A 57,082-nucleotide genomic window follows, 5' to 3' on the forward strand; every position below is an offset into this window, starting at 1 on the left:
AGCCACTGACGGCATCGCTTGAATGCGCGGCCGGAAGCCGACGGGACGTTTGCGAACCTGCCAACCCATGAGCTGGAAGATGCGCTGCACGGTGTTCTTATTGAACCCCAGCAGATACGCGACGGTAGCTTCCGCAGCGCCCTTGGCTAATGCTTCTCAGAACCGAGAGGATGTTGTAGGTTTGCGCGCGTCAACCTGAGCACTAGCGGGCGCGGTGTATCGCTCGATTAATGCGATTCGCTCAAGGAACGCAAGCAAACGTTCTTCGTCCGCCCGCACGGGCATGGCCGAAGGCTTTGAGAAGTGCATGCCCTTGAGCCGTGACTCGGGCATAGACGTGGTCCAACCCTTGACGCTCGAGCGTCACGAGCTTGTGTTCAATCAGCGCCTCTACATCCGCACGGTCCAACTCGCGCGATTCGGCACTGTCGTTGACGAGAAGCAGCACAGCGAATTCATGAGGACTTAGCACAGTCGTCTCCGGCGCGTTAGCTTTCAATATCACGCACGGATTGCACGTGATGGCATGCCTTGCGTACAGACCACACGACCACAGCGAGAGAGCTTGGTTCGGGCTTTCAGACCACGAAAGCGTAGGCACGTGCAGCGCACCATTCAAGACCGTTCCGCATCACCTTTGACCTAGTCCTGTGACACACGTTTGCGATGTGCTGCTGCCTGTCAGCGGCGCTGATTGTGGCGTTCCCAAGAGTCACTGGCGTTGTCCGTGATACCTGTCACGTTGTCCGTGATACCTATGGAAGGCCAAGAAACGCACCCCTCGGCGCGATGCGCAACTACAATTGTGCGAGCGCAATAGAAGGTCGAACTGCGCTAGCAGATTGGATGGGAGACGAGATGGTGACCGCAACAGCACGCGCCGGCACGCGAGAAGAGGCACTGCGACTGCTGAAGACGCGCGGTGTCGTGGTCGTCGAACTGGATTACGAGGCCGGTTGGCAAGATGCGGTTGAACTTGACCGGCTTGGTCAAAAAGTCGGCATTCGCGTGGAGTTTCGCGGGCATGAGAGCATCGCAGTGCAATCACTCTCCGCACTTGTCGCCGGGCTCGCGCGACCGAAAGCCTCGTTCCGACAGCGAAACCTCTATTGCGGATTTGACCTGAATCGATTGCCCGCAGGAAAACTGGAGCAGCTCGAAGCGAACGCCACAAGCCTCGGCGACTACATTCTCGCAGGGCACTTACTGCGAGGAGTCAACGCAGTCTGGTCTGAGTAGACTGCACAGAGTACCCGCCTCAATCGGTATTTGTCACGGAAGGTGTGGTCGGCACCAGCCGCGCCCCTGAGCTTCGACATTGTTTTCTTGACCGCAAGCAGGACCACCAACGCTTCTACCGTTGCGCCACTCACTAACGGTTGGTAGCCGCAAAACATCCGCTGAATGCAGCAAGGCTCCATCAGTTCAACGGCTTCCGCAACCTTCACCGCGACCGTTACAACAGGGTTGCGCCTTCTGCATGGGAGGGCACTTCACCGAGCCGTAGCTGCAAAACACGCAGCAATCGCCAGGCAACGGACGAACCCGTGCATGACAGCTCTCGCACGCGTAAAAGAAAAGACACGCGTCCGTGGGCATATCAAGCTCAACCGCGTGGCCACACGCCGGACAGGTCAGTGTCGAGCGCAATTGAATCTCAACTGGGTCGGTCCTGAAATGGCTCATGATGTCCTCACGTCCGGTACGCCGGGTTGTCACGCTCCTGTTGGCGGTGAATGTGGCGCGACGTCGTGGTCCAGCATGTATTCGCGCACCAACTCCCGCGCGCGGTGCAACCGGCTCTTGACGGCGCCGTGCGGCTCGTTTAGGCGCTGCGCAATCTCGGCAATCGTCAACTCCTCGAAATCGCGCAGCAACACGACTTCCAGATAGTGCGCGGGGAGCGATTCCAGGGCATTGGCGAGGTCCACGCGCAAAGCATTGTCGCTTCGGTGGGCGAGCAATTCCTCGGCGGCCTCTTCCGGCAGAGGGTCATGCTTGAACATCATGCGCTCAAGCCTGCGGCACTCGCGCTTGATGACCGTGAACAGCCAGCCCGAAAAGGCCGCTGCCGCTTTGAGCCCCTTGACCTTGCGCGAGATGATGAGCAGCGACTCCTGCACCGCGTCGTCGACATCGCTGGCATGGCAGTGCTTGTATGCGTAACGCCGAGCATCAGCTTGACACACCGCTAGCAAACGGGTGATGGCGGCCGGGTCTCCCGTCTGTGCGGCGAGTATCAGATTGTCACGCTCGATTCCGCGCGCGGTCATGGCTTATTGCCCCTTGTCGAGCTTGCGGCCCACCATCGCGCACATGGGGCAGAATCCGACCAAGCCGGTCATGGCCAACATCGCACCCATGACGCCCAGACCGACAGCTAGGCCCGAGCTCCCCCAATTCATGACAGCATAGCCAAGGCTCATCAGGCCCATGACGACGCGCAGCACGCGCTCCCAATTCGGGACATTCTTCACATAGAACATGGCGATTTCCTTTGTCAGTGGTTGAGGACAACCCTCACAAACTAAGAGGCGCCTGCCGGGCAATACGGTTCGCTGACAATGAAGAAAACGCGTTCATGCCGCGACTTACTGTGACACCGCAACCATCTGGCCGTCCAGAATGAAGATGCGGTCTGTCGGATTGGCGGACTTGATGTGCAAGGTTCCGGCGCCTTTCAGGCCCTTGAAGCTGCCGGTGCCGGAGACGACCTCCCAGAAGCCGTTGTCGTTCAATTCAGGCTTGCCGTCCTTACCTGGCAGGAAGACCGCACGGACGGTCCACTTGATATAGGCCACGTTGCCCTCGCCCTTGGTGGCGACCAGATAGCCGCTCGGGTCACCGGACACGCCCGGCACGATGTCATGGCGCCCATACTCGACGATGTGCGCGCCATCGAGCAAGCCTGAACCGGAAGCGATACCCTCCCGCCGGACCATCAGCACGAAATGTCCCGAGCCGTCCTTGAAATCAAGCTTGATTTGCTCCTTCGGAACCATGGTCGCCTGCACGTTCAGCGGGTCTGCCATCGCCGAGCCGGCCACGAGGGCCGTGGCGCAGAGCGCATGTGCGGCATGCTTGCGGAACTGGATTGGATTCTTCAGCATGAAAAGCCTCTTTGAGGATGTGCAGCGAACGGGGTCAGTAACGTGTGGTCAATGCAGTGAGCCACGTAGGCGAGTGGCTCACCAGCCAAGCCTCGATGCTTTTGTCGGCGCCGCTCAGGATAAGTCCGGCAATGACCACCAGGATGACGCCCATCAACATCTTGCCGGTCTTGCCCGCCAGCATAAGTTGGCCGCGCGCCTTGGCTATCGTGCCCCGTGAGACGTAAGCCAGCGCAACCACGGGCAAGGCGGCACCGATGCCGAAGACACCCATGAGCGAAGCCGCCTGCGCTAAGTGTGAACCCTGACCGGCCAGAACTACGGCGGCTCCCAGGGTGGGGCCGACACACGGGCTCCACACAACGCCCAAGACGAGGCCGATGACAAACTGACCCCACAGCCCATCGGGTTGCACACGGGACATCAGGCTATTGCCTGCGTCACCCAGCCCCGACGTCGCCGCCGCGAAGCGCTGCTGCAAACTGGTTGACATCAGGACCATGCCTAGCACGCCGAGCACGGCCGCACCCGCATAACGAAACACCCCAGCATCGATGTTCAGTGCCGACCCTGCCCAGGCGAGCGCGGTACCGATGGTCGCATAGGAAATCGCCAGCCCGCCGGCGAGCGCGAGCGGCGCGCGCGGGTGCACGCTCGTGGCCGACCCGAGCAGGATGGGAACGAGCGGCAGGACACAAGGCGACAACGTCGAAAGGAGCCCTGCCAGAAAGCCAAAGCCGTAGGCGCCGAGACCGAATTCCATCAGTTGGAGCCATCCTCGCGGTGCCCCTTCTGCTAGCCTTGGTGAACGAACTCGCGCAATCCCTTTTGTGAGAAGGAACCCGCCATGCAAGTCAATGTTGGAACGGTCGACCGCGTCCTCCGAATTGTTGTTGGGCTGGTCTTGATTGGCCTGGCCGCGACAGGACGCATTGGCGCCTGGGGCTGGATTGGCATCGTGCCACTCCTGACAGGCATCGTGCGCGTTTGCCCTGCCTACAGCATCCTGGGCGTGAAAACGTGCGCCGCGCCAAAGTCCGGCGCAAAGTAACTTCACTTCGGCTGGCCCAGCAGTTGACCGGCTGCTCGGGTCCGTTTGAATGATATTTCTCAAAGGAAGGAGATAGCCTCCATGAGTGGTATCCCAGAGTTCAAGACCGTAGTCAAAGACGTATCTACGCAGATGCGTCACATGCGCGAGACTCAACCAGATTTGATGACGGCCTTCAGTCAGTTGGCTTCCGCTGGCACGAAAGAAGGGGCGCTGAGCAAGAAGACGCGGGAGTTTGTGGCGCTAGGTATTGCGATTGCCAGCCGCTGTGATGACTGCATTGGCTTTCATGTCCAGGCGCTTGTCAAACTGGGCACCACGCGAGCCGAGCTGGAGGAAGTGCTTGGAACAGCTGTGTACATGGGGGGTGGCCCATCGATGATGTACGCGACACATGCGCTGGCAGCATTTGAACAGTTCTCATCCTGATGCAGACAGCCAGTCGGTCAGGGTGCGGTTGTCTATCGTTCCGCCGGCTGCCCGTGTTCGCCATGTGTCGCAAAAGACCCGCGCCCCCTTCATGAGGCAGCAGACCGGGCTAGGCGGCTCAGGGAAATTACCTCGGCGCGTATCGAATCAAGTCCGCTCCGTGTTGCATGAAGATGTGCACACCCGCACTGAGTAGGAAGGTGAGGATGGCTACCACGCCCAGTGAGGACGATGGACTCGATTTTCCATCTCCAACATGGTGCAGTAGCGCAGCCATGGCTATCCATGCGACACCGAAACTGACGCCTGCGAGGACGTCCGAAAACCAATGTACGCCCAGATAGAGGCGCGAGAACGCGATGAGCGCAATCAGCAAGCTTGTCGCAACGGCAATCCACTGACGTTTGGCACCGTGAAAAGCGCGCGCCACGAAGAACGCAAGAAATCCGTAGGTGACGACGCTCAACGTCGCGTGGTTGCTCGGAAACGAGAAGCCTTGAATGCCCTCGTATATCAACGTTGGCCTTGGTCGATGGACAACGAACTTCAGCATTTCGACGAAAACTTCGGCCAAGGCAACTGCTGCAATCCAGTAGATTGCGCTGCGCAGCTCGCCGCGCCACATGAACCAGCCAAGCGTCACGAAAATCAACGGTACGGTCACAGCAGCATCACCGAGTTCCGACGCTATGACCATCATGGAGTCAAGTTGCGGAAAGCGAAGCTGCTGCAGCGTGGCGTGAATCGTTATGTCGGCTGCGACAAGCGGGTCGCCACTGACAACGTCTTCCAGTACTCCAAGGAAGAGCCACACGCCACCAATAATCAGCACACTCGCGACGAGCAGGTTCACAATGCCAATTCTCTGAATCACGAGCTGCCAGGTCAGGCTGCGGTCACCGAGCAAACCGTGCCAAGGTCGTTCCGCCGAAGTGTTGTTGGCCAACTTGTCGACGAGCCGCGTCTGGGCAAGGGCCGCTGCCAGTGTCATCGCCATCGCTATGACGAGCGTGACGGTAGGCGGCAGGGAGAGCGCAAAGAATGCTCTCAGCGATGGTACGGCCAAGACGGTACAGAAACCGCCAACCATCACCGCAATCGAGACCGTCCTGAACCAATCCAGAGGTCGAGATAGGAGGCATAGAGCCCAAGTCGCGATACAGAACAAGGCGATGGCGGCCATCGACCTCGCGTTCTCGAGGTTCCCGTACTGATATTGAAGCACGGTGAAATAGGTCGCAAAGGTAAGCAGGGCCGCAATGCCCCCCGCTGGGCCGGCAAACCGCAAGACCCTGGCGACAAAGCCGCCCGTGACCCTTTCGCCCCCTGGCTCCATCGACAGCAGGAACGCTGGTATGCCTATCGTCAGCGCGCCGACGAGCGTGAGGTGTCGCGGTAAGAATGGAAATGGCAGGTCTGCAATGCCTACGGCGATTGCCAGCAGCATGGCGTAGACGGTCACCGTAATAGCCGAGCAGCGATCAACTCGCAAAGCCCACGCCGATCTGTAAGTCCAGCTTAGTTCCCCGCTGCCAAGAAAGGGTAGTCATCGTAGCCCTCGGCGCCGCCGGCGTAGAAGGATTCCTCGCGCGCCGGATTGAATCCCGTATTGAGACGCAGGCGCTCCGGGAGGTCGGGATTGGCGATGAAAAGCTTGCCGAAAGCAATAAAATCAGCTTGTTCACTCTCAACCGCGTCAATCGCGCTGTCGCGCTCGTAGCCGCCGTTGGCCATGTAGGCGCCGTTAAAAATGCGCCGGAGCTTTTGATAGTCGAAGCCGTCCGTGCGGTCTTCCACCACGTGTAGGTAGCCGAGGCCATATTGGTTTAGTTGCGCGACCACCGTTTCAAAGGTGGCTTGCGGATTGGAGTCGGCAATATCGTTGAACGGATTTGTCGGCGAGAGGCGAACGCCAACTTGCCCGGGCTCCCAGACGGATAGGACTGCTTCCGCTACTTCGCGCAAAAGGCGCGCGCGATTTTCTACCGGTCCACCGTAGGCATCATCACGTTTGTTCGTGCCATCGCGAAGGAACTGATCAATCAGGTAGCCGTTGGCGCCGTGAATTTCGACGCCGTCAAAACCGGCTTCTTTTGCATTGGCGGCAGCGCGGCGAAAGTCTTCGATCAGAGAAGGGATTTCGCTCGTGGCGAGCGCGCGTGGTGTCACGAATGGCTGCATCCCTTCGTCAGTGTAAATTTTGCCAGCAGGCTTGATCGCTGAAGGCGCCACCGGGAGGTCGCCACTTCCCAATGTCAGGGGATGCGAGATGCGTCCGACATGCCACAGTTGAAGAAAAATCTTTCCGCCGTGCTCATGGACTGCATCGGTGACCAAGCGCCACCCGGCAATTTGCTGAGTGCTGTGGATGCCAGGCGTCTTTGGATAACCCTGGCCTTGCGGAGTGATCTGAGTCGCTTCCGAGATAATCAAGCCGGCAGAGGCGCGTTGCGCATAATAACGGGCGTTTAGTTCCTGCGGCACGTTGCCGTCTGCGGCGCGACTACGCGTCAACGGCGCCATCACGATACGGTTTTGAAGTGGCACAGAACCAAGAACAGCTGGCGCAAAGAGTTTTGATGAGTATTGCGTTGACTTCATATTGATCAAAGTAGTAACGGGAGTCATGGGAATGGGTTGCTCGGGCCCGGATAAGAGTCTATAGATGCGGAAAACGCGATGCGTTGGTCTTTAGAGGTCGACGCCGGATTTGCTTCATCGGTCTATGCTGGTGATTCGGCGTGCGATTGCCAGCAAGTCCTTTTCGACGACGTCAGGCTGGCCGCCGACGGGCAAGGGCGCGTTTCCTGGTCGAGTTAGCAGTGCCGCCTTCCAACCCGCCGCCATTGCGCCCAACGTGTCCCAGGTATGGGCCGCAACCAGTCGCAGCGAGCCCACGTCGGCGCCCAGCGCCGAGGCTACGCTGTTGTAGGTTTCCGGAGCAGGTTTAAAGCGCTTGACTGCATCGACCGAAAATTGCTTTTCAAAATAGTGGGACAGCCCTGCCTTCTGAAGAACTGTCTGGCCAGCTTCAGGCGCTGAATTCGTCAAGGTCACTAGACGGAATCCTGAGCTCTTAAGGATTTCCAAAGCGGGCGCCGCATCCTTGTGGGCAGGTAGCCGCGCCATATGGTCCTTGAAGTCATTGAGATCGTTTTCCGTTAGGGAAACGTTTTTTATCTGGGCAACCATCTTGAGCACGGCCACCACGAGCTGACCAAAAGGCGCATAATTACCGCTCAAAGTCAGGGCCTGAGAGTAAAGAATCAGTTCTGAGAACCACTGTCGCATGACACGCGCATCGCCAAAGGTGCGCTCGAAAAACGGGTTCAGTATTTCGATGTCAAGCAGCGTTTCGTTAACATCAAAGACGATCACACGCTCTCGGTTTTTTGAATGATTAATTGTTGGCTCCAATGGCAATGGTCGAGAACTGGCCGCTCGCGCGGCTGTGTCAATTTACTCAGAACAAATAGGACGACAACCGGTGTCGCGGAGTAGCAAGGAAGATAGATGATCCGCAGTAAAAATCAGCTCTTGAATGAATGAGACACGCCCGATGTTGTGGGCATTCCGGTCCAAAATAGAGAAAAATTTATTCCAGCAATCCAGCCAACAGATTTTCAATCACGGGATTGAGTTCATGAGCGGAGCATCCGCCTTTCGCGAGAACGCGCAGCCCCGAGATACCGGCGATGAGAATGACCGCATACTGGCGCGGATTCACGCCCGATTTAAACTGCCCTGTCTCTTGCCCAGTGCGGATTAGATTGGCGAATGCGTCAATCATCCCGTCGAATCCAGCTTTAACGTGTTGACACACTTCGCCATCGTGCGCGCCGAATTCTGCGGCCGCATTCACCAGTAAGCAGCCTCGTCCGGCGTTATTGTCGGAAACCACCTCCAGCAACATCTGGCGCAGCAGCACCTCGGGGTTCTCGTTACCAATGCGCGCGTCAAGTTTGGAACGCTGTGTGTTGGCGTAATGATCAACCGACTCGAGAAAAAGGTCTCGCTTCGAGCCGAACGAGTTGTACAGCGAAGACTTTGCAACGCCCATTGCCTCGGCGACTTCAAGGGCAGACAAGGACTCGTAGCCGAACCGCCAAAACGCGTCGACGGCCCGAGCAACAACTACGGAGCGATCAAATTCCAGATGTCGAGCCATGCGCAGCGTACCTTCCAATAAATTCTGGACCGATCGTACCAGAATTTTGCTATCATCTCCACCTCGTCGAAGCGCGTGCACCGCCGACGTCGCCTTTCTGGACGGTCCGGGGTGCGTCGCAGGGCAGGCGAAAAGCGCGAAATTCGTCTGCGATTACCCCGAAACCACTTCCTGCGTCAGCGACGGCGCGGTGTTATCACGGCCCATCATGAGCGATTCAAGCGAATACATTCCACCCAAGGTCTGGGTTTGGGATCAGGAAAGCGGCGGCAAGTTTGCCAACGTTAACCGGCCCGTTGCCGGTGCCACGCACGACAAGGAATTGCCAGTGGGGCGCCACCCGTTACAGCTGTATTCGCTGGCCACGCCTAACGGGGTCAAGGTGACGGTAATGCTGGAAGAGCTGCTGTCCCTGGGGCACGTTGGCGCTGAATACGACGCCTGGATCATCCGGATCCATGATGGCGACCAGTTCGGCAGTGGATTCGTAGACGTCAACCCGAATTCCAAGATCCCGGCCCTGGTGGATCGCAGCGGTGAAACACCGGTACGGGTATTTGAGTCCGGCGCTATCCTGCAGTACCTGGCCGAGAAGTTTGGTGCTTTCCTGCCCGCAAGCGGCGCGGCGCGAGCTGAATGCTTGTCGTGGCTTTTTTGGCAGATGGGCAGCGCACCTTTTCTGGGTGGTGGCTTTGGCCATTTTTATGCTTACGCGCCCGCAAAGTTCGAGTATCCGATCAACCGCTACGCGATGGAAGTCAAGCGCCAGCTTGATGTGTTGGATCGCCAACTGGCCAAACACCGCTTCCTGACCGGCGACACCTACACCATCGCCGACATAGCCGTGTGGCCCTGGTACGGCGCGCTGGTCAAGGGCCAACTTTACGACGCTGGCGAGTTCCTCAGCGTGCACGAGTACAAGCATGTTCTGCGCTGGGCGAATGAAATCGCACTGCGTCCAGCCGTCCAGCGTGGGCGCATGGTCAACCGCGCCTGGGGTGAACCGTCCAGCCAGCTGCTCGAACGCCACGACGCCAGCGATTTCGATACTGCGACCCAAGACAAGGTGAGCACAGCCGCCGAAGGGACGTCGTAATTGCCCGTGGCGGCTGCGGCCCCGCGCACCGTCCGCACTGGCCACTGAAAAAGTCCATTGCACATGGTCGACTCCGTCATCGCAGTTTTCGCTCAGTTCGCTCCTCACGATTTTTGACCCCGTTTTTTGGAGGCTCATCATGATTAAGTTCTATTACCACCCGTCCCCTAACCCGGCCAAGGTTGCTCTCTTCTTGGAAGAGGCTGGCCTGCCTTTTGAATTGGTGCCTGTAGACACCCGCAAAGGCGAGCAGCACGCGCCGGCCTACACGGCGATCAACCCGAATGCCAAGGCACCGGCTTTGGTGGACGGCGACGCTGTGGTATTCGACAGCAATGCCATCCTGCTGTACTTGGCCGAGAAAACCGGCAAATTCCTGCCCGAGAACAGACCCGAGCAGCGTGCGCAGATGCTGTCGTGGCTGATGTTCGTGGCCACGGGAATCGGGCCGTATTCAGGCCAAGCAGTGCACTTCAAGCATTTCGCGCCCGAACCGAAGGCCTATGCAGTGAACCGTTACGACTTCGAGGCGCAGCGTCATTGGGGCCTGATCGACGTACAACTGGCCCAGCATCCTTACATGGTGGGTGACCGCTACAGTCTCGTCGACATGGCGGTGTGGGGCTGGGCGCGCGTCGTGCCTTTTATCCTTGGTGCCGAGGCTTGGGACAACCTTCCGAATGTGAAGCGTCTGCTTGATGAAATCAATGCGCGGCCGGCCGCCCAGCGTGCCGAGGCCCTGAAGGCAAAGCATGCTTTCAAAACCGAGATGGATGACGAGGCCCGCAGCATACTTTTTCCGCAAAACGCGCGACTGGGTGCTGCGTCCTAATCGGTTGCGCAAAAGCCTACCAACCCGGGATGGTTGGCAGCCGTTGATGACAGTGATGTTTTTCGCACACGTTCGAATGCTGAAAACCCACCGTCGGGTGCTTCAAAGCGTAAGACGCTGACCGGAGTGACGCTAGCACCTGCGTCATGCGGAATCTCGTGTCTGCTCTTCAAATGGCCGACCAGACCGTTTGTGGGCGCCTGCGTTTCGCGGTGGTGTTGAGCTCGCTGCGTTTGGTCTGCTCTAGTATTCATATTGGCACCACGGAAGACTCCGTTGACGAAGGGGCGAACGCAAAAGCGCGTGGCTGATGACTTGGGGTTGCCAGTTGTCTCGGTCAAGCAAAAGCGACTTTCCGCAGCGCCTACGACTTCGACACCCAGAACGCGGCGGATCGAAGCGCGCTGCAAGGGTGTCAAGAATCTGCCCGGAAGAGTGGCATTCCGAACCTTGCGAAGAAATGTGTAGTGGTTACAAGGGGCAAAGGGCCCGGATAACAGCGCGTAATGCTCGCGCCGAATATTGGTTCATCAAAGCCAACGTTGACCTCGGGCGTTGAGAAGATAGAGCTTGTCCTTCAGATCCTCTCGGGTCTCCTTATCTGCTATGCCGAGGTGGGGATGAGGCCAAACCAACTGCGTCATGAATGCCTCCGGCCAACCGCCATCGTCGCGATTCAATGCAAGCCAGACTCGGACGTGTCTGCAGATTACGTAGCGCATGATCCTGTCGAACTTTGACATCAAGACCGGCTTGAGGGACTCGCCCCTAAACTCGTCCGTGGTGCCAACGACCCGCTTGCGCAAGTCCTCCGGCAAATACCGGCTCGAAGTCTCGGCACCATAGATCTGCACCCAGTCCGTGCTAAGCACAATATCCACATTCGGATAAGGGGCAAGAAGAGCCACAAGGTTTGGCGCGTGCTCAAAGAGTTTCGAACTCTTGTCAGGCAAGAACGGTTTGTTATCGGAGTGCTCGACAGAAATTGGGTGCAGACAGCCGTCATAGCCGAGGAAAAGTACAGCATTCATTGATGGTGCGCCGAGATTCGGGAAAGACTGCATGGCTGCACCTTGTATTTGATCCGGCCGCGCGATACACGGACGACCGTCGTACTAATGTCAGCAATAATCATAAATCTAGGAATGGAGCCCAGTTCGAGTTGACTAATCTGGCAGGCCAGCGCATTTTCAAACGCGCGCCACTGCAGAGTCGTTGGGCCTGTATCTGCACTCGCTTCCTCGAACGCTGTTGTCGAGACTTGCAAAGGCCGATTGAAAAATCCCTCCTCAGCCCACTGTGTGCGGACCTCAAGGTGCGCAGTGCTCCCGCGAGATTTTTCAAACGACGAGCGTGGAAGGCCCCGTATCGGGGATGGGCACATCTACCTACTCACCTTGGCAAAGGACTCGTTCAGGTAGGAGTCTAAGACCAAAATTCAGAGATGTATACTCTGTCGATTCAAAAACTGTCGAATCATCTTCTGTAGATTCATCGTGTTCAATGGGTGATGCTCTTGCGCCATATGGCTGAGAACATCACCCCATCACAGCGAGCTGCACGTCGGCGGCTGTCAGCAAATTTGAAAATTTTCAGAAGCAAGCGCGATATCTCCCAGGAGGCCCTGGCGGACCGTGCTGGGCTTCATCGCACCTACATCAGCCAAGTCGAGCGCGAATTGACAAACGTATCGCTCGACAACATTGTCTTGCTGGCGGAGGCCCTAGGCGTTCAGGTAACCGACCTTCTGGGCGAGCCGCGTGAGCTAGCTGTTCCGCTCAAGCCAGGCCGGAAGCGGAAGGAAGAATGAGCTGACAGGCGGCATAACGTAGATGTGGCCAGGTCGATTCGCTGCAAATTTGCACTCGTTTCGCCTGTCACGTGTGGGGAATCGGAAGTTATCCACTTATTGCACCGCAACAACCGCTTGCCGGCGTTATTGCATTGCAGCATAAGCGAATCAAAAGGCTCTTGAACTGACTGCTGTGTTCGCCCCTTCGGGGCTCAAGATAGAAAATGGAAACAATCGGTCACTTGGACACAAACGGGTAGGAAAGAGCTTGACTACATAAGTCTTCGACTGGGCCTGGGCCAATGCGTACGCGCAGCACGGGCTCGAGTACTACCCGAAATGGCTGTCGGCCATCCCTTTTACGCCGGTGCAGGGCGCGCGGCTGCTGGCGCGGGATGCGGCTGCGCGCGCAGCGCTGGTCGAAACGTTGCTGGCAGTTGCGCGCCAGAGCGCGTTGTCATCGCTGCATGTGCTGTTTCCCACTGCCGACGAAGCCGAGCAACTGCACGCCGCAGGCATGCTGCTGCGGCAAGGGGTGCAGTTCCACTGGTGCAATCCGGGCTTTGCAAGCTTCGACGATTTTCTGGGCGCGCTGGAACAGAAGAAGCGCAAAAATATCCGCGCCGAGCGCCGCCGCGTGCACGACGCCGGTATCACGTTCCGCCACGTGCCCGGCGCAGCCGCGACGGACGCGGACTGGCGCTTCTTCCACCGCTGCTATCGCACCACCTACCGCGAGCATCACTCGTCACCGTATCTGAACCTGGAGTTCTTCCGCCAGATCGCTCGGACGATGCCGGAAAACCTGCTGCTCGTGATCGCCTCGCGCGACGGCAATGACATCGCCAGCGCGCTGCTGGTGATCGACATGCGCCCCGAGGCGTCCGTCATGTACGGCCGCTACTGGGGCGCGATCGAGCATCACCCCTGCCTGCACTTTGAGACGGCGTATTACCAGCCGTTGACGTACTGCATCGCGCACGGCATCCGCACGTTCGAAGGCGGAGCGCAAGGCGAACACAAGATGGCGCGCGGCTTCGAGCCCGTGGCGACGCTGTCGGCACACTGGCTGGCGCACCCCGCATTTGCCGATGCCGTGGGCAGGTTCCTCGACCGCGAAACGGCCGGCATGGAAGCGTATCTGGACGAACTGACGGACCGCTCGCCGTTCAGGCAGCGGCCGGGACCGGACTAGCAGGGGGAAAACAGCGGAGGCGGGAAAGACAGCGTCCGCACGAACGGCGGACGCGAAGGTGCAGCTTAGTGCTCGGCAGGTTTCTGCTGGGCGATCACGCAGTGTGCGGCGTTCGAATCAACCGCCATGGAGGGAACAGCCATGGAGGGCGATGCGACGGCACGCTCGCCAGCGTGGGCTGCGTCCGGTGGCCCAACCAGCAGCGCCCACGCGGTGAATGCGGCCATGGCCACGGCGGAGAGCACGGGAACGACAACGGTCTTGTTCAACATCGCAGTACCGGGGGTTGGAGTCAAACTTGCCCGGGAGTCTAGAGGGGTCGTTTCCGGTGGGCAAATGAGCGTTTCTTAAATCTCTGTGTAGCAGAACTACCGGGCGGTAAGTATGCGCTATGCGTGAAAAATATCATGGAACGCATACAACGGGCCCACCCGGCCGCAGATGGCGCCCCGATGCGAGTCGACGAATCTCCGTGCGTTACACCGATGACGGCTTTGCAAAGAAAAAATCCCGGCACTCCATCCGGAGGCCGGGATTTGTCAGACATGCCGTACGGCAAAATCCTGAAACAGCTTACTTCTTATAGTTGGCAACGCCGTCGGCGATTTCCTTGTGGGCTTCCTCAATACCGCCCCAGCCTTCGACCTTGACCCACTTGCCGGCCTCCAGCGCCTTGTAGTGCTCGAAAAAGTGCTTGATCTGATCCAGCAGGTTCTGGCCGACGTCCGACAGGTCGGTCATGTGGGCCGTTGCGGGGCTCAGCTTGTTGACCGGCACGGCAACCAGCTTGGCATCCACACCGGATTCATCCGTCATCTTCAGCATGCCCAGGGCACGGCAGCGCACCACGCAACCGTGGATGAGCGGGAACGGCGTGACGACCAGCACGTCGACCGGGTCACCGTCGCCCGAGAGCGTCTGCGGGATGAAGCCGTAGTTGGCCGGGTAGCGCATGCCGGTGCCAACGAAGCGGTCTACGAACAGCAGGCCGGTTTCCTTGTCGGCTTCGTACTTGACCGGGTCGCTCTGCGCCGGGATCTCGATGATGACGTTGAAATCGTTGGGGATGTCCTTGCCCGGCGAGACGTTGTTGAAGCTCATGGAAATGCTCCGGAATGCGCGAAGTGCGTAAAAACGCGACGCAAATGGTTGGAAAGAAGCGTGAAAAACTGTCGGCGGGCATTATAGCCCCTCACACTCGGACGCTTGCCCTACCCCGGCCGCACCCGTGCGAAAATCGGGCGTTGCCGATCTTTTGCAGGAACCCCCCATGCATGCCCAGCACTTCATCGCCAACCGTCTGATGTCGCCCGATTCGGGGCTGCGCATCAAGGTGTTCGATCCGTCCGACGGCCAATCCTTTGCCGAGATTGCGCGCGGCAACGCCACCGACATCAACGTGGCAGTGCATGCCGCGCGGCGGGCGTTCGAAGGCGTGTGGGGTCAACTGGCGCCGGCCGAGCGCGGCCGTGTGCTGATGCGCGTAGCCCTGCGCCTGGCCGATCACGAAGAAGAACTCGCCCGCCTGGAAGCCCGCGACACCGGCAAGCCCATGCGCCAGGCGCGCGCCGATGCCCGCGCCGTCGCCCGCTACTTCGAGTTCTACGCCGGCGCCGCCGACAAGCTCCACGGGCAGACCATCCCCTACCCGGCCGATACCACCGTGCTGACCGTGCGCGAGCCGCATGGCGTGACGGCGCACATCATCCCGTGGAACTACCCGATGCAGATCTTCGGGCGCAGCGTGGGCGCCGCATTGGCAGCCGGCAACGCGTGCGTGGTCAAGCCGGCGGAAGACGCGTGCCTGTCGGTCCTGCGCGTGGCGGAGCTGGCCGCCGAGGCCGGCCTGCCCGATGGCGCACTCAACATCGTGACGGGCTATGGCCACGAAGCCGGCGCGGCTCTGGCGGCGCACCCCGGGATCAACCATGTGTCGTTCACGGGGTCGCCGGAAACGGGCAAGGCCATTGTGCGAGCGGCCGCCGAAAACCACGTGCCCGTCACGCTGGAACTGGGCGGCAAATCTCCGCAGATCGTGTTTGCCGATGCCGATCTGGAAGCGGCTATTCCGGCCGTGGTGAACGGCATCATCCAGAACGCCGGCCAGACCTGCTCTGCAGGCAGCCGCGTACTGATCGAGCGCAGCATCTACGAGGCAATGCTGGACCGGCTCGCCATGGTGTTCGAATCGATCAGGGTCGGCCCGTCGTCGCTGGATCTGGATTGCGGCCCGCTCATCAACCCCAAGCAGCAGCAGCGCGTGTGGGATTTCGTCTCGGATGCGCAGCACGCCAACATTCCGGTGATGGCGCAGGGCCAGGTGGTGCCTGAGGCGCCCGAGACCGGCTATTACCAGGCGCCAATGCTGCTGCGGGATGTACCCCACACGCACCGCCTCGCCCAGCAGGAAGTGTTCGGTCCGCTGCTGGCCGCCATGCCGTTCGACACCGAAGCCGAAGCGCTGGCCCTGGCCAACGGCACACCGTACGGCCTGGTGGCCGGCGTGTGGACAAACGGCGGTGGCCGCCAGATGCGCCTTGCGCGCAAGCTCAGGGCCGGCCAGGTCTTCATCAACAATTACGGCGCGGGCGGCGGCGTTGAACTGCCCTTCGGCGGAACGGGCCACTCGGGGCACGGGCGCGAAAAGGGCTTCGAAGCGCTCTACGGCTTTACCACGCTCAAGACCATCGCCATCCGCCACGGCTAAGGCACAACGCAACATTCCACCCACAACACGAGGAGACACCATGCGGCTTGCCGGCAAGATTGCCATCGTCACGGGCGCGGGTTCAGGCTTTGGCGAGGGTATCGCCAACACCTTTGCCCGCGAAGGCGCACGCGTCGTCGTCAACGACTTGAATGCGGAGGCCGGTGAGCGTGTAGCCAGCGCCATTCGCGTGGCCGGCGGCGATGCGCATTTCGTGCAGGCTGACGTCTCCAATGGCGATTCCGTCGCCAAGCTGCTGGGCGCCACGCTGGCGCGCTATGGCGATCTGCACATCGTCGTGAACAATGCCGGCACGACGCATAAGAACAAGCCGTTGCTGCAGATCACCGAAGACGAGTTCGACCGCGTGATGGCCGTCAACGTGAAGAGCATTTACTGGACGGCACATCACATCGTCCCGCACTTCCGGGAGCGCGGCGGCGGCGTGTTCGTCAATGTGGCGTCCACCGCTGGCATCCGGCCGCGGCCCGGGCTCGTCTGGTACAACGCCAGCAAGGGCGCCGTCATCACAGCCAGCAAGGCGATGGCGGCCGAGCTGGGCCCCGACAAGATCCGCGTGAACTGCGTGAACCCGGTAATGGGTGCCACGGGCCTCATTGAGCAGTTCATGGGCGTACCCGACACCCCCGAGAACCGCGCGCGCTTCCTGGCGACGATCCCGATGGGGCGGCTCTCCACGCCGCAGGATGTGGCCAACGCATGCCTGTACTTGGCGTCGGACGAAGCCGAGTTCATTACCGGCGCGTGCCTGGAGGTGGACGGCGGGCGCTGCGTATAAACCCTGCCGGCGGGCGTCTTGGCGCGCCCGTCCGAGAAGCGCAGAATGCTGTGGCGGTTTTCCAGGCCGAGGTAGGTAACGAGGAGCACTCGGCCTGAACTCACAATAACTCTGGAGACCCGATGGCCACCACCACCCCACCCACCTCACCGGTCGGCGGCGCAGGCACGCTGCCGCCCCGGTCCGCTAGTGCATTTGAAGAAGCCACCTACCGCAAAGTGACGTGGCGCCTGGTTCCGTTCCTGCTGCTGTGCTACGTGGTCGCGTATCTCGATCGCGTCAACGTGGGCTTTGCCAAGCTGCAGATGCTCAACGACCTCAAGTTCAGCGAGACCATCTATGGGCTCGGCGCCGGCATCTTCTTCATCGGTTACTTCCTCTTTGAAGTGCCGAGCAACGTGATCCTGCACCGCGTGGGCGCACGCATCTGGATCGCGCGGATCATGATCTCGTGGGGCATCATCTCGGCGGCCATGATGTTCGTGACCACGCCGGCCATGTTCTACGTGATGCGCTTCCTGCTGGGGCTGGCAGAAGCCGGCTTCTTCCCGGGGATCATCCTGTACCTCACGTATTGGTATCCGGCGCAGCGGCGCGGGCGCACCACCACCTTCTTCATGACGGCAATTGCGCTGTCGGGCGTGATCGGCGGCCCCATCTCGGGCTGGGCGATGAAGGCGTTTGCCGGCCTCTACGGCCTGGCCGGCTGGCAGTGGATGTTCCTGATCGAAGGCATTCCGTCAATCATCGTCGGCATCGTCGTGCTGGCGTATCTGGACGACCGCATCAGCCACGCGAAGTGGCTGACTGACGAAGAGAAGGCGCTGCTCGCGCGCAACATCGCCGCGGAAGACGCCGAGAAGGAAGACCCGCCCATCCGCACCGTCATGGCCAGCCCGCGCGTATGGCTGATGAGCCTGATCTACTTCACCTTCGTGATGGGCCTGTATGGCGTGAGCTTCTGGCTGCCGACGCTGATCAAGCAGACCGGCGTGGCCGATCCGTTCTCGGTCGGCCTGCTGACGGCGATTCCGTACGGCGCAGCAGTCGTCGCGATGGTCCTGGTGGCACGCAGCGCGGATCGCCTGCGCGAGCGCCGCTGGCACATCGCGATTCCCGCAGTGGTGGGCGCGGTCGGGCTCGTACTGTCAGCCGTCTGGCACACCGACACCATGCTGGCCATGGCCGCACTCACGCTCGGCACCATGGGCATCCTGACCACGTTACCGCTGTTCTGGAGCCTGCCGACTGCGTTCCTGGCCGGCACCGGTGCCGCCGCCGGCATTGCGCTCATCAATTCGCTGGGCAACCTCGCGGGCTTCCTGAGCCCCTACGCCGTCGGCTGGCTGAAAGACGCCACGCAGAGCACCGATTCGGGCATGTACATGCTGGCCACGTCGATGGTGCTGGGTGCGATCCTCACGCTTTCCGTACCAGCACGGATGGTGAACAAATAGGCGCCGTCACCAGCAAGAAAAAAGGCCGGGATGATCCCGGTCTTTTCTCATTTCACGGCAAGCAATGCGCTTTGCCGATAGTGGCGCTGGGCGTCTTCCATGCGCTCCGTCTGCTCGAACATCTGTGCAAGCGCCAGATGCGCATGGGCGCGCAGGTTGCCGGAGTGATCGGCATCGGCATATTTCAGTGCCGACTCCAGGTTCGACTGCGCCTTGCCCCAGAGCTGCTCCTTGAAGCACAGCATGCCAAGCGTGTAGAACAGTTCGGCATCCACCGGATGCTGGGCGAGCCATTTCTCTGCTTGCTGGATCAGCGGCAGCGCCTTGCCCGGCACTGCGCAATCGGCATAGCGGCGGATCAGGCGGCCATCCCAATGGGTCTTCAGGCCCTCTTCGACGATGCGCTTGGCATCATCGGTGCGACCGAGTTGCGCGAAGTACAGCGCCGCCTGCGAAGCGATGCGCGGCGAACGGCGTTCTTCCGTGGTCAACTCGCGCCAGAAGCCGTTCAGGGCATCGGCATCGTGGCGGCGCTCGGCCAGCAGCGTTTCACAGGCCATCTGCTTGAGTCGTGCGGCCAGCACGGAATGGATGGCGTTGCGCTTTTCCAGTGCACGCGTCAGGCGCAGCACCTCGCTCCAGTTCTTCAGATGCTGGTGAGCACGCAAGGCAATGCGTTGCGCCTGAATCTGCCGCGCCCCCTGCGATTGCAGTTGCGCGATCTTCTCGAGCGCGCCTTCCGCATCGCGAGCGTCAACCAGCAGTTCGGCCATCGACACAAGCTTCGCCTGCTCACGATCGGGCGAGGACACTTCGGCCATCCACGCGTCGCGGCGCTCGGTCTCCTGCATGCGGTGCGCGGCACGGGCACCGATCAGCGCGGCCGTCTCGCGCTGAGGCTCCCAGGCCTGGGCTTCTCGCGCCTGGCGCTCCGCATGACCAAAGCGGCCGGCAAACAGGCTTTCCATTGCTTCACGCAGCGCCGCCGATGCCTTCAGGATGCGGTTGCGCTCGCGATACGCCGCTGCACGCGCCGGCATACCCGCAACATGGTGGAAAAGGCGCATCACGAGATGCAGCACCACGAACGTCGCCAGCAGCGCAGCCAGCACGAAGTTGAGCGACATCTCCACCCGGTACGGCGGGTAGAACAGCACGACGTTGCTCAGATTGAGTTCGGTAAACAGCGCCAGCCCCACGGCGGCGGCAAACAGGAGCGCGACCCAGAATACCCAGCGCATGCTCACTCCTTGCCCGAACCGCGCACGGCGGCAAGGCTGTCAGCCAGCGTTGGCACCTGCAGCGTGCCAACCGTCGCGCGCGCCTGCGACAGTTGATTCTGCACTGTGGTCACGCGCGAAGACTGCGTATCAAAGTAGCGCGCGAGCAGCGTATCAGCGCGCCCCAGATCGGCGCGGAACACGGCTTCATTGCGCGAGAGCAACGCCAGGCGCGCATTCATCAGGCGCAGCTTGAGGTTTTCGCGCAGGAACCACGCTTGGTCGGAAGACAGCAGCAGTGCCTCGGTCTGATCGACGCGGCGCACCTGTACGATCTGGCCGAGTTCGCCGCGCACGTCGTTCCACAGGCGGCCCCACCAAGCGCGCACGCCTGCCGACCATCCGGCGTTTGGCGGCGTCGAGGCAACGGGCGCCGACGCAGCGTGTGCCTTGGCATTCTTCGAGGGTTTCGCCACAGTATGCGGCGCCTGCGCAGCCTGTTCCGCCTCCAGCGGCTGGGCCGACGAGACGAGCGGCAGCGTATCGACCGCGTTGATGGCGTCATCCAACCGCAGCGCAGCACCGGCCAGATCAAACGACGGCATCGCCTTGAGCTTGGCCATGTCGCGCGATACCGCCCGACGCACGGCGTTGAACTGCGGCTTGTCGAGCGTGGCCAGGCGCGCGTCGATCGTTTGCAGCGCAGCCAATGCACCCGCGACGTTGCCGGTCAGTTGCAGTTGTTCAGCGGTCACTTCCAGCGAACGCTGGATCTCGGCGCGCTGCCAGTCATCGCGGTTGCGCAGGAGGTCTTGATTGGCCTGCTCCAGCGCGGCCTGGCGATCGCGCGTTTCAGCGGTGCGGGCATCCAGCGCGCCAAACTTCTGCTGCAGCTGGGAAACCGAATCCTGATCGGCCCGCGAGAGCACGCGCATCTCCTGCGCCAGCGCCTCATTCGTTTGGGCGCGCTGACGGATCTCGCGTGCAAGGCGTTCGTTGCGCACCTGTAGCGCGGCCACTGCCGCCACGACCGCGACCAGCGCCACCCAGATGATCCAACCGCCACGGCGCGGCGCATGGTTGACCGTCATGGTGGGCGCAAACGCAGCCGGCGGAGCAGCAGGCGCAGGACTCGGCTTGACGGCTGCGGGCGCTGGCGTTGAAGCGGGAGCGGGAGCGGACGAGGGAACGGGAGTCTGCGTCACAGTGGAAGAAGAAGTAGACGGGTTTGAATCATCCGGCACCGTTGCTGGGGCATGCTCGGGAGCCCATATCGGCCCGGCCCAGGCGAGCACGCTGGCGAGGAGCCGGTCGTCGCCGGCGCCGGTCAGCGTCACATCGCGGAAACCCAGCGATTCGGCCTGTTCGACGATGCGGGCGTGCGAAGCAAAGCATGGCGCGCCGTGCAGCGTATCGAGATCAGCGGGCGACAGGTTGGCGCGGGCCAGCTCATCAAGATTGCGGACGGCCTCGGAGCTGGTGAGCGTCCAGGCGTGGCGGGACGAAAGCACGGCACGCAACGCAAGCCACGCAGCGGCATCGGGCACCGGTACGCTGCGGCGATAGGCTTCCGCCGTACGGACCGATGCACCGGCTTCGCGCAGCTGATCGGCCAGCCACTCACGGCCACCGTTGCCGCGCACGATCAGCACTTCACGGCCGCTCAGCGAGGGCACATCCAGCCGCGCGTAGAGCGCCTCGGAATCCTGGCGGGCGTCGTCGGCATGCGTGTCGGGCTTGATCACACGGTGCGCGGGCGGCGCGACCCCGTGCGTGGCAAGCGCCTGTGCGCTCGCGGGCCCCACTACTGCCACCGGTACTTCCTGCGGCCAGCGGAAGCCTTCCGGCATGGCGGAAAATGCCTGCTGCACGGCGTTGGGGCTGACGAACACGACCAGCGCATAGCGCGACGGATCGCCCAGCGCGGCACGCAAGTCGTCGAGATTGGGCGTCGGCGCAATGTCGAGCAGCGGAAACTGGTGCGTGCGCAGGCCGTGGCGCTCAAGCGCCGCCACCAGCATGGGCGCCTGTGCGCGCGGACGCGTGACCACCACCACGGGCGGGGTTGCCGATTGAACAGGCGGCGTGCTGGAAGCGGGCGACGATGGTGACAAGCGCGGTGGCAAGTGGTCGTCCATGGCGAGCCGTGGGATTCAGGTAGCGGGTGGGGCGTCGGCGCCCAGCACGGCAAGGATGTCGCGTGCGCCGCCGGCCAGCATCTGCTGGGCGACGCGCACGCCCAGTGCGTCGGCTTCGGCCAGCGTAGATGGCGTGGCTTCGCCATCCGCGGCGAGTTTGCGGGTGCCGTCCTGCGAAGCAACAAAGGCGCGCAGGCGCAGCGTGCCGCCGTCCGACCACTGCGCGAACGAGGCGAGTGGCACCTGGCACGAACCGCCGAGAATGCGCGAAACAGCGCGTTCAGCCGTCACGGCCAGTGCAGTGGGCTCATCGTGCAGGGGCGCGAGGCAGGCTCGCACGTCTGCGCGATCGGCGCGAATTTCGATGCCGAGCGCACCTTGCCCGGCTGCCGGTAGCGATTCTTCCGGCGCGATGGTCGAGCGAATGCGATCGACCAACCCCAGGCGCTTGAGCCCCGCAGCGGCCAGGATGATGGCAGCGTAGTCGCCGCGATCGAGCTTGCCGAGGCGCGTATCGAGGTTGCCCCGCAGCGGCTGGATCACCAGATGCGGAAACCGAGCCCTCAACGAGGCCTCGCGGCGCAGGCTCGACGTGCCCACCACGGCGCCGGCAGGCAGCGAGGCCAGATCGGCGTAGTCGTTGGAAATAAAGGCGTCGCGCGGGTCTTCGCGTTCGAGGATGGCCGACAGCGCAAAGCCTTGCGGCAATTCCATCGGCACATCCTTGAGCGAATGTACGGCGAGATCTGCGCGCCCCTCGGCCAGCGCGACTTCCAGTTCCTTCACGAACAAACCCTTGCCCCCCACCTTCGCGAGGGAGCGGTCGAGAATCTGGTCGCCGCGCGTGGTCATTCCAAGGATGGACACGTCGCACGCGGGATAGTATTTTTGCAATGCAGCACGCACGTGTTCGGCTTGCCAGAGGGCTAGCCGGCTCTCGCGCGAGGCAATGACCAGCTTGGTCGGCGCCTGGGCTGCAGGAGTCGTTGCAAGCTGGGATTGACGGGAAGTCGGGCGGGCGTTGGAAGACATGCGGCAATGGTAGCACGCAGCATTTTCGCGACAGTCCGGCTATCACGTTGAAGTGATACAGAAACGAGGGCCGTTCAGGCACCTTCGAGCACCCAACCTAGGAGACACCATGACGCAGCCCGCCGCGCGCCGCGCTTCCTCGCGCGCGACCACCGCCCGCAAGGCTTCCGCCGCCCCCGCCAAGACCAGCAAGGCCACGAAGGCCATCAAGGCTGCCAAGCCCGCCGCCAAACCGGTGGCCAAGGCCAATGGCGCGGACGAAGCCAATGGCGCATCACTCGGCCCCACTTCCCGGCGCTCGTCGGGCAGCGCCGCGGCCAAGGATCAGCCGCTGAAGGAAGACATCCGCTTCCTCGGGCGCCTGCTGGGCGACGTGCTGCGTGAACAGGAAGGTGGCGCCGCCTTCGAAACCGTCGAGACGATCCGCCAGACCGCCGTGCGTTTCCGCCGCGACGGCGACCGCCAGGCCGAGCAGGAACTCGACCGCCTGCTGAAAGCCTTGTCGCGTGAGCAAACCAACTCCGTGGTGCGCGCGTTCAGCTACTTCTCTCACCTGGCCAACATTGCCGAAGACCAGCACCACAACCGCCGCCGCCGCGTGCATGCGCTGGCGGGCTCGCCACCGCAGCCGGGCAGCATGATGCGCGCGCTGCTGTCGGTGGCCGACGAGGGTGTCTCGGGTGAGACGCTGCGCCGCTTCTTCGATGCCGCGTTGATCGTGCCCGTGCTCACGGCCCACCCGACCGAGGTGCAGCGCAAGAGCATTCTCGATGCACAGCGTGAAATCGCCCGCCTGCTGGCCGAACGCGACACGCCGCTGACCACCCGCGAGCGTGAACGCAACACGACGCTGCTGCGCGCGCACGTGACCAAACTGTGGCAGACACGCATGCTGCGCACCACGCGTCTGATGGTGGCCGACGAGATCGAAAACGCGCTGTCGTACTACCAGACGACGTTCCTGCGCGAGATTCCCGCGCTGTACCGCGAACTGGAAGAGGACGTCGCTGCCGTATTCCCGCGCCGTGGCGCACGTGGCGAACCCACCCCGTTGGCGCCGTTCTTCCAGATGGGCTCGTGGATCGGCGGCGACCGCGACGGCAACCCCTTCGTCACGGCAGAAACCCTGCGCTACGCCGCCCGCAAGCAGGCCAGCGTGATCCTTGCGTGGTATCTGGAAGAGATCCACGCGCTGGGCGCCGAACTGTCGATGTCGACATCGCAGGTGGATGTGAGTGCTGAATTGCTGGCGCTGGCGGAGCAGTCGCCCGATCGATCGGAGCATCGCTCGGATGAGCCGTACCGCCGCGCGCTGATCGGCGTGTATGCGCGCCTGGCTGCGACGTGCCGCGAGCTGACCGGTGAAGACGCCGGCCGCCACGCCGTCGGCCCGGCCCCGGCTTACACGAGCGCGGAAGAGCTGCGCGCCGACATCCAGATCGTCACCGATTCGCTGGCGGCACATCACGGCGAGGCACTGGCTGATGCGCGTCTGGCCTCGCTGGCGCGTGCGATCGATGTGTTCGGCTTCCACTTGTCGTCGATCGACTTGCGGCAGGTGTCTGACGTGCATGAAGCGACCGTCGCCGAGCTGCTGAAGGTGGCGGGCGTGGAAGGCGCGTACGCCGCACTGTCCGAAGCCGACAAGCGCACGCTGCTGCTGCGCGAACTGCAACAGCCGCGTCTGCTGACGCTGCCGTTCCATGCGTACAGCGAGCAGACTACGCAAGAGATCGACATCTTCCGCGCCGCGCGCGAGGTGCGTGCCCGCTACGGCAACCGCATCGTGCGCAACTACATCATCTCGCACACCGAGACGCTGTCGGACCTGCTCGAAGTGATGCTGCTGCAGAAGGAAGCCGGCATGTTCCGCGCGAATGCCAATGGCGCTGGCGTGGGGCTGGACGTGATGGTGATCCCGCTGTTCGAGACCATCGAAGACTTGCGCAACGCCTCGCAGATCATGGGCGATCTGCTTGCCCTGCCCGGCTTCGATGCCGTACTGGCCGCGCAGGGCAACGAGCAGGAAGTCATGCTCGGCTATTCGGATTCCAACAAGGACGGCGGCTTCCTCACCTCCAACTGGGAGCTGTACAAGGCCGAGCTGGCGCTGGTGGAGCTGTTCGAGCGCAAGGGCGTGCGCCTGCGCCTGTTCCATGGCCGCGGCGGCACGGTGGGCCGAGGCGGCGGCCCGACCTACCAGGCCATCCTGTCGCAGCCGCCGGGCACGGTGAACGGGCAGATCCGCTTGACCGAGCAGGGCGAAATCATCTCCAGCAAGTTCGCCAACCCCGAGATCGGCCGGCGCAACCTGGAAACCATCGTCGCGGCCACGCTGGAAGCGACGCTGCTGCCCACGCGCAACCGCCCGAAAGGCCTGGAGGAGTTCGAAGCCGCGATGCAGGCGCTGTCGGACAACGCCTTTGCCGCGTACCGCAACCTCGTCTACGAAACCCCAGGCTTCAAGGACTACTTCTTCGCCACCACGCCCATCACCGAGATTGCCGACCTGAACCTCGGCTCGCGCCCGGCCTCGCGCAAGCTGATGGACAAGAAGCACCGCCGCATCGAAGACCTGCGTGCGATTCCGTGGGGCTTCTCATGGGGCCAGTGCCGTCTGCTGCTGCCGGGCTGGTTCGGTTTTGGCAGCGCGGTGCAGCGCTGGCTGGACGACGCCGGCAACGCAAAGGCCCGCGCCGCGCGCCTGACCACGCTCAAGCGCATGCACAAGCAGTGGCCGTTCTTTGCGAACCTGCTGTCGAACATGGACATGGTCCTGTCCAAGGCCGATCTGAACGTGGCCTCGCGCTACGCGCAGCTCTGCGACGACCGCAAGCTGCGTAACGCGGTGTTCTCGCGCATCTCGGCGGAGTTCGCGTTGACCGAGCAGATGCTGGCAGCCATCACAGGACAGTCGGAGCGCCTGGCCGACAACCCGCTGCTGGCACGCTCCATCAAGAACCGCTTCCCGTATCTCGACCCGCTGAATCACTTGCAGGTCGAACTGCTCAAGCGCTTCCGCTCGGGCAAGGCCGGCAGTGACGATGCGCGCGTGCGGCGCGGCATCCATCTGTCGATCAACGGGATTGCCGCGGGCCTTCGCAATAGCGGCTGATCAGGCAGCCAGCGCGGTGGCGGCCGGGCGACGGCTGATCCACGCCATCGCCATCGCGCCGGCGTATGACAGCGTCATCAGGCCAAACACCATCGGCGCGGCGTGCGCCAGCCCTGGCACCACCGTCACGACGGCGCCCGCCGCTGCCACGCCCAGCAAACTGCCGGTCTGCCGCGCGGCGTTGAGCAAGCCCGACGCCGTGCCGGCCAACTCGCCCGGTGCCGCAGACAGGATGGTCGACGTCATGGGCGCAATCGCCAGCGCGGTACCGCCGCCGTAAGCCACCATCGTCGCGCTCACCACCCACAGGTGCACGTGCCCCGTCAGCGCAGCCGACGTTGCCAGCAAACCCGCTGCGCCGATCACAAGGCCGCCCAGCATCATCGCCGGCGTAGAAAAACGCGCCATCAGCTTGCCCGCGAAGATGTTGCCCGCCGACAGGCTCACCGCCATCGGCAGCATGACCAGCCCGGTCTGGCGTGCGCTCAGATGTTCGACGTTCTGCAAATGCAGGCTCAGCACGAACAGGGCGCCGTAATAGCCGAAGTTCAGCAGGAACCCGACGCCATTGACGGCGCCCAGCGTGCGATGCCCCAGCCAGGCCAGCGGCACCAGCGGTGCACGCGCCCGGCGTTCGGCCAGGACGAACAGTGCGCCAGCCGCCAGCGTCAGCAGCGCGGCACCCCACACCCAGGGCGACAGCGCGCCGCGCGCCGGCCACTCGATCGCGGCAAAACACAGCGCCGCAAGCATCACCGGGCGCGTCGTCTTGCAGAGCAACTCGGCGCTGGCGCTGTTCGAGGCGGTGGCCGCCGGCATTGGGATGACCGAACTGGTGTGCAGGCGTGCGCAGATCTATCCGCAACTTGTGCGTGTGTTGCGCAATCGCCGCAGCATGCAGGACGTCTGGCTCGTGACGCACGCCGATCTGCACAAGACCGCGCGCGTGCGTGCCCTGCTCGATTGCATCGTCGAAGCGTTCGACGCGCCAAAAAAAACCGCCACACCGTAACGAGCAGCCGGTGTGGCGGCCCAACAAACCTCTTAGCTGATGAACGCCACCGGCACCGGGTCTTCACCCAGCACCGAGAGCAGCACCGCCCAATGCATCGTCTCGTCGCCCAGGATGCTGGCGGCGGCCTTGGCCAGGTCGCGCGTGTAGAAACTCGGCATCACCCCCAAGTAGGCCGAGGCAGCGCCCTTCTCCAGCCCGGCGGCAAAACGCAGCACGTCGGCCTGCGTCTTCAACTGGCTGACCGGGAAGTTGTATTCCGCCACCTTCTTTTCCATGACGGGCGTGCCGCCCAGCTTGGAGACCGTGCCCGCCAGCACCGATGCATGTGCCTTGTGGTGGCCCTGGAACTTCACCGCCGTTGCCAGTACGGGCTTTTGCAACAGGCCGCTTTCCGCGCCCACCTGATAGGCGGCGATGGCCTGATACTCGAGCCCGAGCGCCACGTTCAGGATGTTGACGTCGTCTTTCACGCTGCCCGATTGCGTCTGCGCCCACGCCGGCATCGACTGCCCCAGCGACACCGCCGCCAGCGAGCCCAGCGCCATCAGCCCCGGAGCGCGCAGCAGCACGCGGCGGCGCGCATCGATGCGCGGGTTCTCCCCTTCGAACAGATCCATCTCTTTGGTCGTATCCATCGTCCGTCTCCTTGCATGTGTTGGGAAGAAGCGCGACCCATATACTGCCGAGGTGCGGATCGCAGGCGTTTATCCAGCGCCTGATCGTTTGTACGAAGGGCGTACCCAACTGGATGCAATAAAACCTCAGCGCCTTTCACGTGAATTCACCCACGACCACGGTTTCTACCTACACTTTGGGCAAAACCGTCCACAGAAAACTGCCCACGTGCTCACCTATCAGCGCACCGCCGAAGACCCCGCCGCGCAACCTGCCGACCCGCCAGCGATGTCCGCAGCAGCGCGCCCCCCGAGCGCCGACGCTGAAGAGTTGGCCGCATTGCTGCAACGCATCAGCCTGGGCGACCGCGACGCCCTGCGCACGCTGTACACGCGCTGCGCACCGAAACTGTTTGGGCTCGCGCTGCGTATCTTGGTCAGGAAGGACTGGGCCGAGGACGTTTTGCAAGAAAGTTTCGTCAACATCTGGCGCCATGCCGGCGATTACCGCCCGCATCTGGCCGCCCCCATGACGTGGATGACCACCATCGTGCGCAACCGTGCACTCGACTGCCTGCGCCGGCAGCATGCCGAGCGCGTGCAGGAATCCGTGCCCCTGGACGACGCCTACGCCGATGTCCTGGCCGACCACGCTCCTGGCCCTGCGGACATCGCGCTCGCCGGTCAGCAGGCCCGCGCGCTGGCCGAATGCCTCAAGCGCCTCGACCCGAAGCAACGCCAAGTCGTGTCGCTCGCCTATCTGCGTGACCTGTCGCACAGCGAGCTGGCGCAAACGCTCTCGCTGCCGCTGGGTACCGTCAAATCCTGGATGCGACGCGGGCTGGACCGCCTGCGCGAATGCCTCGGAGCACCGTGATGGACCCGCGCCGCCACCCCGATCTCGTCGACAAGCTGGCCGCCGAATATGCGGTCGGCACCTTGCGCGCCGGCGCACGCCGCCGGTTCGAGCAGATCCTTCGCCACGACGACGCCGTGCGCGCCACGGTTGAACGCTGGCAACGCTATCTGGCCGACTTGCCCGCGCTCCAGCCTGCCACGGCGCCGCTGCCGGAAATCCTCTGCCGCGTGGAAGTGCAACTCGGCTGGCGCGAGCCGACGCCGGCGCGGAAGGCGCTCTGGCAACGGATTTGGCAAGGCACCGGCTTCTGGCGCGGCGCCACCGCAGTCGCGGCGGTTGTCGCGGCGGTCGCGATCGGGCTGAACCTGCGGCTGGCGCAGCAATTGCGTGATGCACCTGTCGCCAACGCCGTGGCCGTGCTGCAGGACGCGCAGGCCCAGGCGGCCGTCCTCGTCACCTGGGATGCGCGCACCGGAACGCTATCGCTCAAGCGGCTGGATGCAACGCCGCTCAATACCGAACAGGCCTTGCAGCTCTGGGCACTGCCCCCCGGCGGGCATCCGCAGTCACTTGGGGTGATCGGGCACCAGCGCGCCGTGCGGCTGACGGTAGCGCAGCCGTTGCGGCAGGTGCCGGCGCTCGCCATCAGCGTGGAACCGCGTGGCGGCTCGCCCAATCCGCAGGGGCCGACCGGGCCGGTGGTCTTCAAGGGCGCGCTGATCGACAGCACGCTGTAGGCACCCCGGCGCGGGGGCCGGAAGGCCTGTCGGGCGATATAATCGCGGTTTCCTGAATTTGCGGCTGGCGCTTCGCCGGCCGCGCTCCTCCAGCTGTCCGCCCATGACCTCCCAACTCGCCAAGAAGGCCGAAGCGTGGTCCGCCCGCTTTAACGAGCCGGTGTCCGATCTCGTCAAGCGCTATACCGCATCGGTGTTCTTCGATAAGCGCCTCGCGCTGTTCGACATCCAGGGCTCGCTCGCGCACGCCGCCATGCTGGCCAAGCAGGGCATCATTGCCGAAGCCGATCGCGCCGCCATCGAACAGGGCATGGCGCAGATCCGCCAGGAGATCGAAGCCGGCACGTTCGAGTGGAAGCTGGACCTGGAAGACGTGCACCTGAACATCGAAGCGCGCCTGACCGCCATGGCGGGCGACGCCGGCAAGCGCCTGCACACGGGCCGCTCGCGCAACGACCAGGTCGCCACCGACATCCGCCTGTGGCTGCGCAGCGAGATCGACAACATCGTCGGTCTGCTCAAGGCCCTGCGCGGCGCGCTGCTGGACTTGGCCGAGCAGCACACCAACACCATCGTCCCGGGCTTCACACACCTGCAGGTCGCGCAGCCGGTGGTGTTCGGCCACCACCTGCTGGCCTACGTCGAGATGTTCACGCGCGACACCGAGCGCATGCTCGACGCCCGCCGCCGCGTCAACCGCCTGCCGCTGGGTGCCGCTGCACTGGCAGGCACGAGCTACCCGATCGACCGCGAATTTGTCGCACAGCAACTCGGCTTCGAAGGCGTATGCCGCAACTCGCTGGATGCCGTGTCCGACCGCGACTTCGCCATCGAATTCTGCGCTGCCGCCGCGCTCATCATGACGCACGTCTCGCGCTTCTCTGAAGAGCTGGTGCTGTGGATGAGCCCGCGTGTGGGTTTTATCGACATTGCCGACCGCTTCTGCACGGGCAGCTCGATCATGCCGCAGAAGAAGAACCCCGATGTGCCCGAACTGGCACGCGGCAAAACCGGCCGCGTCAACGGCCACCTGATTGGCCTGCTCACGCTGATGAAGGGCCAGCCGCTGGCATATAACAAAGACAATCAGGAAGACAAGGAACCACTGTTCGATACGGTGGATACGGTGGTCGACACGCTGCGCATCTTTGCCGACATGGTGCCGGGCATCACCGTCAAGGCCGACGCCATGCGCGCCGCTGCGCTGCAGGGCTACGCCACCGCCACCGATCTGGCCGACTACCTGGTCAAGCGCGGCCTGCCCTTCCGCGATGCACATGAAGCCGTGGCCCACGCCGTGCGTGCGTGCGACGACCTGCGCTGCGACCTGGCGGATCTGTCCGTCGCGCAACTGCGTGACATCTGCGGCCTGGGCGACAAGGCCAACCTGATCGGCGACGATGTGCACACTGTGCTGACGCTGGAAGGCTCGGTCGCTTCGCGCAACCACATCGGCGGAACGGCGCCGGAGCAGGTGAAGCAAGCCATTGCGTTTGCACGGGCTGCGCTGGCTGAGTAATTCGCAGCCGCTTCAAACAAAAACGCCGCGCTGATCAACTCAGCGCGGCGTTTTTGTTTGTGCGACTGAAACTCAGCGCACGCAATCGACGAAGTACTCCATCCTGCCGTCGACCTCTTCCTCGACCAGCCCGTGAATATCCGTCTCAAAGCCCGGGAACAGCTTGTTGAACTCGCGAGCGAACTGCAGGTACTGCACGATCGTTTTATTGAAGCGCTCGCCCGGGATCAGCAGCGGAATGCCCGGCGGATACGGTGTCAGCAGGATGCCGGTGATGCGGCCTTCCAGATCGTCGATCGCGACACGCTCGGTCTCGCGGTGCGCCATCTTGGCCCAGGCATCCGACGGGATCATCGCAGGCTCCATATCCGAGAGGTACATCTCGGTCGTCACGCGGGCCACGTCGTTGGCCTGATAGACGCTGTGGATGCTGTCGCACAGTTCACGCAGGCCGATGCGCTCGTACTGCGGATACTGGCGCACGAATTCCGGCAACACGCGCCACAGCGGCTGGTTGTTGTCGTAATCGTCCTTGAACTGCTGCAACTCCGTCACCAGCGAGTTCCAGCGGCCCTTGGTGATGCCGATCGTGAACATGATGAAGAACGAGTACAGACCCGTCTTCTCGACGATGATGCCGTGCTCGGCCAGGTAGCGCGTGACGATGGCGGCCGGGATGCCGGAATCGCTGAACTTGCCGTCCACATCCAGGCCCGGGGTGATGATGGTGGCCTTGATCGGATCGAGCAGGTTGAAGTCTTCGGCCAGGTTGCCGAAGCCGTGCCAGCGCTCGTTGGCCTTGAGCATCCACGCTTCGCGCTCTTCGATGCCTTCGTCCGACAGATCGTTCGGGCCCCAGACCTTGAACCACCAGTCGTCGCCGCGGCCGTTGCCACCATTTGTGCCCAGGTATTCGTGCTCAACCTTGCGCATGGCGCGGCGGAAGTCCAGCGCTTCGGCAATGCTCTCTTCCACCAGCGCGGTGCCGCCCGGCGCTTCCATCATCGCGGCCGCGACGTCGCACGACGCAATGATCGAGTACTGCGGGCTCGTCGACGTGTGCATCAGATACGCCTCGTTGAAGCGATACGTATCGAGCTTGCGCGTCTCGGAATCCTGCACGAGGATCTGCGAGGCCTGTGACAAGCCAGCCAGCAGCTTGTGCGTGCTCTGCGTGGCATAGACCAGCGCATCCTTGCTGCGCGGACGGCCGTGGCCGATCGCGTGCATGTTCTCGTAGAACGGGTGGAACGACGCGTGCGGCAGCCACGCTTCGTCAAAGTGCAGTGTGTCGATTTCGGTCGACAGCATGTTCTTGATCATCTCGGCGTTGTACAGCACGCCGTCGTACGTACCCTGCGTGATGGTCAGGATGCGCGGCTTCTTGTTCTTGGCCTTGCTGGCAAACGGATGGTCGGCGATCTTCCTGGCGATCGTTTCCGGCTCGAACTCGCTCTTCGGGATCGGGCCGATGATGCCGAAGTGGTTGCGCGTCGGCATCAGGAACACGGGGATCGCGCCCGTCATCATGATCGCGTGCAGATTCGACTTGTGGCAGTTGCGGTCCACCACCACGATGTCACCGGGCGCCACGTTGGCGTGCCACACCATCTTGTTCGACGTCGACGTGCCGTTGGTCACGAAGAACATGTGGTCCGAACCGAAGATGCGCGCAGCGTTGCGCTCAGACGCGGCCACGGGACCCGTGTGATCCAGCAGTTGGCCCAGTTCTTCCACGGCGTTGCAGACGTCGGCGCGCAGCATGTTCTCGCCAAAGAACTGATGGAACACCTGCCCCACCGGGCTCTTCAGGAACGCCACGCCGCCCGAGTGCCCCGGGCAATGCCACGAATACGAGCTGTCTTGCGCGTAGTCGATCAGCGCCTTGAAGAACGGCGGCGGCAGCGAATCCAGGTAATTGCGCGCTTCACGAATGATGTGTCGGGCCACGAACTCGGGCGTGTCCTCGAACATGTGGATGAAGCCGTGCAGCTCGCGCAGCACGTCGTTCGGCAGATGGCGCGAGGTGCGCGTTTCGCCGTACAGGAAGATGGGGATGTCGGCGTTGCGGCGACGCACTTCTGCCACGAAGGCGCGCAGGTTTTCGACGGCTTCCGGTTCCGGCTTGTCGTTGTCCGGATTGATGAACTCGTCGTCGTCGATCGAGACGATGAAGGTGGACGCGCGGCTGGACTGTTGCGCGAACGAGGTCAAGTCACCATAGCTGGTGAGGCCGGTCACCTCCATCCCTTCCTGCTCGATGGCCTGGGCCAGCGCGCGAATGCCCGACCCGGAGATGTTCTCGGAGCGGAAGTCCTCGTCAATGATGATGACGGGAAAGCGGAATTTCATCGTGGTTCCTTATGGATGCAGCTAAAGGCACCGCTCCGGATACGCCTGAACGCGCGGAAACGGACTACAAAAACTAGGTCTTGGGCAGCGTCACACCGTGCTGGCCCTGGTACTTGCCACCACGATCCTTGTACGAGGTTTCGCATTCCTCGTCGCTCTCGAAGAACAGCACCTGCGCGCAGCCTTCCCCAGCGTAGATCTTGGCGGGCAGCGGCGTGGTGTTGGAGAACTCGAGCGTCACGTACCCTTCCCATTCAGGCTCGAACGGCGTGACGTTGACGATGATCCCGCAGCGCGCGTACGTGCTCTTGCCCAGACACACGGTCAGCACCGTGCGCGGGATGCGGAAATACTCCATCGTGCGGGCCAGCGCGAACGAGTTCGGCGGGATGATGCACACATCGCCCTTGAAGTCGACAAACGACTTCTCGTCGAAGTTCTTCGGATCGACGATGGTGCTGTTGATGTTGGTGAAGATCTTGAATTCGTCGGCGCAGCGGATGTCGTAGCCGTAGCTCGACGTGCCGTAGGAAACGATGCGGCGCCCATCGGATTCGCGCACCTGACCGGGCTCGAACGGCTCGATCATGCCGTGCTGCTCTGCCATGCGGCGGATCCACTTGTCGGATTTGATGCTCATGGAGCGTCCAGATACCTTGGATGAACAAATGGGGGCAGCCTTCGCGGTGCGAAAACTGTCCCCATTTGGTCACGCCAGCGGCCGGGCCCGCGCCTGGGGCCGGTTTGGAACGCGGATTGTACTCCCAAACCTGTGACGGAAAACCCCGTGGCGGCCGATGGCTTGCGCTGGCCTTATCCGGGCAAACGCGAGCGGATCAGCGGCCGGATTCCGCCGCCTGGAGCAGTTCCCCGCGCGGCCCGACCATGCCGGCCACTCCCGGCTCGGCCACAAAACGGTCCCGTCCCGTGTAGAGCAGAAAGTGCCGCCCCGTGCACCGCGCAAACAGCGTCAGGTTGACCCGCTGCGCCATCTGGTGGCCCATCTGCGTGACACCTGAGCGCGACAACAGGAACGGAATACCCATCTGCGCGCCCTTGATGACCATCTCGGAGGTCAGGCGGCCGGTGGTGTAGAAGATCTTGTCGCCGCCCTCCATGCCCTCAAGCCACATGCGGCCGGCGATGGCATCCACGGCATTGTGGCGGCCCACGTCTTCAATGAAGTGCAGCAGCTGGCCGTGCGCATCGAACAGTGCGCAGCCATGCACGGAGCCCGCCTGCTTGTAGATCGACTGCTGCAGGCGGATGGCGTCCACCACGCGGTACAGCGTGGTCTGCGTCATGCGCGCGTCGGGCGGCAGATGGATGGCGTCGATCTCGTCCATCAGCGAGCCAAACACGGTGCCTTGCCCGCAGCCGGTGGTCACGGTGCGGCGGGCGGTCTTCTCGTCCAGGTCGGCGATGCCGGCGCGCGTGGACACGGCAGCCGATTCGGTTTCCCAATCGACCTGGATGGAGGCGATGTCTTCGATGCTGCTGACCAGGCGCTGGTTACGCAGATAGCCGAGTACGAGCGCTTCGGGCGCGCCGCCCAGCGTCATCAGCGTGACGAGTTCGCGCTTGTCGAGATAGACCGTGAGCGGGCGTTCACCAGGGATGTAGACATGGCGTGCGCGGCCCAGCTCGTCGAGCACTTCAACCTCGTCGAGCAGTGGAACAGAAGCGTTGGTCAGTTCGGGGCGCAGCGGCATCGATGTCTTCGTTCAAATAAAAATGCGCACGGCGAGCGTGCGCATGCTGCGGTTGGTACCTGCCCGAGAGCAGGTACCGCGTGCGGGCGATCAGTTCGCCACGATCACGCCGCAGGCGATGCGCCCGCCGGAATTGCCGGTGGGCTGGGTCGTGTAGTCGTCCTTGCCTGCGTGGACGATCAGCGCGTGGCCGACCAGGCTGGTGGGCCCAGGCGACAGCGTCACGCCGGAAAGAACGATCGAGCCGACAGCCTTGCCGTTGGCATCGGATTGCAGCATCGGAATGTCGCCGGCGTGGTGCGCACCTTGACGCGGATCACCGTGTTGCTGGCCGGTCGGGTTGAAGTGACCGCCGGCGCTATTGCCATCCGCCGACGAGCAATCGCCCTTCTCATGCACGTGGAAACCGAACATGCCGTTGGCCGGCAGGCCGGAAATATCCACGGCGATGGCAACCCGATTGTCGCCTTGCTGCGCGAGCTTCACGCTGCCTTGCACGGTGCTGCCGCTCTTGGGTGCCAGCACGGCCGAGGCCGTCATGGCGCCGTCACCGGCATTAGCCGCCTTGGCCGTCGACGCTGAGTTCGATGCGCAGCCGGCCATCAGGCCGATCGCGGCGAGTGCAATCGCGAGTTGCTTCATGTGTCACCTCCAGTCAGGGTTCACTCGGGGAGCGAACGATTGTACTGCCGGATGATGAACACGCAACATTGGAACCAACGGTTCACCCTTTGGCCGCCGGTGCCGGTGCCGATGCTGCGGGCACAGGCGCGACAAACGGCCCCGGATCCACGCACGGCGCGCCCGGTTGCGTATGCGCAGCCTTGCCGCCGGCCTGGTACGACGCCGCCGCCTTGTCCTGGGCCTTGCACGTCTGGAACGCGGCCACCTTGTCGCCCCAGGCTGCCTTGGCCTTCGCCAGATCCGCCTGTGCCTTCTGTTCTTCCGTCGGTGCCGGCAGCTTGGCGCCGGCCAGTCCGCTTGTCAGGACCAGCATGGCGGCAGCAAGTGCCATACCTGCGGCGCGAGTCAGCGTGGAAGCATGCATGGTGAGGATCCTCGAATGAGTGGCAGGCGATGGCGTCATGACTTGGCGGGCTGCTCGCTCGGCGCCGGCGGCGCGGGCGGCTGGGACCGCTGCGCGGGAATCTTGCCGGCCTTGACGTCGTCATACCAAAGTTCGTGGTGCTCCTTCGCCCAGGCCTCGTCGACATAACCGTCACGCATGGCGCGGTAAGCGCCTTCCATGCCGATCGTGCCCATGTAGATGTGGCCCAGCGACATGCTCATCATGCCTACCGCCGCGATCGCGTGAATGACTTCGGCCAGTTGCATCATGCTGCGGTAGTAATCCACGCCCGGGACGATGCGATCGAGCGTCCAGCCCGAAGCCGACAGGATCAGCCCAAACACGACGAGCCCGCCCCAGAACCAGAGTTTCTCGCCCGCATTGAAGCGGTGCGACGGCACTTCGGCGCCGTGCTCTCCGGCAAACATGCCACCCAGGCTCAGCAGCCATTTCACGTCGCCCTGGCGCGGCAAGTTGTCCCGCACCCAAATCACGAAGGCCACGATGATGCTGACCGTGAAGAGCGGGCCCACCAGGTTGTGCAGGTTTTTCAGCAAATACGTCAGCCAGCCGAACAACTGATGACCGAGGATCGGCAACAGGAAATGCTTGCCCCACAGCATGACGACGCCCGACACGCCGAGCGTGACGAAGGAGATCGCCATCGTCCAGTGCACGTAGCGCTCGGTGGGCGTGAAGCGCTCGATCTTGCGGCCCGTAGGCGCTTCTTTTAGCGGGATCATGCCGCGCCAAAGGAAGAAGGCCAGGATGGCCGACGGCACCAGCACCATGAGCCAACCGCCCCACACGGTGATCACGCCATTGCGGAACAGCCGCCATTTCTGCCCGGTGCGCTGGATCAGCACGCCGGCTTCCAGCCCGGGAATGCTGGCGTAGTGCGCCTGATCGGAGTTCACCTCGCGCCAGACGGGCGCGTTGTTGCCCGGTTGCGTCGCGCGGCGTGCGGCCTGGTCCTGCGCCTCTTTGGCGAGATCGCGCTTCTGCAGATCAAACACGTTCTCCGAGACGATGTTGGAGAACGGCTGCGCCGGTTGTACGGCCGGATTGACCGGGGCATGGTCGGCTGCCGGCGCACTGGCCGGCTGCTGCGCGTTCGCCCACGCCGCCGCGCCGCCGAGCAGCACGGCCATCACAAGATGTTTCCAGGAAGTGCCCATGGACGAACCTCCGCTTGCGCGCGTCATGGCGTCTTGTTGTACTCGTTCTGGTATTGGCCGCGCGCGCGGATCTGGTTCTCCCAGCTCGTGCGGTCGCCGGGTGTCCAGTTCTTGGCCATGAACGGATCGCCCTCCGCGCCCTTGTAGGCAGGCGCGTCGTCCTTGCGGTGCGAGGCGAATGCCGTTTGCGGGCGTTCACCGCAGGCACCGAGCAACAGCACAGCACCAAGGGCGATCACCAGGCTCGTCGATCGTGCGGGGGCGATCATGATTGCGCTCCCGGCGCCGAAGCCGGCGTGGCCGGTGCGGCCGGAGTTGCCGGTGCCGCCTGACCGCCCTTGCCCGGCGCGCCGCCATAGGCCGTGCCCCACCCGAACAACTCCGCGCCCTTCCCGCGCTTCATGACCCGGTTACGCAGGATGTCGGAAATCACATCGCCGTCGCCGCCGAGCAGCGCCTTCGTCGAGCACATTTCCGCGCACAGCGGAAGCTTCCCTTCGGCCAGGCGGTTGCGGCCGTACTTTTCGAATTCTTCCTCGCTGCCGTTCTTCTCGGGGCCGCCCGCGCAGAACGTGCACTTGTCCATCTTGCCGCGCACGCCAAACGTGCCCTGGCTCGGGAACTGCGGCGCGCCGAACGGGCACGCATACGAGCAGTAGCCGCAGCCGATGCAGACGTCCTTGTCGTGCAGCACCACGCCGTCTTCGGTGCGGTAGAAGCAGTCGACCGGGCAGACCGCCATGCACGGCGCATCGGAGCAATGCATGCACGCCACCGAGATGGATTTCTCCGCGCCGATCATGCCGTCGTTGATCGTCACCACGCGGCGACGGTTCACGCCCCAGGGCACCTCGTGTTCGTTCTTGCAGGCCGTGGCGCAGGCGTTGCATTCGATGCAGCGCTCGCTGTCACAGATGAATTTCATACGTGCCATGTTGATCTCCCCGTCCTTATGCGAACCGCTCGATCTGGCAGACCGTCGTTTTCGTTTCCTGCATCATCGTCACCGAGTCGTAGCCGTAGGTCGTGGCCGTGTTGACGGCCTCGCCGCGCACGATCGGGTGGGCGCCCTCCGGGTAGTAATCGAGCAGGTCCTTGCCCTGCCACCAGCCCGAGAAGTGGAACGGGATGAAGGCGTGGTCTACACCCACACGCTCCGTCACCAGCGCACGCACCTTGATCTGTGCGCCGGTGGGCGTCTTGACCCAGACGAAATCGTTGTGGCGAATGCCCCGGTCAGATGCAGCCTTGGGGTTGATCTCGACAAAGTTCTCTTGCTGCAGCTCGGCAAGCCACGGGTTGGAGCGCGTCTCTTCGCCGCCGCCCTCGTACTCCACCAGCCGGCCGGAGGTCAGGATGATTGGGAATTTCTCGTAGACCTTGTTCTCGATATTGCGCTGCTGCACCGTCTTGTACAGCGTCGGCAGGCGCCAGAAGACCTTCTTGTCGTCGTGCGTGGGGTACTTGGCGACCATGTCGGGCCGCGTGGAATACAGCGGCTCGCGGTGCTGCGGAATGCCATCGGGGAAGTTCCACACGATCGCGCGCGCCTTGGCGTTGCCGAACGGGTGGCAGCCGTGCTTCATCGCCACGCGCTGGATGCCGCCGGACACGTCGGTCTTCCAGTTCTTGCCTTCGGCGGCCTTCTTCTCGGCGTCGGTCAGGTCGTCCCACCAGCCAAGTTTTTTGAGGAACACGTGGTCGAACTCTGGGTAGCCGGTGGTCAACTCCGAGCCCAGCGAGAACGAGCCATCTTCGGCCAGCAGGTTGACGCCATCGCGCTCCACGCCAAAATTGGCGCGGAAGTTACCGCCGCCCTCCATCACATGCTTGCTGGTGTCGTACAGGTTGGGCGAGCCGGGGTGTTTGAGTTCCGGCGTCCCGTAGCAGGGCCAAGGCAGGCCGAAGTAATCGCCGGTCAGGTCGTAGCCGGTTTCGGCATCCTTGCCGCCCTTGCAGCGCAGCGTGCGCACATCAAACAGATGCATGTTGCGCATGTGGGCCTTCAGGCGTTCCGGCGATTGGCCGGTGTAGCCGATCGTCCAGTTGCCGCGGTTGATCTCGCGCAGGATCGATTCGATCTCCGGCTCGCGCCATGTCATGCCGGCGCGCTTGTATTCCGTGATCTTGTAGTTCTTCGACAGCTCCTTGCCGAAGCCCAGGCGATCGGCAAACGCCTGCATGATCACGTGGTCGGGCTGCGATTCGAACAGCGGCTCGATGACCTTCTCGCGCCATTGCAGCGATCGATTCGATGCGGTGCACGAGCCCGACGTTTCGAACTGCGTGGCGGCGGGCAGCAGATAGACGGCGCGGTTCGGATTGGGCGGCGTACCATCGGCGGCGGGCATGTTGGCCATGGCCGCCGTGGCCGACGGGTATGGGTCCACCACCACCAGCAGGTCAAGCTTGTCGAGCGCGCGCTTCATGTCCATCCCGCGCGTTTGCGAGTTCGGTGCGTGCCCCCAGTAGAAAACGGCACGAACGTTGTGGTCCTGGTCGATCAGCTCGTTCTTTTCCAGCACCGCATCGGCCCAGCGCGAGACGGTGGTGCCCGACTTCTCCATCATGGCCTGCGAGGCGAAGCGGCCCTTGATCCAGTCGTAATCCACGCCCCACACGCCGGCAAAGTGCTTCCACGCGCCGGCAGCCAGACCGTAGTACCCAGGCAACGAATCGGGGTTGGGGCCGACGTCGGTCGCACCCTGCACGTTGTCGTGGCCGCGGAAGATATTGGCGCCGCCGCCCGACTTGCCGATGTTACCCAGCGCCAGCTGCACAATGCACGACGCGCGCACGATGGCATTGCCGATGCTGTGCTGCGTCTGGCCCATGCACCACACCAGCGTGCTGGGGCGATTCATTGCCATCATCTCGGCCACCTTGTGCACCTGTGCCTCAGGCACGCCGCACACTTCCTCGACCTTGTCCGGCGTCCACTTGGCAAGCACTTCATCGCGCACCTTGTCCATGCCGTAGACGCGGTCATGGATGTACTGCTTGTCTTCCCAGCCGTTCTTGAAGATGTGATACAGCACGCCAAACAGGAACGCGATGTCGGTGCCCGACCGTATGCGCACGTACTCATCCGACTTGGCCGCCGTGCGCGTGTAGCGCGGGTCCACCACGATGACCTTGCAGCCCGTTTCCTTGGCATGCAGCAGATGCAGCATCGACACGGGGTGCGCCTCGGCCGCGTTCGAGCCGATGTACAACGCGCACTTGGCGTTCTGCATGTCGTTGTACGAGTTGGTCATCGCGCCGTAGCCCCAGGTGTTGGCCACGCCGGCCACGGTGGTGCTATGGCAGATGCGCGCCTGGTGGTCGCAGTTGTTGGTGCCGAAGAACGACACCCACTTGCGCATCAGGTACGACTGCTCGTTGCTGTGCTTGGACGAACCCACGAAGAAGAACGAATCCGGTCCGGTCTCCTGGCGGATGGTGTTCATCTTGGCGACGATCTCATTGAGCGCCTGGTCCCAGCTGATGCGCTGGTAGCGGCCGTCGACGAGCTTCATTGGCGTCTTGAGGCGGTATTCGCCGTGACCGTGCTCGCGCAGGGCAGCGCCTTTGGCGCAGTGCGCACCCAGGTTGATCGGCGAGTCGAATACCGGTTCCTGGCGCACCCACACGCCGTTCTGCACGACGGCATCCACCGAGCAGCCGACCGAGCAGTGCGAACACACCGTGCGGCGCACGACGATATCGCCCTTACCTTCGGCGGCCTGGGCCTCGCCCACCACCGATTTCTTCACCAGCGAAAGCTGCGTTGCGGCCAGGCCTGCGCCCACGCCGATGCCAGAGCGCTTGAGGAAGGTGCGGCGGTCCATGGTCGGCAGTGCACCGGCCAGACTGCGCGCCAGACTGCCAGCAAGCGATGCGGCGCCCTGTCCGTTTGAACGTCGAGCCGGTGCGGCTTTGGTGTCCTGTACCGCCGGTTTGCGGGTCAGAAGCATGAGGTCACCTGAAGATGTGGGGTGCGTGCAATGACGATGGAGCAACAGCGGCGCGCGTGCAGCCGCATCAGATCCACGTCGTCTTGTAGTACTTGCGGATGTGTTCGCTCAGCCGGTAACCGGTGGCGCTGTCATCCGCGGCGTCGGTTGCGGGTGTGGACGGAGCAGTGGGCGCTTGCACCAAATGGCCGGCTGTCGCGGCAGTGCCTGCAGCCGCGGCGGCGACCGCCGCCCCCATCAGGAAGCGGCGGCGAGTGGGTGCAACATCAGCGGAATCCGCTTCTGGGCGCACGTGAGGGACGGTGTTCAAACCTGGCATTTCGATGCTCCCCGGCTCTTTCAAACCGATGACCGAATGTAATAGGAATTTTCCAACACATTTTAGGAGTAACGGCATGGGAAAACCATGCCCAAAACCCCTCACCGAGGGATTTTCCTGACGATTTACCGATGAATTTTTTCAATGAGTCGGATTTGAACCGGAGCGCCGTGACGCTGGCCCGGCGTGGCTCTTCGGCGTCCGCTTATTTTTTAGGCAGCCGAGACGACGGCTCTCATGCCAATTCAAGGGCGAGCCGCTCCACGTCAAAAAACGCTTTCGCCAATCCCGCCACATCGGCATAGAGCGCGGCGCGCGGATGCTGCAATACAGCATCGCAAGCCGTATCGACCCACGGGGCCAGATGACGCTGGAAAAATGCGCGCTGCTCTTCGATGCGGGCCACGGCAACGTCGTCCCCGGCGATGAGGTAACGCATGACCTCGCACAGGGTCGCGAGGTGATCTTCGGTTTCCGTGATGCCCTCGGCGCGCTCCAGGCCGTGGCGGCGCAGATCGTCGCGCAACACCACGAGCGGCTTCTCGTTCATGAAACCGGCCTGGTAGTACGAGCCGTACAAGAACACTTCGGGCTTGCCGACGCCGATAAACAGTTCGGTGTATTCGTCGTCGGCCTGCTCGGCGGTGGTCTGGCCCGCGCGGGCGACAAGCTTTCGCCAGGCCTGGGTGAGAGCACTACTGGCGGCGGCTTGCGCATCGGCTGCGGCGATATCGCCGTCGCCTATCGGGTCCAGCGGCGCGGCCGCGATGCGCTGCAGCAAATCGGCGTCTGCCGCGTGGAAGAACAGCGTGGCCAGCAGGCCGTACAGGTCGGCACGGGCGAGATCCTCTGCGCTGTCGGCGGGCGTGGCGGCGGGCTGGAATTGCAGGGGCTGGGCGTCGGTCATGGGATCGGGAATCGGCTTCAGTGTGCGGTCTTCAATGCGCAGTCTTCAGTGCGGGGCGCCCGGGCGTTCGCCGTGCTGCATCATGTCGATCACGCGGCAATCGCTGCACATCTTGAGGCGCTCGGCGGCGGCGCCGGAGAACGCCGGATGCGCGCCCAGCTTGGCCAGCATCGTCGCGACCATCTGCGCGGTGCCGAACGGCTTGTTGCAGCGGATGCAGTGGAACGGCTGCGCCTCGTTGAGCGTGGCCGATTGGCGGGCTTCTGCCGACAGGTTCAAACGCGGCACGAGGGCGATGGCGCTTTCAGGGCACGTGGTCTCGCACAGGCCGCATTGGACGCAGTTGCGCTCGATCATGGCCAGCACGGGCCGCTCGGCCTGATCGCGCAGCGCCTGCGACGGGCACGCGCCCACGCACGCCATGCACAGCGTGCAGCGTTCGCGGTTCACGGTGATGGCGCCAAACGGCGCACCGGCTGGCAGCGGGATGATGGCCTCGGTGGCCTTGGCGTGGCGTGCAAGATGGTCGAGCGCGAAATCGAGTGCCTCGCGCTTGGCAGCGGCCACCGCAAAGGTGGCCGCCGGCATATCACGGCGAAAGCCGCGCACCGGGCCCGACACGTCGGCGTGGCTCAAGCGTGCATCAAGCGCCGCCGCATCCGCCACGTCGATCAGCACCACACCCGTCCCGTCTGCCGGTTCACCCAGCCCCTGCAGAACCGCCTGCGCCACGGCAACCTGCTCGGAGAGCATCGCGCGGTACTGCGGCGCGTCGTCTTCCGTCAGCAGGATGGCGATGCGCGCGGCGCCGTAAGCCAATGCGGAGAGCCACAGGTCCAATCCCGTCGATGCCGCATGGAAGACCTCGACGGGCAGCACATTCACCGGCACGCCCTGGGCCTTACCGATACGCGCGGCACGGCCCAGTTGCTCGATCAGCGTGCGGCCCCGCCCACCGTTATGCAGCAGAACCACGGCATCACGCCCACCCGCCGATGCATACGTGCCGAGCAGCGTCTTCAGCTTGCGCCCCTGGTACGGCGCGCTCGGATAGGCATAGGTGATGGCGCCGGTGGGACACGCGGTCGTACACGCACCGCAGCCCACACAGAGATTGGGCGTGACGTGCACGCTGCCGCGGCCGTCCTTCCACTGCGACGCAATCGCCGACGCCGAACACACGTCCACGCAAGCGTTGCAGCCCACTTGGCCGTTACGCCCGTGCGCGCAGATCGATTCCTTGTACTGGAAGAACTTGGGCTTCTCAAACTCCCCCACCATTTGCAGCAACGCCAGCGATGCCGTCAGTTGGCGGCCCGCGTCTGCGCCCGCATGGAAGTAGCCCTGCGGCGGCTGGTGCTGGGCAAACGCCGGCGCATCGTTCAGATCGAAGATCAGGTCGAATTGGCCCGATAGCGCCTGCGGTGCGTCCACGCGGCTGAAATCGACGGCCAACGCATCGCCGCACGCCTTGACGCACGCGCGATGGTCGCGGCATGCATCCAGATCGATCTGGTACAGCGCGTCGATGGCGCCTTCCGGGCAGACATCGATGCAGGCGTTGCAGCGCGTGCAGCGGTCCAGGTCAATCGGGTTGCGGTTGCGCCATTGCACCTCGAACGCACCAAGCCAGCCGTTCACCTGCGCCAGCTCGCCCGCGTGGACCGGCCAGCGGCGCTCCATCGGCGGGACAAACGGACCACTTGCGCGATCGCGCCCGGTGACGAGCACCGCCACGCTCAGTTGGTCGGCCAGCCGTTCCGCCCACGGCATGGCACGCTCGGCAGGACCGATGATCAGCACGTTGCCGTCGGAGCGGTAGTCGACCACCGGCACTGGCTCCGGCGCCGGCAAGCCAGCGACGGCCAGCAGCGCCGCTGTCTTGGCACGGAAACCGCGCGCATCGCGTTTGGCGCCTGCCGACCACCCGCCCGTTTCGCGCACGTTGACGAAATGGATCGGTGCGGTCACACCCTCATGCTGCGCGGCCACTTCTGCAAACAGCGCCTTTTCCTGCGTGCAGGCAACGACGACGTCTTCCGTACCATCCAGCGCCTGTGTGAACGCGCTGATCTCGCGGCGGCACAGCAGGTGGTGCGTCTTGCTGGGGGCGTCGATAGCGGCGTCAGACGCGCGCAGGGCGTCGCCCACCGCATCGGCATCGATCGGCATGGTGTGATTGCAACTGCAGAGCAGTGTCGGCATGGATTTGTGCGTGAGCGCCCACGTGCATGGCGCAGGCTGTGGAGACATGGCAGCACGGTCTTTGCCGCGCGGCCTTCTTTTTATTCTACGGACGGCGGCTTAACGCCGCCATGCGGGGTTGCCTGAGCGGGGTCATCAACGCGGGGCGACTCGGCATCGACAGGTTCAGGCGGCGTCTCGCCCGTGACGAGAGGTGCAGCGGCCGATACCGGTTCGATTCCTGGCGGCGCAGCCACATCCTCGTCCAGCGGCTCGAACAACCGCAGTTCCGCCGTGTGCCGCAGCTCGCGCAACATCTCGGGCGGGATCGGGTCGGGCTGCGAATAGTCGTCGATGTAGGTATCGAGCCCGTCCATCACATTGAAGTGCGGATCGGCGAAGAGCTTCTTGAGCGCGGCACGCTTGACGGCTTCGTCCACCCCGTGCGCGACGAAGGGCGAGAAATCATCGGATGGCGTCAACTTGGAGGCGTCTTCCAGCGTGAGCGGGGGTGCCGCTTCGGGCGTAGGCTCGACCGTCGACGCTTCAGGCACGACGACGGGGGCCGGCTCGGCGGGCGGTGCCGCTTCCGGTTCGGGCTCGCCCCGCCGTTCGGCGGCCTTGCGGCGCGACCAGCGCGAGAGGAAGGTTTCGTCGCTCACAGCAGTCTCGCTCAGAACTTCGCGCGGTCTTCCGGCGGCAGGAACGACTCCGGGCGGCGCCGCTTCTTCGGCTCGGGCCGGTAGTTTTCGGCCACGTACGCCTGCAGCCACTCCAGCGCAGCGGCATCCAACGGCACGTTTTCGACCGTCTCGCCGCCGTCGAGCCAGCGACCAGCCTCGTTGTAGCTCAGCGAAACCGTATGCGGAATCGCCCGGCCCTCGTCGGTCGTGCCCGACTCGCCCAGGCGCCACAGCACGAACCAGCAGGGCGCGGCGGAGGTCACGTTCAGGTAGTAGCCCTCGGCCTCGTCGCGAAACAGCGTGACGGAGAAGCCGGGCGTGAGCCAGCGCTCTTCGCCCTTCTCATCCTCAGCGCGATCGAGGCAGCGCGGTGCGGTGCCGTATTCGCCCAGGTCGGGCACGACAGCCTCAAGCCGCCACTGGAACGGCTGCCAGCGGTTGGCCGTCGGGCGGCGACACAGCACCACTGCCACCTTTACGGAGGGGCGCTCCGTCTGACGATCGTTGGACAACGGTTCGCTGGCATCCATGGCTTGGCGCTCAGGTGTTCTGCACGACGATTGACGGGAACTTGCTCGTCATGTCCTTCGCCTTCTCGGCCACGGCAATGGCGACGCGGCGCGCGATCTGCTTGTACACGCCGGCAATCGCGCCGTCGGGGTCGGCCACCACGGTGGGGCGGCCCGAATCGGCCTGCTCGCGAATGGACAGGTTCAGCGGCAGGCTGCCCAGGAACGGCACGCCGTACTGTTCGCACATCTTCTCGCCGCCGCCGGCGCCGAAGATGTGTTCGGTATGGCCGCAGTTCGGGCAGCAGTACACCGCCATGTTCTCGACCACGCCGATGATGGGAATCCCCACCTTCTCGAACATCTTCAGGCCCTTCTTGGCGTCGAGCAGCGCGATGTCCTGCGGCGTGGTGACGATCACCGCGCCCGTCACAGGCACCTTCTGCGACAGCGTGAGCTGGATATCGCCCGTGCCCGGCGGCATGTCGACGATGAGGTAATCCAGGTCGCGCCAGTTGGTCTGCTTGAGCAGTTGTTCGAGCGCCGAGGTCACCATCGGGCCGCGCCAGACCATCGGGTTGTCCTGTTCGATCAGGAAGCCGATGGAGTTGGCTTGCAGGCCGTGCCCCTCCATCGGCTCCATCGTCTTGCCGTCGGCCGACTCCGGCTGGCCCTGGATGCCCAGCATCATCGGCTGGCTAGGGCCGTAGATATCGGCGTCGAGAATGCCGACGTTGGCGCCTTCCGCAGCCAGCGCCAGCGCCAGGTTCACGGCGGTAGTCGACTTACCCACTCCGCCCTTGCCCGACGCCACGGCAATGATGTTCTTCACGTTCGGCATCAGGTGCACGCCGCGTTGCACCGCGTGCGCCACGATCTTCATCGACACCTGCACGCTCACATTTTCGACACCTTGCACCTGACGCAGCGCCCCGATCACGAGCTTGCGGATCGGCTCGAACTGGCTCTTGGCGGGGTAGCCGAGTTCCACGTCGAGCGACACCTCGCCGCCATCGACCCGGATGTTGCGCGCCGATTTGGACGACACGAGGTCGCGCCCGGTATTGGGATCCACCACGCCGCGCAGGGCTTCGGTGATCTGTTCGATGGTTACGCTCAACATTTGCTCCACAAATCTAATGCGAATGGGGGACGGGCCAACGGTGACGCGGCATGAACTTTGCGGCGCCCTGGGCACTCTATCTACTGTTTTGCTATTGTATTTTGCCGGCGCACCGTTCGTCCGATTCCCCCTCAATATCCTTCCGATGCGCCGGATATCGGCAAACCCACAAGAACCGATCCCGTTACCCGTAGGAGAAACCATGAAAGCCAAGCTTATTTCCGTCTCGCTGATCGCCCTGCTGGCCGCCGGCTGCGCCACCGAGCAGCAGAACCAGACCGCCATGGGCACCGGCGTTGGCGCGGCCGTGGGCGCTGGCATTGGCGCGCTGGTCGGCAACGGCAAGGGCGCCGCCATTGGCGGTGCGCTTGGCGCGGCCACCGGTGCAACCGTCGGCTACAACTGGGGCGCCATCAAGTCCAAGCTGGCTGGCGATACGGCCGGCACGGGCACGCAGATTTCGGAGCAGCCCGACGGCTCGCTCAAGCTGAACATTCCGAGCCAGGTCTCGTTCGACACCGACAGCGCGGTGATCAAGCCGTCGTTCCGCGGCCCCTTGGATAGCGTGGCACAAACGCTCACGCAGCATCCGGAGCTGGCCGCCAATGTGGTCGGCCACACGGATAGCACCGGCAACCCGAACTACAACTTGACGCTGTCGCAAAAGCGCGCGCAGAGCGTGGCGAGCTACCTGACGGACCGCGGCGTGGCCCGCAACCGCCTTTCCGCTGAAGGCCGCGGCCAGAATCAGCCCGTTGCCGACAACGCCACCGAGGCCGGCCGCGCCCAAAATCGCCGCGTCGAAATTTATTTGAAACCAATTCAAGGGTAACCCTGTCATAGAAAACAGGTGCCGCTTGCCACACGTTGCTGGCTCGCGATGCGTGGCTGACCTCCCGGGCGGTACCTGATTTCTCCTCCTTTTCCGTTGTGGAAAGCTGCGCCGGCTCTGACCGGCGCTTTTTTTGGGTCACACGATGCGCGGCATCGTGACGCATAGGCCGAACTCCACGATCACACCCACGTTCCGCAGATTCGTCCGGGAACGGCCTGATACCGCCGGGCGCGCTAAAATATGCGTTTATCCGCGCGCCGCGCCCTGTTCGCGGCCCGCCCGCACCTTTCTGGCCTGCCCATGTCCGAACGTCGCATCCTCGTCACTTCCGCCCTGCCTTATGCCAACGGGCCGATCCATATCGGCCACCTGGTCGAGTACATCCAGACCGATATCTGGGTACGCTTCCAGCGCATGCGCGGTCATGAGACCTACTACGTGGGTGCCGACGACACGCACGGCACGCCCGTCATGCTGCGCGCCGAGAAGGAAGGCCTGACCCCGCGCCAGCTGATCGAACGCGTCTGGACGGAACATAAGCGCGACTTCGACAACTTCCTAGTCTCGTTCGACAACTACTACAGCACCGACTCCGACGAAAACAAGGAGCTGTGCCAAAACGTCTACCTCAAGCTGAAAGAAGCCGGCCTGATCGACGTGCGCGAAGTCGAGCAGTTCTACGACCCGGTCAAGGAGATGTTCCTGCCAGACCGCTTCATCAAAGGCGAATGCCCGAAGTGCGGCGCGAAAGACCAGTACGGCGATTCGTGCGAAGTCTGCGGCGCAACCTACCAGCCGACCGACCTGAAGAACCCATACTCCGTGGTGTCGGGCGCGACCCCGGTGCGCAAGTCATCGGAACACTACTTCTTCAAGCTGTCCGACCCGCGCTGCGAGAACTTCCTGCGCGACTGGGTGGCCGACCTGGCCCAGCCCGAAGCCACCAACAAGATGCGTGAATGGCTCGGCGAGGAAGGCGAGGCCAAGCTCTCGGACTGGGACATCTCGCGTGATGCGCCGTACTTCGGTTTCGAAATTCCGGGCGCCCCGGGCAAATACTTCTACGTGTGGCTGGATGCGCCGGTCGGCTACTACGCCAGCTTCAAGAACCTGTGCGCCAAGCGCGGCCTGGATTTCGACGCGTGGATCAACGAACACTCGACCACCGAGCAGTACCACTTCATCGGCAAGGACATCCTCTATTTCCACACGCTGTTCTGGCCGGCGATGCTGAAGTTCTCCGGCCACCGCACGCCAACCAACGTGTTCGCCCACGGCTTCCTGACGGTGGACGGCGCGAAGATGAGCAAGTCGCGCGGCACGTTCATCACTGCGCAAAGCTACATCGACACCGGCCTGAACCCAGAATGGCTGCGCTACTACTTCGCGGCCAAGCTGAACGCGACGATGGAAGATCTGGACCTGAACCTGGACGATTTCATCGCCCGTGTGAACAGTGATCTGGTGGGCAAGTTCGTCAACATCGCCAGCCGCTCGGCGGGCTTCCTGGTCAAGCGCTTCGAAGGCCGCGTGAGCGACGCCGCGCTGGGCCATCCGCTGATGGTGCAACTGCGCGAAGCCGCCCCGCAAATCGCCGATCTGTACGAGAAGCGCGAGTACAGCAAGGCACTGCGTGCCGTCATGGAACTGGCCGATGCCGTCAACGCCTTCGTCGACACCGAGAAACCGTGGGATCTGGCCAAGGATGAAGCCAACCGCGAAAAGCTGCACGCCGCATGCTCGGTCGCGCTGGAAGCGTTCCGCCTGCTGGCCGTGTACCTCAAGCCGATTCTGCCCACCACGGTGGAGCGCATCGAAGCGTTCCTCAACGTTGAGCCGCTGACGTGGCGTTCGATCGATTCGCAGCTCTCGTCGGATAAGCCGATCCAGCCGTACTCCCACCTGATGACGCGCGTGGACAAGAAGCAGGTGGATGCGCTGGTGGAGGCAAATCGTCAGTCGCTGCAGGCCACCGCAGAAGCCCCGGCTGCTGCCGCCGCCAACGGTGCTGCCGCCATTGAGCCGATGGCCGACACCATCACCATCGACGACTTCGCCAAGATCGACTTGCGTGTCGCCAAGATCGTCGCCTGCCAGCGCGTGGAAGGATCGAACAAGCTGCTGCAGCTGACGCTGGATGTGGGCGAAGGACAGACGCGGAATGTGTTTTCGGGTATCCAGTCGGCGTATGCGCCGGAATATCTGGTGGGCAAGCTGACCGTGATGGTTGCCAACCTGGCACCGCGCAAGATGAAGTTCGGGATGTCGGAAGGGATGGTGTTGGCGGCTTCGGCTGCCGATGAGAAGGCTCAGCCTGGGCTTTATATTCTTGAGCCGCATTCTGGCGCGGTGCCGGGGATGCGGGTGCGGTAATGGTTGTTTTGGGGATGGGCCTTGGTGGTCCACTCCCCTTTCGGTCCCGGCAGGGGATGAAACAAGGGATACACCACAAAAAACCCCGGGGCCAAACACCGAAAACCCTTAACCCCCATTCAACCGATCATCACTGCGCGAAGTCGTCGTAACCCGCCCATCCGGCCCAAAGTGCACATTGAAGAAGGCCCGCTCGGTAGCGCTTTCCATCCACCGATACCCCCAAACCTCTTCCTGCTTCAGCTTAAACAGCTCCACCTTCCCCGGCTTGCCCAGCATCCGGCGAACGTCGTCCTTGGCCTGCCCCACCCGCACGCGCCCGAAATTCTCGGCCGTCAACACCTGCTCGATCTTCTGCACGTGCCCGTCAGGCCCGATCGCCACCATCCAGGTTGAAGTCCCTTCTGGTCCGCGCGGATACTCCAGTTGCCGCGTGCCGCCTTCGTTCTCCCAGATCGTCTCGGGCTGGCCTGCCGTGGCCCTGACATCGTCCTCGGTGGATTGCCCGACCACGATGCCTTTGAACAGCAGGTTGTCCGGCTTGGCCGATTGCCACGCCCGCTTGGCGGCATCACCCACGCGATCCACGGCCTGGTCGACCTTTTGTTGATCGCAGCCGAACAGCGCCAGCAATGAAGCCAGAACGCCCATGGTGACTCCCACTTGTGCGAGTTGACGAAGATGCGGCATGGAACTCCTCGTGCGAAACATGGACCCGCCGCCATTCTGGCAGCCGGGCCAACCGTTTACCAACGTTTGTTGAACAGGACCGACGCGCCATTGATCGTACCGCCGCGTGCCACCACCGACCACCGCCGCGAAAACTGCCACGTCAGTTTGACGATGGAATCGGCCGTCGACAGGCTTTGCTCATAGCCGACGGTGATGCGCTCCGAGATGACCTTGCCCAGGCTCACCACCTGCGGATCGGTCAGGCCTGCGGCGGACGGCCCGATCGAGAACTCGTCGAGCCCGAAGCGCCGCGCCACGTTCTTGCCTGCTACGTTGCCCAGCAGGCCGAGGGCCGCGCCGGACATCGCCTGCTGCTGGCCCAGACCGGCGTTCGATGCGCTGTAGCCGAACATCAGCCACGAAAGCTTGTCTTCATCAGGCACGTTGGGCTCGGAGACGAGCTTGACGCGTGGCTGGCGCACCGTGCCAGTCACCTGCACGCCGGCTTCGACTTCCTGGTTACGCCGCATGGCGGTGATGTTGAACGACGGATTGTTGATAGGCCCGACGAAATTCAGCACGCCCTGCTCGATGGCCAGCTTGCGGCCGAACGCTTCATACGTGCTGCCCTGGCGCACGTAGATCGTGCCAGTGCCGCGCAGGGGTACGAGCGGCTCGCTGTGCACGTGCATCTGGCCGCCAAGCGACAGGTCTGCACCGGCACCCTTGAAGCGGAAGTTGTCGCCAAAATCGACATCGACATCGACCACCGGGCTGAAGCGGCCAGCCGGCTTTTCTTCGCGCTTAACACCGCGTTCGGCCTGGTTGCGGGCGGCGTCGGCGCGGCGGACGATGACCACGTCGTCGCCCAGCGAGGGCGCGCCGTCCTTCGGCAGATCAAACAAGCCCCGGTCGACCTTGAACTTGCCGGTGATGGCCACGCGGTCGTTATCGTTGGCAATACGCGCCTGGCCCGACAGCACCAGCGTGCGGTCCGGATCGGCAAAGAGCTGCAGCTTGTCGGCAACGATGGTGCCGGCCAGGTTCGGGTTCGCCTCGCCGAGTTGCACGCGGCCCTGCGCACGCAGGGTGCCGTCGCCGCCGTGGAACACCACCTCTTGCAGGTCGACCACGTTCTGGTCGAGCGCCACGCGCACCACGCCCTTGGTCAGGCGGATGCCCTGGTCGTACAGGGCCACGTCGACGTCCTGGCCGGTCAGGAAACCGCTCACCTTGGGCGCGCCCACTGTACCGGCAAACGTCAGGCTGGCCGCGAGCTGCCCGTCCGTCGCAACGTCCGGCCCCAGCAGGTCGCCGATACTCTTGAGGTGCGGCAGGCTGATCGTCAAGCCGCCGGAGAGCGGCGACGTGGGCGCCATGAGCGCCAAGGTGCCCGGCCCAGGATCACGCACGAGCCCGACACCCGCATCAAGGTAAAGGTTGCCCACGCGCGTTGACTGCACATTGCCGCGCAGCCCGAGGCGCATGCCTTCGCCGTGCGCTTCCACGGTCGCTTCGGTCAAGCCCAATGGGGTGAAACCGCGGCCAGCGTTGATCGACAGATCGCCGCTGCGGCGGGCGATGCGCGCCGCGCCGGTGGCCGTGCTGCCGAGATCCAGATCCCATTGCCCGTCGATGACGAGATCCGTGCGTACCGGCGGAGCCTGGCCCGTCCAGGTGCGCACAAGCTCCAGTACCCGCGCGATCTGCAAGCCGTCGACACGGCCTGCGCTGCGCACGTGTCCCTGAGTGGATTCAATACGTTCGATGTGAATGGGGGTCTGGTCCAGCGTCAGGTCAGCGCGGCCCATCATCAGGCGGCCCGGCGCCACCGACAGCCGCACCGGTGCCGTGAGTTGCAGGTTGGGCGCACCCTGCGCCGACAGCGTAGAGATCGTGCCATCCCACCCATCGCCGTCCTTGCCGGGAGTCAGCGCGCCGTCGCCTGCCAGCGCAAATTTGAACGGCTGATTGCGCACGTTGCCGTCTGCATCGGCGCGGAAGCGGTGGGCGCGGCGCGTGCCCTCCAGCGTGGCATGCATTTCTCGCAACGACAGGCTCGGGCCCGTCACACGCCGCGCGGTCAGCTCGAACAGCAAGGGCCCATCGATGCCGTCGCGGATCTGCGCCCGGCCGTTGGCGGTGTCGATCTTGTTTCCTTGATAGGCAAGCTGATTGGCGCGGAACGTGGCATCCACTTGCGGGCGCTTGATCGTGCCGGAGACATCGCCAGACAGGATGAGCGCCCCACTCACCCCAAGCTGCAGGCGTGCGAGTTGCGGTGCATCGATGTCGACGTGCATGCGGTCGGCCGCCCCGCCAAAGCTGCCCCGCAGGCTGGCTTTGTTGCCCGCCACGCCGAGCCTGGCGTCGCTGGGCAGCAGGCGTTCACCGCGCAGGTGGACATTGCCGTCGCCGGTCATCGGCAAGCCGGCGTAATTGCTATCGCGCACGGCAAATTTGACGGCGGCGTCAATCGGCTCACCCAGCGTGCCGCGCGCATCGAACTCGGCGTTGATGCGGCCCTTGGCCACCTTCGCCAGCCGCGACGGATCGAACTCCGCCAGATTGCCCTTGAAGGCAAACGACTGCGCTTCGTCGTGCCGGAGCGTGCCCACCAGCGTCAACCGCGAGCGCCCCAGCGCCACCTGGGCGCTTTCCACCGTGACCTGCGTCGCATCGAGCACGGCTTTCGCTTGCGCACGCATGTCGCCGCCCGCTAGATCCAGCGCCACATGTTGCGTGCCGCCCGCAAAGTCGACGGTGATGGGGCCAGCGAGTTTTGTTTTCTCCAACGATGCATGAAGCGCCTGCAGATCAAGCTGGCGCACATCCACGCGCAGTGCGCCATGCCCCTTCTGGACATTGGCGCCACCCGTAAGCACCGCGCCGCCCAGCAAGCGCATATCGAGTCCGGTGAGTTGCTGATCGTTTTCGTTCAGCCGCACCTGAGCACGCAGCGATTGCAGCGGCAGCTTCTGCTTGTCGAGCGTGCCGGGCTGCGCGTTGTCGATCTGAATGGGGCCGGCCACCGTCAACGTCTTGGCCTTCTCGTCGGGGCGCAGATCGGCGTGGATCGACAGCGATGCTTCCGGCGCGCCTGGCGCAAACGCACTCGGATTCACGTGCTCCGCCGACACGACTGCGCGCGACAGGGGCAAGGCGCCAAACGGCGTGGCGTCTATCAGCGCCTGTGCGGTCAGCTTGGCGCCGGTGCCGGTCGCGTCGATACGCAGCGCCTCCAGCGAGCCCGACAGCTGCGCCGACACTGACGCATCCTGCTTCTGCCCGTTGACCTCGAATTGAGTGGCCAGCGTCGCGGCTCCGGTGAGCGGATACGGCCGCGTACCGGTCATGCGCAGCGTGGCCGCGAGCTTGCCGGCGGGCGTCTCCATACCGTCGAGGAGCACGTTGTGATGCGTGCCGTCGGTATGCAGGCTGCCGGCAATCGATTTCAGCTCGGTGGTCGACGTGCCCTGCCGGATGGCGAGGCGATCGACTGCAAGCCGGTCCACATCCAGCGCCAGCGGCAACACCAGCGAATTCGGCGGACCACTCGGCGGTATGGGCGGTGTCGGATGCAGGATCACATCGACATTGCCGGCACGGAGATACGCGAAGTGCGCATGCCATGGGCCGCGCGTGATGGCCCAGCGGCCTTCCACATGGTCAATGCGCACTTCCGTGCTGCCCGCGCGCACATGCAGATCGCGCAGCGACACGCCATCGCGCACCGTGCCGCCCTCCAGCTTGCCCGACACATAGGCGTTGCCAAAGCGCGTGGCGAGCGCCCACAACTGCGCCGTGCCCGATTGCGAATGGATGGCCCACACCAGCCAGCCGGCCAGCGCGAGCACGATCACCAGCAAAAAGGCGACCAAGCCGCCGAGCCAGCGCAGCGTGCGGCGGCCCCAGCCACGCGTGGGACGCTTGGGGTGTTGTGCTTCGGGTGGATTGGATTCAGGCGTTTGCGGATCGGTCATCGTCATATTCAGAACGCGATGCCCAGCGACACGCTCGGCCGGAACTGCTTCTGCTGGACGCCGTAGGCCATGTCGAGCTGGATCGGCCCCACGGGACTCTTCCAGCGGACGCCGACACCCACCCCATTGAACCAGCGACGCTCCGACCAGTTGTCGGTGGCGGTACCGGTATCCCAGAACACGGCGGCGCCCCATTGCGGCAGGAACCAGCGTTGATATTCCAACCCGCCAGTGACGAGGAACTTGGTCGGCAGCGTGCTGCCGTTGACGTCGTTACCGATGCTCTGGAAGTCGTAGCCGCGCACCGACTGCGTGCCGCCCGTTCGAAAGCGCAGCGTGGCAGGCACGCCATCACCGGACCCGGAGGTGATGACCGCGCCCAGCTCACCGCGTGCGACGAAGATGTCGCGCTGCCCCACCGGCACGAACTGGCGGATGCGGCTGTAAGACCGAACGAACGACTGGTCCGTCAGCACGCCCTTCACTGCCGCGCCGATCTGCGTGGTGATGATGTTGCCGCGGCGCGGGAACAGCGGGTCGTCCACATCGCGGCGCGTCCAGGCGAAACCCGGGACGAGCGCCTTGCTCAACTGGCGCTCGGCGCCCTCGGGCCGTAGGTCGTCGTAGTAGAAATCAACGGTGAACGATGTCTCGTAGATGCCGCGCACACGCGTCTGCTTGAAGCCCGAACGATAGCTGCGCGTCTCGGTGCCCGAGGTGTCGGTGCGGTCCATGCTGGTGTAGAGGCTATTGACGTATTGCTTGTCATCGGGCGGCACCGTCACGCCGGCAAACAGGTACTGGCGGCGCTGTTCGATGCGAGCCTGCGTATCGAGCACCCATGCCTTGCTGAACAGGTTCAGATATTGATAGCGCCCTTCCACCGAGGCGCCCGTGTCTGTGCCGTAACCCACACCGCCGGTGATGCGATTGGGCGGGTACTCCCGCACGCGCACCCGCACCGGCGCATTGACCGGGTTCTTCGGATCGTCACCCAGGTCGACGATCGCATTGGAAAAATATGGCTGCCCCTGGATGGCGGCCTGCAGCGATTGCAGACGATCGGCGGAGTAGTCCTCGCCGACGCGCAGCGGGTTCACGTGGTTGATGATGCTGCGCGGGTAGCGCGACAAACCCTGCACGTCCAGCGGCCCCAATGTGTAGGCCGGACCGCTGTCATAGCCCACCGACAGGTCAGCCTTGCTCTCGTCCGGATCGACACGCGCCTGCGACGACGTCTGCTTGGCCGCGTAATAACGTTTGCTCTGCAGGGCAGCCAGGCTGTCGTCCTTGGACTTGTCCCAGCCCGCTTGGCGGAACGCCATGCCGTGCTGCAGGCTCCACGATTTTTTCAACTCGTCGATGCGCTTGGCGTCTTGCGTGATGGCGCCGGTAAAGTCGAGCGCCACGGTGTCGATGGTGGTACGCGGGCCGGGCTCGACCTTCACGTTGACCACGCGGTGGTCCGGCGGGCCGTCCAGCTTCGCGGTCGCCTTCGGCACGAAATAGCCCTCGGTGGCCGTCAGCTTGGTGACCTGATCGCCAATGGTCTCGACCATGTACTGGAGCTGGTCGTCAGTGATGTCCTTTCGGTCTTTGTAGCGCGACAGGTCCAGATGGCGCTCAAGCAAGTCGCGAATGGACTTCGGCGCATCGATCTTGACGTCGTATTCAGCGTGCGCCCGGGCGCAGGCGAGGGACAGCACAAAGCCGGCCGCCAGCGCGGCGGCGGGCAAACCCAGGAAACGAAAGCGTGGTGGTCGTGACGGTCGCGATGGTCGATTGGAGCCGGTCATCGTGGCAAGCGTGGTGCCGCCCCACGGGCCGGCTGAATCGAAGGAAAGGCGTATTTGACCATACCGGGCCCGGCGGGTGCCCAGGCAAATGCAACGAATGCGGCCTTCCGGATCGGCCGGAAGGGTTTCGCACGTGCCGTGCCCAAGGCCGTTACGACGGCCAATACGGTAAAATGCGCCGGTTTTCCGCCCGGGACCTTTCCGTGCGGGCAAGATCACCCAACATCACATACCGCCATGGCCCTGTACAAGTCCGAGATCACCCAGTTCCTGGAAGAACTCAAGACCCAGAAGCCCGACCTGGAAGCGCAGCAGCGCCAAGGCCGCTCCCTGCTGTGGGACAAGGACCCGATCGACCTGGAAGAGCGCGCACGTGCCAAGTCCACCCGCGTGGCGCAAAAGCCGTACGTCTACTCGCTGGACTGATCGGCCGACCGGCCCTCGGCCCGCCAGGCTCACCGCCGCATGACCACTTCCGCGCAGGACAAGCTGCCACTGCCCGTCGAGCTGCCCAGCGTGGCGCCCGATCAGGATTCCACGCCCGCG

The 57,082-nt window shown here is 63.5% G+C and carries 54 protein-coding genes and 1 pseudogene (1 of these 55 cut by a window edge); 19 read left to right on the plus strand and 36 right to left on the minus strand.

What is annotated here, in order from left to right:
- Positions 1–241: 241 nt before the first annotated feature.
- Entirely contained in the window at positions 242–472 is a 231-nt protein-coding gene (locus tag CFE42_RS03475) for a hypothetical protein (protein ID WP_080633409.1), read from the minus strand.
- 374 nt (positions 473–846) lie between these two features.
- Here CFE42_RS03475 and CFE42_RS03480 point away from each other — a divergent pair, with 374 nt between their 5' ends.
- Complete coding sequence (locus CFE42_RS03480) at positions 847–1,239, plus strand: PHA-granule associated protein 4 (RefSeq protein ID WP_238563846.1); 393 nt, start codon at positions 847–849, stop codon at positions 1,237–1,239.
- Positions 1,240–1,425: 186 nt separating this feature from the next.
- On the opposite strand, the gene CFE42_RS03485 is transcribed toward CFE42_RS03480, so the two are convergent.
- The 5 genes from CFE42_RS03485 to CFE42_RS03505 form a co-directional block, all read right to left on the minus strand.
- The gene (locus tag CFE42_RS03485; RefSeq protein ID WP_080633410.1) at positions 1,426–1,686 is read right to left on the minus strand and encodes a GDCCVxC domain-containing (seleno)protein; all 261 of its coding nucleotides are present in this window, start codon (positions 1,684–1,686) and stop codon (positions 1,426–1,428) included.
- Positions 1,687–1,715: 29 nt separating this feature from the next.
- Entirely contained in the window at positions 1,716–2,273 is a 558-nt protein-coding gene (locus tag CFE42_RS03490; protein WP_004636336.1) for a sigma-70 family RNA polymerase sigma factor, read from the minus strand.
- Between the two features lie 3 nt (positions 2,274–2,276).
- Entirely contained in the window at positions 2,277–2,486 is a 210-nt protein-coding gene (locus CFE42_RS03495; protein ID WP_004636337.1) for a DUF2892 domain-containing protein, read from the minus strand.
- A 105-nt stretch (positions 2,487–2,591) separates the two neighbouring features.
- On the minus strand, positions 2,592–3,110 hold the full coding sequence (locus tag CFE42_RS03500; RefSeq protein ID WP_004636340.1) for a hypothetical protein: 519 nt from the start codon (positions 3,108–3,110) through the stop codon (positions 2,592–2,594).
- Between the two features lie 34 nt (positions 3,111–3,144).
- Entirely contained in the window at positions 3,145–3,873 is a 729-nt protein-coding gene (locus CFE42_RS03505; protein ID WP_004636342.1) for a cytochrome c biogenesis CcdA family protein, read from the minus strand.
- A gap of 84 nt (positions 3,874–3,957) precedes the next feature.
- On the opposite strand from CFE42_RS03505, the gene CFE42_RS03510 reads away from it, so the two are divergent.
- Both CFE42_RS03510 and CFE42_RS03515 read left to right on the plus strand, forming a co-directional pair.
- Positions 3,958–4,161: a DUF2892 domain-containing protein gene (locus CFE42_RS03510; RefSeq protein ID WP_004636345.1), complete on the plus strand. Its 204-nt coding sequence runs from the start codon at positions 3,958–3,960 to the stop codon at positions 4,159–4,161.
- 81 nt (positions 4,162–4,242) lie between these two features.
- Positions 4,243–4,590, plus strand: coding sequence for a carboxymuconolactone decarboxylase family protein (locus CFE42_RS03515; RefSeq protein ID WP_004636348.1), 348 nt, complete (start codon positions 4,243–4,245; stop codon positions 4,588–4,590).
- Positions 4,591–4,717: 127 nt separating this feature from the next.
- On the opposite strand, the gene CFE42_RS03520 is transcribed toward CFE42_RS03515, so the two are convergent.
- The 4 genes from CFE42_RS03520 to CFE42_RS03535 all read right to left on the minus strand — a co-directional run bounded on the left by CFE42_RS03520 (position 4,718) and on the right by CFE42_RS03535 (position 8,758).
- Entirely contained in the window at positions 4,718–6,052 is a 1,335-nt protein-coding gene (locus CFE42_RS03520; protein WP_238563847.1) for a phosphatase PAP2 family protein, read from the minus strand.
- Between the two features lie 56 nt (positions 6,053–6,108).
- Positions 6,109–7,218, minus strand: a complete 1,110-nt coding sequence (locus tag CFE42_RS03525; protein ID WP_238563848.1) for an alkene reductase — start codon at positions 7,216–7,218, stop codon at positions 6,109–6,111.
- Between the two features lie 87 nt (positions 7,219–7,305).
- Entirely contained in the window at positions 7,306–7,968 is a 663-nt protein-coding gene (locus CFE42_RS03530) for a haloacid dehalogenase type II (protein ID WP_004636355.1), read from the minus strand.
- Between the two features lie 217 nt (positions 7,969–8,185).
- Positions 8,186–8,758: a TetR/AcrR family transcriptional regulator gene (locus CFE42_RS03535; RefSeq protein ID WP_004636356.1), complete on the minus strand. Its 573-nt coding sequence runs from the start codon at positions 8,756–8,758 to the stop codon at positions 8,186–8,188.
- 208 nt (positions 8,759–8,966) lie between these two features.
- Between CFE42_RS03535 and yghU the strand changes: the two genes are divergently transcribed.
- Positions 8,967–9,854 carry a glutathione-dependent disulfide-bond oxidoreductase gene (gene yghU / locus CFE42_RS03540; protein ID WP_004636358.1) on the plus strand — a complete coding sequence of 296 codons (888 nt, stop codon included), beginning with the start codon at positions 8,967–8,969 and terminating at the stop codon, positions 9,852–9,854.
- Between the two features lie 139 nt (positions 9,855–9,993).
- Positions 9,994–10,686: a glutathione S-transferase N-terminal domain-containing protein gene (locus CFE42_RS03545; protein WP_004636360.1), complete on the plus strand. Its 693-nt coding sequence runs from the start codon at positions 9,994–9,996 to the stop codon at positions 10,684–10,686.
- Positions 10,687–11,216: 530 nt separating this feature from the next.
- Here CFE42_RS03545 and CFE42_RS03550 read toward each other — a convergent pair.
- A complete protein-coding gene (locus CFE42_RS03550) occupies positions 11,217–11,750 on the minus strand; it encodes an HAD domain-containing protein (RefSeq protein ID WP_004636361.1) in 534 nt (177 codons plus the stop codon).
- A 461-nt stretch (positions 11,751–12,211) separates the two neighbouring features.
- On the opposite strand from CFE42_RS03550, the gene CFE42_RS03555 reads away from it, so the two are divergent.
- The gene (locus CFE42_RS03555; protein ID WP_037044999.1) at positions 12,212–12,496 is read left to right on the plus strand and encodes a helix-turn-helix transcriptional regulator; all 285 of its coding nucleotides are present in this window, start codon (positions 12,212–12,214) and stop codon (positions 12,494–12,496) included.
- Between the two features lie 262 nt (positions 12,497–12,758).
- Positions 12,759–13,673, plus strand: a pseudogene (locus CFE42_RS03560) (GNAT family N-acetyltransferase); the annotation flags it as partial.
- Between the two features lie 65 nt (positions 13,674–13,738).
- Here CFE42_RS03560 and CFE42_RS03565 read toward each other — a convergent pair.
- Both CFE42_RS03565 and ppa read right to left on the minus strand, forming a co-directional pair.
- Positions 13,739–13,945, minus strand: a complete 207-nt coding sequence (locus CFE42_RS03565; protein WP_009277435.1) for a hypothetical protein — start codon at positions 13,943–13,945, stop codon at positions 13,739–13,741.
- A gap of 301 nt (positions 13,946–14,246) precedes the next feature.
- Positions 14,247–14,774: an inorganic diphosphatase gene (gene ppa, locus CFE42_RS03570; RefSeq protein WP_004636370.1), complete on the minus strand. Its 528-nt coding sequence runs from the start codon at positions 14,772–14,774 to the stop codon at positions 14,247–14,249.
- A 169-nt stretch (positions 14,775–14,943) separates the two neighbouring features.
- Here ppa and CFE42_RS03575 point away from each other — a divergent pair, with 169 nt between their 5' ends.
- The 3 genes from CFE42_RS03575 (at position 14,944) to CFE42_RS03585 (ending at position 18,636) form a co-directional block, all read left to right on the plus strand.
- A complete protein-coding gene (locus tag CFE42_RS03575; RefSeq protein ID WP_004636372.1) occupies positions 14,944–16,380 on the plus strand; it encodes an aldehyde dehydrogenase family protein in 1,437 nt (478 codons plus the stop codon).
- Between the two features lie 40 nt (positions 16,381–16,420).
- On the plus strand, positions 16,421–17,179 hold the full coding sequence (locus CFE42_RS03580) for an SDR family oxidoreductase (protein WP_004636373.1): 759 nt from the start codon (positions 16,421–16,423) through the stop codon (positions 17,177–17,179).
- Positions 17,180–17,301: 122 nt separating this feature from the next.
- On the plus strand, positions 17,302–18,636 hold the full coding sequence (locus CFE42_RS03585) for an MFS transporter (RefSeq protein WP_004636376.1): 1,335 nt from the start codon (positions 17,302–17,304) through the stop codon (positions 18,634–18,636).
- A 47-nt stretch (positions 18,637–18,683) separates the two neighbouring features.
- Here the strand turns inward: CFE42_RS03585 and CFE42_RS03590 are convergent, their stop codons facing one another.
- The 3 genes from CFE42_RS03590 to hemC are packed head-to-tail and all read right to left on the minus strand — an operon-like array spanning position 18,684 to position 23,026.
- Entirely contained in the window at positions 18,684–19,877 is a 1,194-nt protein-coding gene (locus CFE42_RS03590; protein ID WP_004636378.1) for a heme biosynthesis protein HemY, read from the minus strand.
- A gap of 2 nt (positions 19,878–19,879) precedes the next feature.
- The gene (hemDX, locus tag CFE42_RS03595) at positions 19,880–21,994 is read right to left on the minus strand and encodes a fused uroporphyrinogen-III synthase HemD/membrane protein HemX (protein ID WP_004636381.1); all 2,115 of its coding nucleotides are present in this window, start codon (positions 21,992–21,994) and stop codon (positions 19,880–19,882) included.
- A 15-nt stretch (positions 21,995–22,009) separates the two neighbouring features.
- Positions 22,010–23,026 carry a hydroxymethylbilane synthase gene (hemC, locus tag CFE42_RS03600; protein WP_004636384.1) on the minus strand — a complete coding sequence of 339 codons (1,017 nt, stop codon included), beginning with the start codon at positions 23,024–23,026 and terminating at the stop codon, positions 22,010–22,012.
- 109 nt (positions 23,027–23,135) lie between these two features.
- Here hemC and ppc point away from each other — a divergent pair, with 109 nt between their 5' ends.
- Positions 23,136–26,141 carry a phosphoenolpyruvate carboxylase gene (gene ppc, locus CFE42_RS03605; protein WP_004636385.1) on the plus strand — a complete coding sequence of 1,002 codons (3,006 nt, stop codon included), beginning with the start codon at positions 23,136–23,138 and terminating at the stop codon, positions 26,139–26,141.
- Here the strand turns inward: ppc and CFE42_RS03610 are convergent, their stop codons facing one another.
- Positions 26,142–26,894 carry an MFS transporter gene (locus tag CFE42_RS03610; RefSeq protein ID WP_238563849.1) on the minus strand — a complete coding sequence of 251 codons (753 nt, stop codon included), beginning with the start codon at positions 26,892–26,894 and terminating at the stop codon, positions 26,142–26,144.
- A gap of 16 nt (positions 26,895–26,910) precedes the next feature.
- Between CFE42_RS03610 and CFE42_RS03615 the strand changes: the two genes are divergently transcribed.
- Positions 26,911–27,153: a LysR substrate-binding domain-containing protein gene (locus CFE42_RS03615; RefSeq protein ID WP_024972311.1), complete on the plus strand. Its 243-nt coding sequence runs from the start codon at positions 26,911–26,913 to the stop codon at positions 27,151–27,153.
- A 32-nt stretch (positions 27,154–27,185) separates the two neighbouring features.
- Here CFE42_RS03615 and CFE42_RS03620 read toward each other — a convergent pair whose 3' ends face one another.
- Positions 27,186–27,791, minus strand: coding sequence for a ferritin-like domain-containing protein (locus tag CFE42_RS03620; RefSeq protein WP_004636389.1), 606 nt, complete (start codon positions 27,789–27,791; stop codon positions 27,186–27,188).
- A 208-nt stretch (positions 27,792–27,999) separates the two neighbouring features.
- On the opposite strand from CFE42_RS03620, the gene CFE42_RS03625 reads away from it, so the two are divergent.
- From CFE42_RS03625 to argH, 3 genes are all read left to right on the plus strand, one after another.
- Positions 28,000–28,647, plus strand: coding sequence for a sigma-70 family RNA polymerase sigma factor (locus CFE42_RS03625; RefSeq protein WP_004636392.1), 648 nt, complete (start codon positions 28,000–28,002; stop codon positions 28,645–28,647).
- Positions 28,647–29,366 carry an anti-sigma factor gene (locus CFE42_RS03630; RefSeq protein WP_004636395.1) on the plus strand — a complete coding sequence of 240 codons (720 nt, stop codon included), beginning with the start codon at positions 28,647–28,649 and terminating at the stop codon, positions 29,364–29,366. Before CFE42_RS03625 ends, CFE42_RS03630 begins: the two co-directional genes overlap by 1 nt.
- 103 nt (positions 29,367–29,469) lie before the next feature.
- A complete protein-coding gene (gene argH / locus CFE42_RS03635; RefSeq protein ID WP_004636396.1) occupies positions 29,470–30,885 on the plus strand; it encodes an argininosuccinate lyase in 1,416 nt (471 codons plus the stop codon).
- 72 nt (positions 30,886–30,957) lie between these two features.
- On the opposite strand, the gene CFE42_RS03640 is transcribed toward argH, so the two are convergent.
- The 15 genes from CFE42_RS03640 to apbC form a co-directional block, all read right to left on the minus strand.
- Positions 30,958–33,237, minus strand: coding sequence for an arginine/lysine/ornithine decarboxylase (locus tag CFE42_RS03640; RefSeq protein WP_004632157.1), 2,280 nt, complete (start codon positions 33,235–33,237; stop codon positions 30,958–30,960).
- A 73-nt stretch (positions 33,238–33,310) separates the two neighbouring features.
- Positions 33,311–33,877, minus strand: coding sequence for a dCTP deaminase (dcd, locus tag CFE42_RS03645; RefSeq protein WP_004632155.1), 567 nt, complete (start codon positions 33,875–33,877; stop codon positions 33,311–33,313).
- 196 nt (positions 33,878–34,073) lie between these two features.
- Complete coding sequence (locus CFE42_RS03650; RefSeq protein WP_004632153.1) at positions 34,074–34,949, minus strand: formate dehydrogenase accessory sulfurtransferase FdhD; 876 nt, start codon at positions 34,947–34,949, stop codon at positions 34,074–34,076.
- 90 nt (positions 34,950–35,039) lie between these two features.
- The gene (locus tag CFE42_RS03655; protein WP_004632150.1) at positions 35,040–35,591 is read right to left on the minus strand and encodes a superoxide dismutase family protein; all 552 of its coding nucleotides are present in this window, start codon (positions 35,589–35,591) and stop codon (positions 35,040–35,042) included.
- A gap of 82 nt (positions 35,592–35,673) precedes the next feature.
- A complete protein-coding gene (locus CFE42_RS03660; protein ID WP_004632149.1) occupies positions 35,674–35,997 on the minus strand; it encodes a hypothetical protein in 324 nt (107 codons plus the stop codon).
- A 35-nt stretch (positions 35,998–36,032) separates the two neighbouring features.
- Entirely contained in the window at positions 36,033–37,196 is a 1,164-nt protein-coding gene (locus CFE42_RS03665) for a formate dehydrogenase subunit gamma (RefSeq protein WP_004632147.1), read from the minus strand.
- Between the two features lie 23 nt (positions 37,197–37,219).
- Positions 37,220–37,465, minus strand: a complete 246-nt coding sequence (locus CFE42_RS03670) for a hypothetical protein (RefSeq protein ID WP_004632145.1) — start codon at positions 37,463–37,465, stop codon at positions 37,220–37,222.
- A complete protein-coding gene (gene fdh3B / locus CFE42_RS03675) occupies positions 37,462–38,130 on the minus strand; it encodes a formate dehydrogenase FDH3 subunit beta (RefSeq protein ID WP_004632143.1) in 669 nt (222 codons plus the stop codon). The genes CFE42_RS03670 and fdh3B overlap by 4 nt, the downstream gene beginning before the upstream one ends.
- Positions 38,131–38,146: 16 nt before the next feature.
- The gene (locus tag CFE42_RS03680; protein WP_004632141.1) at positions 38,147–41,152 is read right to left on the minus strand and encodes a molybdopterin-dependent oxidoreductase; all 3,006 of its coding nucleotides are present in this window, start codon (positions 41,150–41,152) and stop codon (positions 38,147–38,149) included.
- A gap of 67 nt (positions 41,153–41,219) precedes the next feature.
- The gene (locus CFE42_RS03685; protein ID WP_004632140.1) at positions 41,220–41,471 is read right to left on the minus strand and encodes a twin-arginine translocation signal domain-containing protein; all 252 of its coding nucleotides are present in this window, start codon (positions 41,469–41,471) and stop codon (positions 41,220–41,222) included.
- A 235-nt stretch (positions 41,472–41,706) separates the two neighbouring features.
- Positions 41,707–42,378 (minus strand): molecular chaperone, encoded by a 672-nt coding sequence (locus CFE42_RS03690; RefSeq protein WP_004632137.1) that lies wholly within the window; start codon positions 42,376–42,378, stop codon positions 41,707–41,709.
- A 45-nt stretch (positions 42,379–42,423) separates the two neighbouring features.
- Positions 42,424–44,583 (minus strand): 4Fe-4S binding protein, encoded by a 2,160-nt coding sequence (locus tag CFE42_RS03695; RefSeq protein WP_037044390.1) that lies wholly within the window; start codon positions 44,581–44,583, stop codon positions 42,424–42,426.
- Positions 44,584–44,663: 80 nt separating this feature from the next.
- The gene (locus tag CFE42_RS03700; protein WP_004632133.1) at positions 44,664–45,224 is read right to left on the minus strand and encodes a DUF3306 domain-containing protein; all 561 of its coding nucleotides are present in this window, start codon (positions 45,222–45,224) and stop codon (positions 44,664–44,666) included.
- Positions 45,225–45,235: 11 nt separating this feature from the next.
- A complete protein-coding gene (locus tag CFE42_RS03705) occupies positions 45,236–45,775 on the minus strand; it encodes a DUF3305 domain-containing protein (RefSeq protein ID WP_004632131.1) in 540 nt (179 codons plus the stop codon).
- A gap of 10 nt (positions 45,776–45,785) precedes the next feature.
- Positions 45,786–46,874, minus strand: coding sequence for an iron-sulfur cluster carrier protein ApbC (gene apbC / locus CFE42_RS03710; protein WP_037044415.1), 1,089 nt, complete (start codon positions 46,872–46,874; stop codon positions 45,786–45,788).
- Between the two features lie 205 nt (positions 46,875–47,079).
- Between apbC and CFE42_RS03715 the strand changes: the two genes are divergently transcribed.
- Both CFE42_RS03715 and metG read left to right on the plus strand, forming a co-directional pair.
- Entirely contained in the window at positions 47,080–47,709 is a 630-nt protein-coding gene (locus tag CFE42_RS03715; protein ID WP_004632127.1) for an OmpA family protein, read from the plus strand.
- A 303-nt stretch (positions 47,710–48,012) separates the two neighbouring features.
- Entirely contained in the window at positions 48,013–50,085 is a 2,073-nt protein-coding gene (gene metG, locus CFE42_RS03720; RefSeq protein WP_251471149.1) for a methionine--tRNA ligase, read from the plus strand.
- Positions 50,086–50,193: 108 nt separating this feature from the next.
- Here the strand turns inward: metG and CFE42_RS03725 are convergent, their stop codons facing one another.
- The 3 genes from CFE42_RS03725 to CFE42_RS03735 all read right to left on the minus strand — a co-directional run bounded on the left by CFE42_RS03725 (position 50,194) and on the right by CFE42_RS03735 (position 56,536).
- A complete protein-coding gene (locus CFE42_RS03725) occupies positions 50,194–50,736 on the minus strand; it encodes a hypothetical protein (protein WP_004632125.1) in 543 nt (180 codons plus the stop codon).
- A gap of 95 nt (positions 50,737–50,831) precedes the next feature.
- Complete coding sequence (locus tag CFE42_RS03730) at positions 50,832–54,746, minus strand: translocation/assembly module TamB domain-containing protein (RefSeq protein WP_004632122.1); 3,915 nt, start codon at positions 54,744–54,746, stop codon at positions 50,832–50,834.
- Positions 54,747–54,748: 2 nt separating this feature from the next.
- Entirely contained in the window at positions 54,749–56,536 is a 1,788-nt protein-coding gene (locus CFE42_RS03735) for an autotransporter assembly complex family protein (protein ID WP_004632120.1), read from the minus strand.
- 237 nt (positions 56,537–56,773) lie between these two features.
- Between CFE42_RS03735 and CFE42_RS03740 the strand changes: the two genes are divergently transcribed.
- Both CFE42_RS03740 and CFE42_RS03745 read left to right on the plus strand, forming a co-directional pair.
- Positions 56,774–56,962: a DUF3460 family protein gene (locus CFE42_RS03740; RefSeq protein WP_004632118.1), complete on the plus strand. Its 189-nt coding sequence runs from the start codon at positions 56,774–56,776 to the stop codon at positions 56,960–56,962.
- 39 nt (positions 56,963–57,001) lie between these two features.
- Positions 57,002–57,082: the 5' end (the start) of a ScpA family protein gene (locus CFE42_RS03745; protein WP_004632115.1), read on the plus strand. Its footprint extends 801 nt past the window's final position; only the first 81 of its 882 coding nucleotides appear in the window; it begins with the start codon at positions 57,002–57,004; the stop codon falls past the right edge of the window.

The sequence above is a fragment of the Ralstonia sp. PBBBR1 genome, from assembly GCF_002256165.1.
Classification (GTDB): domain Bacteria; phylum Pseudomonadota; class Gammaproteobacteria; order Burkholderiales; family Burkholderiaceae; genus Ralstonia; species Ralstonia thomasii.

Coding starts and splice junctions, on each gene's coding strand:
- CFE42_RS03480 (WP_238563846.1), top strand. CDS start 847: ATGGGAGACGAGATGGTGACCGCAACAGCACGCGCCGGCACGCGAGAA.
- CFE42_RS03485 (WP_080633410.1), bottom strand. CDS start 1,686: ATGAGCCATTTCAGGACCGACCCAGTTGAGATTCAATTGCGCTCGACA.
- CFE42_RS03490 (WP_004636336.1), bottom strand. CDS start 2,273: ATGACCGCGCGCGGAATCGAGCGTGACAATCTGATACTCGCCGCACAG.
- CFE42_RS03495 (WP_004636337.1), bottom strand. CDS start 2,486: ATGTTCTATGTGAAGAATGTCCCGAATTGGGAGCGCGTGCTGCGCGTC.
- CFE42_RS03500 (WP_004636340.1), bottom strand. CDS start 3,110: ATGCTGAAGAATCCAATCCAGTTCCGCAAGCATGCCGCACATGCGCTC.
- CFE42_RS03505 (WP_004636342.1), bottom strand. CDS start 3,873: ATGGAATTCGGTCTCGGCGCCTACGGCTTTGGCTTTCTGGCAGGGCTC.
- CFE42_RS03510 (WP_004636345.1), top strand. CDS start 3,958: ATGCAAGTCAATGTTGGAACGGTCGACCGCGTCCTCCGAATTGTTGTT.
- CFE42_RS03515 (WP_004636348.1), top strand. CDS start 4,243: ATGAGTGGTATCCCAGAGTTCAAGACCGTAGTCAAAGACGTATCTACG.
- CFE42_RS03525 (WP_238563848.1), bottom strand. CDS start 7,218: ATGACTCCCGTTACTACTTTGATCAATATGAAGTCAACGCAATACTCA.
- CFE42_RS03535 (WP_004636356.1), bottom strand. CDS start 8,758: ATGGCTCGACATCTGGAATTTGATCGCTCCGTAGTTGTTGCTCGGGCC.
- yghU (WP_004636358.1), top strand. CDS start 8,967: ATGAGCGATTCAAGCGAATACATTCCACCCAAGGTCTGGGTTTGGGAT.
- CFE42_RS03545 (WP_004636360.1), top strand. CDS start 9,994: ATGATTAAGTTCTATTACCACCCGTCCCCTAACCCGGCCAAGGTTGCT.
- CFE42_RS03550 (WP_004636361.1), bottom strand. CDS start 11,750: ATGCAGTCTTTCCCGAATCTCGGCGCACCATCAATGAATGCTGTACTT.
- CFE42_RS03555 (WP_037044999.1), top strand. CDS start 12,212: ATGGCTGAGAACATCACCCCATCACAGCGAGCTGCACGTCGGCGGCTG.
- CFE42_RS03565 (WP_009277435.1), bottom strand. CDS start 13,945: ATGTTGAACAAGACCGTTGTCGTTCCCGTGCTCTCCGCCGTGGCCATG.
- ppa (WP_004636370.1), bottom strand. CDS start 14,774: ATGAGCTTCAACAACGTCTCGCCGGGCAAGGACATCCCCAACGATTTC.
- CFE42_RS03575 (WP_004636372.1), top strand. CDS start 14,944: ATGCATGCCCAGCACTTCATCGCCAACCGTCTGATGTCGCCCGATTCG.
- CFE42_RS03580 (WP_004636373.1), top strand. CDS start 16,421: ATGCGGCTTGCCGGCAAGATTGCCATCGTCACGGGCGCGGGTTCAGGC.
- CFE42_RS03585 (WP_004636376.1), top strand. CDS start 17,302: ATGGCCACCACCACCCCACCCACCTCACCGGTCGGCGGCGCAGGCACG.
- CFE42_RS03590 (WP_004636378.1), bottom strand. CDS start 19,877: ATGCGCTGGGTATTCTGGGTCGCGCTCCTGTTTGCCGCCGCCGTGGGG.
- hemDX (WP_004636381.1), bottom strand. CDS start 21,994: ATGGACGACCACTTGCCACCGCGCTTGTCACCATCGTCGCCCGCTTCC.
- hemC (WP_004636384.1), bottom strand. CDS start 23,026: ATGTCTTCCAACGCCCGCCCGACTTCCCGTCAATCCCAGCTTGCAACG.
- ppc (WP_004636385.1), top strand. CDS start 23,136: ATGACGCAGCCCGCCGCGCGCCGCGCTTCCTCGCGCGCGACCACCGCC.
- CFE42_RS03610 (WP_238563849.1), bottom strand. CDS start 26,894: ATGCTTGCGGCGCTGTGTTTTGCCGCGATCGAGTGGCCGGCGCGCGGC.
- CFE42_RS03620 (WP_004636389.1), bottom strand. CDS start 27,791: ATGGATACGACCAAAGAGATGGATCTGTTCGAAGGGGAGAACCCGCGC.
- CFE42_RS03630 (WP_004636395.1), top strand. CDS start 28,647: ATGGACCCGCGCCGCCACCCCGATCTCGTCGACAAGCTGGCCGCCGAA.
- argH (WP_004636396.1), top strand. CDS start 29,470: ATGACCTCCCAACTCGCCAAGAAGGCCGAAGCGTGGTCCGCCCGCTTT.
- CFE42_RS03640 (WP_004632157.1), bottom strand. CDS start 33,237: ATGAAATTCCGCTTTCCCGTCATCATCATTGACGAGGACTTCCGCTCC.
- dcd (WP_004632155.1), bottom strand. CDS start 33,877: ATGAGCATCAAATCCGACAAGTGGATCCGCCGCATGGCAGAGCAGCAC.
- CFE42_RS03650 (WP_004632153.1), bottom strand. CDS start 34,949: ATGCCGCTGCGCCCCGAACTGACCAACGCTTCTGTTCCACTGCTCGAC.
- CFE42_RS03655 (WP_004632150.1), bottom strand. CDS start 35,591: ATGAAGCAACTCGCGATTGCACTCGCCGCGATCGGCCTGATGGCCGGC.
- CFE42_RS03660 (WP_004632149.1), bottom strand. CDS start 35,997: ATGCATGCTTCCACGCTGACTCGCGCCGCAGGTATGGCACTTGCTGCC.
- CFE42_RS03665 (WP_004632147.1), bottom strand. CDS start 37,196: ATGGGCACTTCCTGGAAACATCTTGTGATGGCCGTGCTGCTCGGCGGC.
- CFE42_RS03670 (WP_004632145.1), bottom strand. CDS start 37,465: ATGATCGCCCCCGCACGATCGACGAGCCTGGTGATCGCCCTTGGTGCT.
- fdh3B (WP_004632143.1), bottom strand. CDS start 38,130: ATGGCACGTATGAAATTCATCTGTGACAGCGAGCGCTGCATCGAATGC.
- CFE42_RS03680 (WP_004632141.1), bottom strand. CDS start 41,152: ATGCTTCTGACCCGCAAACCGGCGGTACAGGACACCAAAGCCGCACCG.
- CFE42_RS03685 (WP_004632140.1), bottom strand. CDS start 41,471: ATGCCAGGTTTGAACACCGTCCCTCACGTGCGCCCAGAAGCGGATTCC.
- CFE42_RS03690 (WP_004632137.1), bottom strand. CDS start 42,378: ATGACCGACGCCCAGCCCCTGCAATTCCAGCCCGCCGCCACGCCCGCC.
- CFE42_RS03695 (WP_037044390.1), bottom strand. CDS start 44,583: ATGCCGACACTGCTCTGCAGTTGCAATCACACCATGCCGATCGATGCC.
- CFE42_RS03705 (WP_004632131.1), bottom strand. CDS start 45,775: ATGGATGCCAGCGAACCGTTGTCCAACGATCGTCAGACGGAGCGCCCC.
- CFE42_RS03715 (WP_004632127.1), top strand. CDS start 47,080: ATGAAAGCCAAGCTTATTTCCGTCTCGCTGATCGCCCTGCTGGCCGCC.
- metG (WP_251471149.1), top strand. CDS start 48,013: ATGTCCGAACGTCGCATCCTCGTCACTTCCGCCCTGCCTTATGCCAAC.
- CFE42_RS03725 (WP_004632125.1), bottom strand. CDS start 50,736: ATGGGCGTTCTGGCTTCATTGCTGGCGCTGTTCGGCTGCGATCAACAA.
- CFE42_RS03730 (WP_004632122.1), bottom strand. CDS start 54,746: ATGACGATGACCGATCCGCAAACGCCTGAATCCAATCCACCCGAAGCA.
- CFE42_RS03735 (WP_004632120.1), bottom strand. CDS start 56,536: ATGACCGGCTCCAATCGACCATCGCGACCGTCACGACCACCACGCTTT.
- CFE42_RS03740 (WP_004632118.1), top strand. CDS start 56,774: ATGGCCCTGTACAAGTCCGAGATCACCCAGTTCCTGGAAGAACTCAAG.